The 54754-nt window shown below is 67.2% G+C and carries 50 protein-coding genes and 7 tRNA genes; 25 read left to right on the forward strand and 32 right to left on the reverse strand.

The window, feature by feature from the left end; genetic code table 11:
* Nucleotides 1-90 precede the first annotated feature (90 nt).
* Nucleotides 91-741 carry a class I SAM-dependent methyltransferase gene (locus V3B30_RS20975; RefSeq protein ID WP_262083128.1) on the reverse strand — a complete coding sequence of 217 codons (651 nt, stop codon included), beginning with the start codon at nucleotides 739-741 and terminating at the stop codon, nucleotides 91-93.
* 347 nt (nucleotides 742-1088) lie between these two features.
* Between V3B30_RS20975 and V3B30_RS20980 the strand changes: the two genes are divergently transcribed.
* The 10 genes from V3B30_RS20980 to V3B30_RS21025 all read left to right on the forward strand — a co-directional run bounded on the left by V3B30_RS20980 (nucleotide 1089) and on the right by V3B30_RS21025 (nucleotide 11011).
* Nucleotides 1089-1703 (forward strand): CDP-alcohol phosphatidyltransferase family protein, encoded by a 615-nt coding sequence (locus V3B30_RS20980; RefSeq protein WP_100473191.1) that lies wholly within the window; start codon nucleotides 1089-1091, stop codon nucleotides 1701-1703.
* 22 nt (nucleotides 1704-1725) lie between these two features.
* Complete coding sequence (phaE, locus tag V3B30_RS20985; RefSeq protein ID WP_262083127.1) at nucleotides 1726-2814, forward strand: class III poly(R)-hydroxyalkanoic acid synthase subunit PhaE; 1089 nt, start codon at nucleotides 1726-1728, stop codon at nucleotides 2812-2814.
* Nucleotides 2811-3878: a class III poly(R)-hydroxyalkanoic acid synthase subunit PhaC gene (locus V3B30_RS20990; RefSeq protein ID WP_262083126.1), complete on the forward strand. Its 1068-nt coding sequence runs from the start codon at nucleotides 2811-2813 to the stop codon at nucleotides 3876-3878. The genes phaE and V3B30_RS20990 overlap by 4 nt, the downstream gene beginning before the upstream one ends.
* Nucleotides 3879-3930: 52 nt before the next feature.
* Nucleotides 3931-4305: a YfeK family protein gene (locus V3B30_RS20995; RefSeq protein ID WP_100475212.1), complete on the forward strand. Its 375-nt coding sequence runs from the start codon at nucleotides 3931-3933 to the stop codon at nucleotides 4303-4305.
* A 73-nt stretch (nucleotides 4306-4378) separates the two neighbouring features.
* Nucleotides 4379-4576: a PspC domain-containing protein gene (locus V3B30_RS21000; RefSeq protein WP_202908150.1), complete on the forward strand. Its 198-nt coding sequence runs from the start codon at nucleotides 4379-4381 to the stop codon at nucleotides 4574-4576.
* Nucleotides 4573-5025 (forward strand): hypothetical protein, encoded by a 453-nt coding sequence (locus tag V3B30_RS21005; protein WP_100473187.1) that lies wholly within the window; start codon nucleotides 4573-4575, stop codon nucleotides 5023-5025. Before V3B30_RS21000 ends, V3B30_RS21005 begins: the two co-directional genes overlap by 4 nt.
* Nucleotides 5026-5404: 379 nt before the next feature.
* The gene (locus tag V3B30_RS21010) at nucleotides 5405-5620 is read left to right on the forward strand and encodes a hypothetical protein (RefSeq protein WP_006452005.1); all 216 of its coding nucleotides are present in this window, start codon (nucleotides 5405-5407) and stop codon (nucleotides 5618-5620) included.
* A gap of 207 nt (nucleotides 5621-5827) precedes the next feature.
* Nucleotides 5828-8215 carry a Tex family protein gene (locus V3B30_RS21015; RefSeq protein ID WP_100473186.1) on the forward strand — a complete coding sequence of 796 codons (2388 nt, stop codon included), beginning with the start codon at nucleotides 5828-5830 and terminating at the stop codon, nucleotides 8213-8215.
* A gap of 207 nt (nucleotides 8216-8422) precedes the next feature.
* Nucleotides 8423-10606 (forward strand): PAS domain S-box protein, encoded by a 2184-nt coding sequence (locus tag V3B30_RS21020; RefSeq protein WP_262083125.1) that lies wholly within the window; start codon nucleotides 8423-8425, stop codon nucleotides 10604-10606.
* A 165-nt stretch (nucleotides 10607-10771) separates the two neighbouring features.
* Complete coding sequence (locus V3B30_RS21025; protein ID WP_238381588.1) at nucleotides 10772-11011, forward strand: hypothetical protein; 240 nt, start codon at nucleotides 10772-10774, stop codon at nucleotides 11009-11011.
* A gap of 1 nt (nucleotide 11012) precedes the next feature.
* On the opposite strand, the gene V3B30_RS21030 is transcribed toward V3B30_RS21025, so the two are convergent.
* Nucleotides 11013-11303 (reverse strand): putative quinol monooxygenase, encoded by a 291-nt coding sequence (locus tag V3B30_RS21030; RefSeq protein ID WP_262083124.1) that lies wholly within the window; start codon nucleotides 11301-11303, stop codon nucleotides 11013-11015.
* A gap of 62 nt (nucleotides 11304-11365) precedes the next feature.
* Entirely contained in the window at nucleotides 11366-12454 is a 1089-nt protein-coding gene (locus V3B30_RS21035) for a DUF5694 domain-containing protein (protein ID WP_262083141.1), read from the reverse strand.
* Between the two features lie 551 nt (nucleotides 12455-13005).
* Between V3B30_RS21035 and V3B30_RS21040 the strand changes: the two genes are divergently transcribed.
* The gene (locus tag V3B30_RS21040; protein ID WP_262083123.1) at nucleotides 13006-14832 is read left to right on the forward strand and encodes a methyl-accepting chemotaxis protein; all 1827 of its coding nucleotides are present in this window, start codon (nucleotides 13006-13008) and stop codon (nucleotides 14830-14832) included.
* On the opposite strand, the gene V3B30_RS21045 is transcribed toward V3B30_RS21040, so the two are convergent.
* The 3 genes from V3B30_RS21045 to V3B30_RS21055 all read right to left on the reverse strand — a co-directional run bounded on the left by V3B30_RS21045 (nucleotide 14829) and on the right by V3B30_RS21055 (nucleotide 17085).
* Complete coding sequence (locus V3B30_RS21045; RefSeq protein ID WP_262083122.1) at nucleotides 14829-16271, reverse strand: GGDEF domain-containing protein; 1443 nt, start codon at nucleotides 16269-16271, stop codon at nucleotides 14829-14831. The two genes, V3B30_RS21040 and V3B30_RS21045, sit on opposite strands and share 4 nt — an antisense overlap.
* Nucleotides 16272-16575: 304 nt before the next feature.
* Nucleotides 16576-16929 (reverse strand): GNAT family N-acetyltransferase, encoded by a 354-nt coding sequence (locus V3B30_RS21050; RefSeq protein ID WP_262083121.1) that lies wholly within the window; start codon nucleotides 16927-16929, stop codon nucleotides 16576-16578.
* Nucleotides 16930-16999: 70 nt separating this feature from the next.
* A tRNA-Leu gene (locus V3B30_RS21055) sits at nucleotides 17000-17085 on the reverse strand.
* A gap of 133 nt (nucleotides 17086-17218) precedes the next feature.
* Between V3B30_RS21055 and V3B30_RS21060 the strand changes: the two genes are divergently transcribed.
* A complete protein-coding gene (locus V3B30_RS21060) occupies nucleotides 17219-17599 on the forward strand; it encodes a response regulator (RefSeq protein ID WP_188485166.1) in 381 nt (126 codons plus the stop codon).
* A gap of 69 nt (nucleotides 17600-17668) precedes the next feature.
* Nucleotides 17669-17866 (forward strand): hypothetical protein, encoded by a 198-nt coding sequence (locus V3B30_RS21065; protein ID WP_075677767.1) that lies wholly within the window; start codon nucleotides 17669-17671, stop codon nucleotides 17864-17866.
* 45 nt (nucleotides 17867-17911) lie between these two features.
* Here V3B30_RS21065 and V3B30_RS21070 read toward each other — a convergent pair whose 3' ends face one another.
* Complete coding sequence (locus tag V3B30_RS21070) at nucleotides 17912-18868, reverse strand: SOS response-associated peptidase (RefSeq protein WP_262083120.1); 957 nt, start codon at nucleotides 18866-18868, stop codon at nucleotides 17912-17914.
* 77 nt (nucleotides 18869-18945) lie between these two features.
* Between V3B30_RS21070 and V3B30_RS21075 the strand changes: the two genes are divergently transcribed.
* A complete protein-coding gene (locus tag V3B30_RS21075; RefSeq protein ID WP_100473175.1) occupies nucleotides 18946-19362 on the forward strand; it encodes a GNAT family N-acetyltransferase in 417 nt (138 codons plus the stop codon).
* Between the two features lie 139 nt (nucleotides 19363-19501).
* On the opposite strand, the gene V3B30_RS21080 is transcribed toward V3B30_RS21075, so the two are convergent.
* The 7 genes from V3B30_RS21080 to V3B30_RS21110 form a co-directional block, all read right to left on the reverse strand.
* A tRNA-Glu gene (locus tag V3B30_RS21080) sits at nucleotides 19502-19577 on the reverse strand.
* 47 nt (nucleotides 19578-19624) lie between these two features.
* Nucleotides 19625-19700: transfer RNA gene (locus tag V3B30_RS21085), tRNA-Ala, on the reverse strand.
* A gap of 46 nt (nucleotides 19701-19746) precedes the next feature.
* Nucleotides 19747-19822: transfer RNA gene (locus V3B30_RS21090), tRNA-Glu, on the reverse strand.
* Nucleotides 19823-19870: 48 nt separating this feature from the next.
* A tRNA-Ala gene (locus tag V3B30_RS21095) sits at nucleotides 19871-19946 on the reverse strand.
* Nucleotides 19947-20130: 184 nt separating this feature from the next.
* Nucleotides 20131-20206 (reverse strand) — tRNA-Glu (locus V3B30_RS21100).
* A gap of 54 nt (nucleotides 20207-20260) precedes the next feature.
* Nucleotides 20261-20336, reverse strand: a tRNA-Ala gene (locus V3B30_RS21105).
* A 103-nt stretch (nucleotides 20337-20439) separates the two neighbouring features.
* Entirely contained in the window at nucleotides 20440-20838 is a 399-nt protein-coding gene (locus tag V3B30_RS21110; protein WP_100473174.1) for a heavy metal-responsive transcriptional regulator, read from the reverse strand.
* Between the two features lie 186 nt (nucleotides 20839-21024).
* Here V3B30_RS21110 and V3B30_RS21115 point away from each other — a divergent pair, with 186 nt between their 5' ends.
* The 8 genes from V3B30_RS21115 to V3B30_RS21150 all read left to right on the forward strand — a co-directional run bounded on the left by V3B30_RS21115 (nucleotide 21025) and on the right by V3B30_RS21150 (nucleotide 30996).
* On the forward strand, nucleotides 21025-22092 hold the full coding sequence (locus tag V3B30_RS21115) for a helix-turn-helix domain-containing protein (protein WP_100473173.1): 1068 nt from the start codon (nucleotides 21025-21027) through the stop codon (nucleotides 22090-22092).
* Nucleotides 22093-22173: 81 nt separating this feature from the next.
* Complete coding sequence (locus V3B30_RS21120; protein WP_262084393.1) at nucleotides 22174-22977, forward strand: redoxin family protein; 804 nt, start codon at nucleotides 22174-22176, stop codon at nucleotides 22975-22977.
* Nucleotides 22978-23007: 30 nt separating this feature from the next.
* Nucleotides 23008-23850, forward strand: coding sequence for a thiol:disulfide interchange protein DsbG (gene dsbG / locus V3B30_RS21125; RefSeq protein ID WP_100473171.1), 843 nt, complete (start codon nucleotides 23008-23010; stop codon nucleotides 23848-23850).
* A 511-nt stretch (nucleotides 23851-24361) separates the two neighbouring features.
* Complete coding sequence (locus tag V3B30_RS21130; RefSeq protein ID WP_262084392.1) at nucleotides 24362-25792, forward strand: DcaP family trimeric outer membrane transporter; 1431 nt, start codon at nucleotides 24362-24364, stop codon at nucleotides 25790-25792.
* Nucleotides 25793-25869: 77 nt separating this feature from the next.
* A complete protein-coding gene (adiC, locus tag V3B30_RS21135) occupies nucleotides 25870-27222 on the forward strand; it encodes an arginine/agmatine antiporter (RefSeq protein ID WP_014037589.1) in 1353 nt (450 codons plus the stop codon).
* Nucleotides 27223-27242: 20 nt separating this feature from the next.
* Nucleotides 27243-29531: an Orn/Lys/Arg decarboxylase N-terminal domain-containing protein gene (locus V3B30_RS21140; RefSeq protein WP_100473168.1), complete on the forward strand. Its 2289-nt coding sequence runs from the start codon at nucleotides 27243-27245 to the stop codon at nucleotides 29529-29531.
* A gap of 28 nt (nucleotides 29532-29559) precedes the next feature.
* A complete protein-coding gene (locus tag V3B30_RS21145) occupies nucleotides 29560-30462 on the forward strand; it encodes a cation diffusion facilitator family transporter (RefSeq protein WP_262084391.1) in 903 nt (300 codons plus the stop codon).
* Between the two features lie 99 nt (nucleotides 30463-30561).
* Nucleotides 30562-30996 (forward strand): RidA family protein, encoded by a 435-nt coding sequence (locus V3B30_RS21150; protein ID WP_262084390.1) that lies wholly within the window; start codon nucleotides 30562-30564, stop codon nucleotides 30994-30996.
* Here V3B30_RS21150 and V3B30_RS21155 read toward each other — a convergent pair.
* The 9 genes from V3B30_RS21155 to V3B30_RS21195 form a co-directional block, all read right to left on the reverse strand.
* Nucleotides 30993-31706: an energy transducer TonB gene (locus tag V3B30_RS21155; protein WP_100473165.1), complete on the reverse strand. Its 714-nt coding sequence runs from the start codon at nucleotides 31704-31706 to the stop codon at nucleotides 30993-30995. The genes V3B30_RS21150 and V3B30_RS21155 overlap by 4 nt on opposite strands.
* Nucleotides 31699-32499 (reverse strand): ChaN family lipoprotein, encoded by an 801-nt coding sequence (locus V3B30_RS21160; RefSeq protein ID WP_262084389.1) that lies wholly within the window; start codon nucleotides 32497-32499, stop codon nucleotides 31699-31701. The genes V3B30_RS21155 and V3B30_RS21160 overlap by 8 nt, the downstream gene beginning before the upstream one ends.
* Nucleotides 32486-34957 (reverse strand): TonB-dependent receptor, encoded by a 2472-nt coding sequence (locus V3B30_RS21165; protein WP_262084388.1) that lies wholly within the window; start codon nucleotides 34955-34957, stop codon nucleotides 32486-32488. Before V3B30_RS21165 ends, V3B30_RS21160 begins: the two co-directional genes overlap by 14 nt.
* Nucleotides 34958-35021: 64 nt before the next feature.
* Complete coding sequence (locus tag V3B30_RS21170; protein ID WP_262084387.1) at nucleotides 35022-35948, reverse strand: FecR domain-containing protein; 927 nt, start codon at nucleotides 35946-35948, stop codon at nucleotides 35022-35024.
* Nucleotides 35945-36454: a sigma-70 family RNA polymerase sigma factor gene (locus V3B30_RS21175; protein WP_262084386.1), complete on the reverse strand. Its 510-nt coding sequence runs from the start codon at nucleotides 36452-36454 to the stop codon at nucleotides 35945-35947. The genes V3B30_RS21170 and V3B30_RS21175 overlap by 4 nt, the downstream gene beginning before the upstream one ends.
* Nucleotides 36455-36576: 122 nt before the next feature.
* On the reverse strand, nucleotides 36577-37083 hold the full coding sequence (locus V3B30_RS21180) for a hypothetical protein (RefSeq protein WP_100473161.1): 507 nt from the start codon (nucleotides 37081-37083) through the stop codon (nucleotides 36577-36579).
* A gap of 70 nt (nucleotides 37084-37153) precedes the next feature.
* Nucleotides 37154-37378, reverse strand: a complete 225-nt coding sequence (locus tag V3B30_RS21185; RefSeq protein ID WP_100473160.1) for a hypothetical protein — start codon at nucleotides 37376-37378, stop codon at nucleotides 37154-37156.
* On the reverse strand, nucleotides 37375-38076 hold the full coding sequence (locus V3B30_RS21190) for a glutamine amidotransferase (protein ID WP_262084385.1): 702 nt from the start codon (nucleotides 38074-38076) through the stop codon (nucleotides 37375-37377). Before V3B30_RS21190 ends, V3B30_RS21185 begins: the two co-directional genes overlap by 4 nt.
* Nucleotides 38073-38846: a YggS family pyridoxal phosphate-dependent enzyme gene (locus V3B30_RS21195; protein WP_262084384.1), complete on the reverse strand. Its 774-nt coding sequence runs from the start codon at nucleotides 38844-38846 to the stop codon at nucleotides 38073-38075. Before V3B30_RS21195 ends, V3B30_RS21190 begins: the two co-directional genes overlap by 4 nt.
* A gap of 76 nt (nucleotides 38847-38922) precedes the next feature.
* Here V3B30_RS21195 and ptsJ point away from each other — a divergent pair, with 76 nt between their 5' ends.
* Complete coding sequence (gene ptsJ, locus V3B30_RS21200; RefSeq protein WP_100473157.1) at nucleotides 38923-40209, forward strand: transcriptional regulator PtsJ; 1287 nt, start codon at nucleotides 38923-38925, stop codon at nucleotides 40207-40209.
* 11 nt (nucleotides 40210-40220) lie between these two features.
* Here ptsJ and V3B30_RS21205 read toward each other — a convergent pair whose 3' ends face one another.
* The 7 genes from V3B30_RS21205 to V3B30_RS21235 all read right to left on the reverse strand — a co-directional run bounded on the left by V3B30_RS21205 (nucleotide 40221) and on the right by V3B30_RS21235 (nucleotide 48984).
* The gene (locus tag V3B30_RS21205) at nucleotides 40221-40727 is read right to left on the reverse strand and encodes a hypothetical protein (RefSeq protein WP_100473155.1); all 507 of its coding nucleotides are present in this window, start codon (nucleotides 40725-40727) and stop codon (nucleotides 40221-40223) included.
* 81 nt (nucleotides 40728-40808) lie between these two features.
* A complete protein-coding gene (locus V3B30_RS21210) occupies nucleotides 40809-43919 on the reverse strand; it encodes an error-prone DNA polymerase (protein ID WP_262084383.1) in 3111 nt (1036 codons plus the stop codon).
* A 6-nt stretch (nucleotides 43920-43925) separates the two neighbouring features.
* Complete coding sequence (locus tag V3B30_RS21215; RefSeq protein WP_262084382.1) at nucleotides 43926-45335, reverse strand: DNA polymerase Y family protein; 1410 nt, start codon at nucleotides 45333-45335, stop codon at nucleotides 43926-43928.
* A gap of 9 nt (nucleotides 45336-45344) precedes the next feature.
* A complete protein-coding gene (imuA, locus tag V3B30_RS21220; protein WP_100473147.1) occupies nucleotides 45345-45959 on the reverse strand; it encodes a translesion DNA synthesis-associated protein ImuA in 615 nt (204 codons plus the stop codon).
* A 288-nt stretch (nucleotides 45960-46247) separates the two neighbouring features.
* Nucleotides 46248-47255 (reverse strand): cyclase family protein, encoded by a 1008-nt coding sequence (locus V3B30_RS21225; RefSeq protein ID WP_262084381.1) that lies wholly within the window; start codon nucleotides 47253-47255, stop codon nucleotides 46248-46250.
* Between the two features lie 35 nt (nucleotides 47256-47290).
* Nucleotides 47291-47941 (reverse strand): DsbA family protein, encoded by a 651-nt coding sequence (locus V3B30_RS21230; RefSeq protein WP_100473141.1) that lies wholly within the window; start codon nucleotides 47939-47941, stop codon nucleotides 47291-47293.
* Between the two features lie 92 nt (nucleotides 47942-48033).
* Nucleotides 48034-48984, reverse strand: a complete 951-nt coding sequence (locus V3B30_RS21235; protein WP_262084380.1) for a LysR family transcriptional regulator — start codon at nucleotides 48982-48984, stop codon at nucleotides 48034-48036.
* A 142-nt stretch (nucleotides 48985-49126) separates the two neighbouring features.
* Here V3B30_RS21235 and V3B30_RS21240 point away from each other — a divergent pair, with 142 nt between their 5' ends.
* Nucleotides 49127-50005 (forward strand): sterol desaturase family protein, encoded by an 879-nt coding sequence (locus V3B30_RS21240; RefSeq protein WP_262084379.1) that lies wholly within the window; start codon nucleotides 49127-49129, stop codon nucleotides 50003-50005.
* A 9-nt stretch (nucleotides 50006-50014) separates the two neighbouring features.
* Here V3B30_RS21240 and V3B30_RS21245 read toward each other — a convergent pair whose 3' ends face one another.
* Together V3B30_RS21245 and V3B30_RS21250 are read right to left on the reverse strand one after the other, a co-directional pair.
* Entirely contained in the window at nucleotides 50015-50719 is a 705-nt protein-coding gene (locus V3B30_RS21245) for an AraC family transcriptional regulator (protein WP_315973641.1), read from the reverse strand.
* Nucleotides 50720-51087: 368 nt separating this feature from the next.
* Entirely contained in the window at nucleotides 51088-51522 is a 435-nt protein-coding gene (locus V3B30_RS21250; protein ID WP_100473133.1) for a glyoxalase, read from the reverse strand.
* 338 nt (nucleotides 51523-51860) lie between these two features.
* On the opposite strand from V3B30_RS21250, the gene V3B30_RS21255 reads away from it, so the two are divergent.
* Entirely contained in the window at nucleotides 51861-54656 is a 2796-nt protein-coding gene (locus tag V3B30_RS21255; RefSeq protein WP_262084377.1) for a glycoside hydrolase family 3 C-terminal domain-containing protein, read from the forward strand.
* The last annotated feature ends 98 nt before the right edge of the window (nucleotides 54657-54754 follow it).

Raw genomic sequence — 54754 nt, forward strand, 5'->3', positions numbered from 1 at the left:
GCGGGCTGGGGGGCGGGGGGGGCCCGGCCCCCCCCCCGCCCCCCCCCCGGGGGGGGGGGGCCCCCCCCCCCCGCCCCCGGCTCTACCACTTCAGCGCCGCTGTGCCAGCAGCAGGTGAAAGTGTTTTTCGCGGGTCTGGCCGTCATTGCCGCTCGCGGTTTCGCGGTGGCTGCGCCAAGCCGAGACGCGGAAGCCGGATACCCGCAGGGCCAGCTCCACCGCGTCCAGCTCATGCAGCTGGAAGTCGGCAGCGAACGGCAGGCTGCGCATGAAGGCAGCATCGCCAAAAGCCAGGCACAGGCGGCCGCCCCGGTGCAGTACCCGCGCCAGTTCGTCCAGCACCGGTGCCAGGTTCGGCCAGAAGTACAGGGTATTGACTGCCAGCGCCGCATCCATCGAGGCATCGCTGACTGGCAGGAGGTGGGCATCGCCATGGCGCATCGCGGCACGGTCGGCCAGCCCGCCGGCGGCCAGGCGCTGATTGCCGGCCTCGACCATGGCAGAGGACAGCTCGATCCCCAGGTACTGGCTGTCGGCGGCCTGCAGAAGCTCGGGTGCGAAGGCGGCGTTGCCCGGACCGATCTCCAGGATGCGTTCGCCTGCCGACACTGCCAGCAGGCTGATCGCCGCGCGGTTGAGCGCGCCGTTGCTGCGATTCATTGAATCGGCCACCGCCAGTGCGGCGTCGCCGTGGGGCTGCCGCAGCTGCGCGGCCAGGGAGGAGGCATCCAGCATCGTCATCGTCGTCCGTCGGTGGGTTTCGGACGTGGCGGCGGCGGGCCCGCCGGTGACCATAGCGCCGACTCCGCGGCTTGGGAAGTAGGGAAACCCCGCGGAAGGGTGATGAGGAAATGTCCACCGTCGCGGTCGGTGAGATCTGGTTGTCCACAGGGGGTGTGGATTACGCGTGGGCAACTTTGTGGATAAGCCGCGACAGGCGCCACCCCCCTAGGCTGTCAAGATGGGTGGCGAAAAATTCACCGCCGGTGAGGATGGGTGAGGGAGCGGTGAAGGGTGGATCCTGTCGGCGCTGTCGCCAGCGGCGGCGCTCGCGGTAACCTGTGGGCCTTGATGCTCCGTGAGACCCCATGAAACGTCACTTCTCGATGCTGCGCGAATTCCAGCTGGCCGACTGGTTCACCCTGGCCAATGCTTTCTGCGGCACCGGTGCGGTGTTCGCCGCGATGCGCTTCCTGCAGGACGGCGAGCGCGGGTACCTGCTGTTCGGCATGGCGCTGATCCCGCTGGCCTTCATCTTCGACGCCCTGGACGGGCACATCGCGCGCTGGCGCAAGTCCAGCTCCACCCTGGGCCGCGAGCTCGACTCGCTGTCCGACGTGATCTCCTTCGGCGTGGCGCCGGCAGCGCTGGCGTACGCTTGTGGCATGCAGGGCGGCTGGGATTGGCTGGTGCTGAGCTACTTCGTCTGCTGTGGCGTCAGCCGCCTGGCGCGCTACAACGTCACCGCCGAGGCGCTGGCCGGCGACGAGGGCAAGGTCAAGTATTTCGAGGGCACCCCGATCCCGACCAGCCTGGTGCTGGTGATCGTGCTGGCGATCGCCGCCGGCACCGATGCCATCGGCCAGAACATCTGGTTTGGCCAGTGGCAGATCGGCCCGTGGCAGCTGCATCCGATGGTGTTGTTGTTCGCCCTGTCCGGGTCGCTGATGATCAGCAAGACCCTGCGTATCCCCAAGCCATGAGCCAGCCCTGCGGAGGCCTGCGATGACCAGCTCGGCCCACGATGCCGGCAGCAGCGATTTCGAAACCCTGGCGCGGCAGTACTTCGGCGCTTGGGGCGATGCCCTGCGCCATGCGACCACGCCCGGTGCGCCGGCTGGCGATGACCCGGGCAGCTGGAAACGGCTGTTCGACTGGTGGGGCCAGCTGCTGCCCGAACAGGGGCCGGGCGCGCCGGAAGATGCCCTGCGCCGGTTCCGCGAACAGGCGGGCAGCTGGTACGGCACCATGCAGGAAGTCGCTGCACGGTTTGCCGGCCGCGACGCCAGCAGTGCCGAGGTGGCCCAGGCGTGGCGTGAGGCGGTGCAGGGGCAGGGTGACGGCATGCTGCAATGGATGCTGCAGGGCGCCCGCGGCAGCACCCACGCCGGCGCCGCGGTACCGGAATTCGCGGCTTGGCTGCAGCAGTTCCAGCTGCAGGCCGGTCCGTGGCTGCAGAGCCCGGCATTCGGCCCCGGCCGCGAGCACCAGGCGCGCTGGCAGGCCCTGCTGCGTGCGCAGGAGGAATACCAGCAGCATTCGCGCGCGTACGTCGATCAGATCAAGCAGGCGCTGGACGAGGCCTTCGCGCTGTTCGAGCAACGCCTGGCCGAGCACGAGCAGCCGGGCAGCCAGTTGACCAGCGCCCGCGCGATGTTCGACCTGTGGATCGAAGCAGCCGAGGAGGCCTACGCCAAGGTCGCCATGTCCGAGCCGTTCCAGCAGGTGTATGCCTCGCTGGGCAACGCGCAGATGCGCCTGCGCGCCGGCCTGCAGCGCGAGGTGGAACAGATGAGTGAACGGATCGGCCTGCCGACCCGCAGCGAGATGGACGCCGCACACCGCCGCATCGCCGAGCTGGAGCGCAGCCTGCGCCGCCTGCAGGCGCAGGTGGTGGCCATGGCCGGTACGGGCGAAGTCGATCCGGTGGCACAGCCCGCACCGGCGAAGGTGAAGCCGGCCGCGCGCAGGGCCACGAAGAAGACGGCGCCGGCAAAGCCTGCAAAGCAGGCCGCAACGAAGAAGACACCTGCGAAAAAAGCGTCTGCGAAGAAGGCCGCACCTCGCACTTCCACTCGGGCGCGTGACCGATGAAGGGGCCGCTGGGCTTCAACGCCGATGACCTGATGCAGGAAACCCTGGCCATGCAGCGCAAGCTGATGGAAGGGCTGAAGCTGCTGCCGCAGGTGGAAGACGTGGACTATGGCGTGACCGCCCGCGAGGAAGTCTGGCGCGACGGCAAGGTGGTGTTGTACCGCTTCGTCGGCGAGCAGGCACCGGCCCGGCGCACGCCGCTGCTGATCGTCTACGCACTGGTCAACCGGCCGTATATGGTCGACCTGCAGGCCGACCGTTCGCTGGTGCAGAAGCTGCTGGCGCTGGGCCAGGATGTCTACGTGCTGGACTGGGGTTACCCGGACCGTTCCGAACGCTTCCAGACCCTGGAGGACTACCTGCTGCGTTACATCGATGGCGCAGTGGACGCGCTGCGCGCGCGCAGTGGCGGCCCGGTCGACCTGCTTGGCATCTGCCAGGGGGGGGTGTTTGCCCTGTGCTACGCCGCACTGCGCCGGCAGAAGCTGGGCAAGCTGATCACCATGGTCACCCCGGTCGATTTCCAGACCGCCGACAACATGCTCTCGCACTGGGCGCGGCAGGTGGACGTGGACCTGCTGGTCGACACGCTGGGCAACATCCCGGCTGACCTGATGAATGCCAGCTACCTGATGCTCAAGCCGTTCCGCCTGAACGTGCAGAAGTACGTGGGCCTGCTCGACATCCTCGATGACAAGGCGGCGCTGCAGGACTTCCTGCGGATGGAGAAGTGGATCTTCGATTCGCCGGACCTGGCGGGCGAGGCGTTCCGTGACTTCATCAAGCAGTTCTACCAGGGCAACGGGTTGGTGAACGGCACGGTGCGGATCGGCGAGGAAGCTGTGGATCTGTCGCAGGTGACTCTGCCGGTGCTGAACATCTACGCCGAGCAGGACCATCTGGTGCCGCCGGATGCCTCGCGCGCGATGCGCGGGCGCCTGGGCACCGAAGACTACACCGAGTCCAGTTTCCGTGGCGGGCATATTGGTATCTATGTGTCTGGTCGTGCCCAGCGGGAAGTGCCGGCGACGATCGATGGCTGGCTGAAGGCGCGTGACGCGTGAAGCCCGCTTCGATTTCTGTAGCGTCGAGCCATGCTCGACTGCATGGAGAATGATGATGTCGCAAAGGATTTCGAAGCTGCTTGCCGCACTGCTGTTGGCAGCGCCTGTGGCCCACGCCGCACCCAGTGCGGATGCACGGCGGGAGATCGCCCAGCTGATCTCCAGCCTGGACGGCTCCCAGTGCCGGTTCCAGCGCAATGGCAGCTGGTATGAAGGCGGCGATGCGCGCGCGCATCTGCAGCGCAAGTACGACTACCTGCTGAAGAAGGACATGGTGGACAGCGCCGAGCAGTTCATCGAGCGCGCCGCCAGCCAGAGCAGCATGAGCGGCAAGCCTTACCGCATCCAGTGCCCGGGGCAGCCTGAACAGACCGCAGCGGCCTGGTTCGGTGCCCGCCTGCAGGCACTGCGTCACCGCACGCCGTAGACATGGGGGCGGTGTAGAGTCGCGGCGTGCTCGACTGATTCTGCCCGCAAGCCGAGGAGGCACCGCCATGAACATGACGCCCAAGACGCTGTCGCGTTCATTGAACGACCGCATGATCGCCGGCGTGATGGGCGGCATTGCCCATCGCTTCGGCTGGAACGTCACCCTCCTGCGGGTGGTCTACGTGCTGCTGTCGCTGGCCTCGGCCGCCTTCCCTGGCATCTTGGTCTACCTGATCCTGTGGCTGCTGATTCCGAACGAGGCGGATTGAACACCGCCGCTCGACCCTGGCGGCTCTGGCTGCGCGCGCTGCAGACGCTGGGCGCAGCATGGACGCTGCCCAACACACTGATCGGCGTGATCGGCGGCTTGGCCGGCATGCTCGGCGGCGCGACGCTGCGATGGAGCGGGCGGGATTGTGCGCTGGTGTTCGACCGCTGGCCGTGGGGGCCGGGTGGGGCGATCACACTGGGCAATGTGATTCTGCATACCGGCCACGATCTTGGCATTTCCTGCCGCACCTATGCGCATCAGGCGGGGTGGGGCGTGGAACCGTTGATCCGGCTGGACGACCACGAGCGCGCACACGTGTACCAGTACATGGTGCTGGGGCCACTGTACCTGCCGGTGTACCTGCTGTGTGGCGGAGTGAGTGCGCGCAATCCGTTCGAGCGCGCGGCGGATCATTTCGCCCGGTTCGGGCGTGGCTGGTGGCCGTAGGTTCCCGCCAACGGCGCAGCCCCTCGTGCCTTGGTCGCGGAATGCGTTTCCATGCGATTGGGCCGGGCGGGATGGGTTCGCGGCGTCCCCGCCAGTCCCAGCCACCCGGCCAGCCCACGGGAAACCGGCTGTTCGCGATCACCCCCAAACCACCCACAAGGGGCAGCGCCGTCGGCGGGAATCCCCTGCGGGTTCGTTAGCCGGAGGTTAAAGATCCGTAAGCATTCTGCTGCGATCCCGCAGTCATCTGCATGCAACCGATCGTCATTAGCCTTCGTGACGTTCCAGTCAGGTTCGACGCGGTAAGCTCTCCCCCGATGAGCTCGCAGCATCGCTCATCGAGTGCAGTACGCAGTAGCAATTTGGAGGAATACATCACATGGCAATCGTTCTTTATGTCGGTGGTAGCAAGGATGGCGAGAAGGGCGTGGTGCCCTACGGCTTCAGCAAATCCCGCGCTGACACCGCGCTGGGGCCGGAGTTCTACACGGAGCGGTTCATGGAACTGCAGGGTGTCGGCAAGGTCCGCCTGATGGCCCTGGAAAGCATGCGCGACGACATCGTCATGCAGCGCGCGGCCCGCCACTACCGCTGACCTTCGCAACACGCGGCAGGGCGCGCCCACCATCGTGCGCCCGCGCCGGCATCCCAGCCCAGGGCCAGTCCGAGCCCTCTCTTCGCCAGGATGCCGGCGTCCAATCCGGCCTGGCCGCTGAACCTCGTCCCCTGTCAATGCCTTGTCCGGCTCCGTCGTGGATTGCCAGAATGGGGTCTTCCCGTAATGCGGCACAGACCTGAAGCAATGCACGACGCCAAGAACGCCCAGAGCGCGCTCGCCCAGCAGATCGCCCAGACCATCGCCGACGAGATCGGTGCCCAGACCGCCCAGGTACGCGCCGCCGTCGGCCTGCTCGACGAGGGCGCCAGCGTTCCGTTCATCGCGCGCTACCGCAAGGAAGTGACCGGAGGCCTGGACGACACCCAGCTGCGCAACCTGGAAGTGCGCCTGACCTACCTGCGCGAACTGGAAGACCGCCGCGCGGCAGTGCTGGCCAGCATTGGCGAGCAGGGCAAGCTCAGCGACGAACTGCGCAACGACATCCTGGCGGCCGATACCAAGAGCCGGCTGGAAGACCTGTACCTGCCGTACAAGCCCAAGCGCCGCACCCGCGCCCAGATCGCCCGTGAGGCGGGCCTGGAGCCGCTGGCCGACGGCTTGCTGGCCGATCCGACGCAGGACCCGCAGATCTTCGCCGCCGGTTTCGTCGATGCCGACAAGGGTGTGGCCGACACCAAGGCCGCGCTGGAGGGAGCGCGCGCAATCCTGATGGAGCGCTGGGGCGAAGATGCCGCGCTGGTCGGTGAGCTGCGCACCTGGCTGGGCGAGACCGGCGTGATCCGCGCGCGCGTGGCGGAGGGCAAGGAAGCCGAAGGTGCCAAGTACCGCGATTATTTCGAGCATGCAGAGGCGCTGGCAAAGATTCCGTCGCACCGGTTGCTGGCACTGTTCCGTGCGCGCCGCGAGGAGATCCTGTTCCTGGAGCTGGACCCGGGCAGCGATGCCGAGGCCGGCCACCAGTACGCCGAAGGGCGCGTGGCGCGCAAGGCCGGCATCGCCGACCACGGTCGTGCCGCTGACCGCTGGCTGCTGGATGCCTGCCGCCTGACCTGGCGCGCCAAGCTGCATACCCATCTGCTGCTGGACCTGTTCAACCAGGCCCGCGAGAAGGCCGAAGCCGAGGCCATTGCGGTGTTCGGCGACAACCTGAAGGACCTGCTGCTGGCCGCGCCGGCCGGCGCGAAGACCGTACTCGGCCTGGATCCGGGCATCCGTACTGGCTGCAAGATTGCTGTGGTTGACGCCACTGGCAAGCTGGTCGCCACCGACACGATCTATCCGCACGAACCGCGCCGGCAGTGGGAGCAGTCGCTGCAGACGATCAAGCAGCTGTGCGCCAAGCACAACGTGGAACTGATCGCGATCGGTAACGGCACCGCCAGCCGCGAAACCGACAAGCTGGCCGGCGAAGCGATCAAGGCCGCCGCCAATCCGAAGCTGCAGAAGGTGGTGGTCAGCGAGGCCGGTGCGTCGGTGTACTCGGCGTCCGAGTTCGCGGCCAAGGAGTTCCCGGACCTGGACGTGTCGCTGCGTGGCGCGGTGTCGATTGCACGCCGCCTGCAGGATCCGTTGGCCGAACTGGTGAAGATTGAGCCCAAGGCGATCGGCGTTGGCCAGTACCAGCACGACGTGGACCAGTACCGCCTGGCACGGGCGCTGGATGCACGCGTGGAGGACTGCGTGAACGCGGTCGGCGTATACGTGAACACCGCGTCGGCTGCGCTGCTGTCGCGGGTGTCCGGCCTGTCGGCCACGGTGGCCGAGAACATCGTGCGCCATCGCGACGACAACGGCCCGTTCAAGCGTCGCAAGGACCTGCTGAAGGTCGCGCGCCTGGGCGAAAAGACCTTCGAGCAGTGCGCCGGCTTCCTGCGTATCGCCGATGGTGACCAGCCGCTGGACGCCTCGGCGGTGCACCCGGAAGCCTATCCGGTGGTTGAACGCATCGTCGCCAGCACCTCGCGCCCGATCAAGGCACTGATCGGTGATGGCAGCTTCCTGCGTGGCCTGAAGGCCGAGCAGTTCACCGATGCCACCTTCGGCGTGCCGACCGTGCGCGACATCCTGAAGGAACTGGAGAAGCCGGGCCGCGACCCGCGCCCGGAGTTCAAGGCGGCGCGTTTCGCCGAGGGCGTGGAGGACATCAAGGACCTGCGCGAGGGCATGGTGCTGGAAGGTGTGGTCAGCAACGTGGCTGCGTTTGGTGCCTTTGTCGATATCGGCGTGCACCAGGACGGCCTGATCCACATTTCGGCGCTTTCCGATACCTTCGTGAAGGACCCGCGCGACGTGGTCAAGGCCGGTGACATCGTCAAGGTGAAGGTGCTGGAGGTGGATGTGGCGCGCAAGCGCATCGCCCTGACCCGGCGCCTGGACGATACCCCGGGCCAGGCCACCAGCCGCCCGGGCCAGCGTGATGAGCGCGGCCAGGGCCAAGGACCGCGCCGTGACGCTGGCGGCCAGAACCGTGGTCCGAACCGCGGCCAGGGCGCTGGCGGCCGTCCGGCCCAGTCTGCGCCGCCGGCCAACAATGCCCTGGCCGAGGCCTTTGCACGGGCCAAGCGCAGCTGAGGATCGTGCCCCCCGTCACGCTTGATTCGTGGCGGGGGACTTGTCGGTTTTCCCCGTGATTGCGCACACTTGCGCCTGAGGGGGGCGTTTGGCCTCCCCGCTGTCGCTGGGGAGGGCCATGACGCCAGCACGACCCGCCGTCATCGTTGCAGGCCGCAGCGCTCCGCTGCGGCCGGCGCCTGCCCGTGCCGGCAGGGGACCGGATTGATGCCGGGCCAGGGCACCCACGGCAATGGACTGCTGGAGCGCCGCCTGCAGGAGTTGGCGGAAGAGCGTCGCCGCTTGGCGATGATCATCGACGGTACCGCTGCGGGAACCTGGGAGTGGAACGTGCAGACCGGCGAGATGCGGGTCAATGCGCGCTGGGCCGAGATTGTCGGTTACCGCCTGGAAGAGCTGGAACCGATCTGCCAGAAGACGTTCCTGAAGCTGGTGCATCCCGATGACATCGCGCTGTCCGATGCGGCGCTGGATGAGCATTTCGAAGGACGCAGCGACAACTACGCCTGCCTGCTGCGCATGCGCCACAAGAACGGCCAGTGGATCTGGATCCAGGACCGCGGGCGGGTCTTCGAGTGGGACAGGCAGGGCAAGCCGTTGTGGATGGCCGGCGCGCATGCCGATGTCACCGAGCTGCAGCAGGCGAGGCAGGACGCGGCCGAGACCCGGCAACGCCTGCAGGCCGTGGTCGATGCGTCCGACGAGGTAGCGGTGATCGCCACCGATACCGATGGCACCATCACCTTGTTCAACACGGGGGCGGAGCGTCTGCTGGGCTACAGCGCGGCGGAGGTGGTCGGCCAACGGCGGCTCGATGCCTTCCACGATCCGGATGAGCTGAAGGCATGGATGCGACCGCTGGCCGATGCCCATGGCAATCTTCCTGACGTGTTCGAAGCGCTCAGTGCACGCGCCGACGGACAGACCTATTCGCGGCAGTGGATGTTGCTGCGCAAGGACGGCCAGCCACGGCAGGTGCGCCTGTCGATCAGCCGCATGGATGGCGCCGAAGGCGCGCGCATCGGCTATGTCGGCATGGCCATCGACATTACCGAAATCCTGCAGGCGCGCGCGGAGGCGCGGCTTTCGGCGGAGAAGTTCGCCGGGGCGTTCACGTCTGCCGCGCTGGGCATGGCCCTGGTCTCGCTGGAGGGGCGCTGGCTGGATGTCAACGACGCACTGTGCCGGATCCTGGGTTACCCGCGCGAAGAGCTGCTGCAGGTCGATTTCCAGCGCCTGACCCATCCCGATGACCTGCAGGCCGACCTGGCCCTGGTGCGGGACCTGCTGGACGGACGGCGCAGCCACTACCACCTGGAAAAGCGCTATCTCGACCGCGACGGCCGCATCATATGGGCCCGGCTGTCGGTGTCGCTGGTGCGCAACGAGCATGGCGAACCGCTGCATTTCGTGTCGCAGATCCAGGACATCACCGCCCAGCGCAGCAGCGAGCAGCGCCTGTTCGAGAGTGAACAACGCAGCCGCATCACCCTGGATGCGGTGGCTGACCTGGTGCTCAGCGTCAGCCTTGATGGCCGCATCGACTACGCCAACGCGGCCGCGGTGCGTACCCTGGCCGGGGATGGCGCGTTGTCGCTGGCCGGACACAAGGTGCAGGACGTGCTGGCGTTGACCACCGAGTACGCGCCCGGCTCGGTATTGGATGTGTCAGTGCTGCTGGACCCGGAGAGCAATGCGGTGGACCTGCACGCCGACCTGCTGCTGCGGCTGGGCACGGCAACGGTACCGGTGGACCTGACCCGCGCCTGGCTGCGCGATGATGAAGGCCATGTGCGCGGTGCAGTCTGGGTGCTGCGCGACGACACCCAGCAGCGCGCGCGCCAGCGCGAAGCCCGGCACCTGGCCGAGATCGATCCGTTGACTGAGCTGAGCAACCGCCGCGGCTTCGAGGTGCACCTGCAGCAGGCGATCACCCGCGTCGAGCGCACCGGCCAGGCAGCCTCGCTGATGTACATCGATCTGGACCGCTTCAAGCCGGTCAACGACACCTGGGGCCATCTGGCCGGTGATGCCGTGCTATGGGCGGTGGCCAGCGTGCTGCGCCATGGCGTGCGCGATTCGGACGTGGTGGCGCGGCTGGGGGGGGACGAATTCGCGGTGATCCTGTCCGGTTGCACGCCACGTCGTGCGGCCCGTATCGGTGGTGAACTGCTGCACACGCTGGCCTCCCTGTCGATTCCGTGGGACCAGGACCGGCTGCGGGTCGGTGCCAGCATTGGTATCGCGCCGTTGGCCAGCGGCATGAGCGTGGACCAGGCGGTGGCTGCGGCTGATGCCCAGTGCTACCGGGCCAAGGCGATGGGCCGCAACAACGTGCAGGTACAGGGCGAGCTGTCCGAAAGTCCGGGTGACGACGGCGAACCGGGCTGAACCGGTCCGCACCACCGGGAGCCAGCGCGGTGCCGATGGGGCACTGGGCGTTGGATTGGAGCGGTGACATCGGCCCATGCCCGGCGGGGCACTCCGGCCCGTCTCAGTCCGTGAGAGGGCAGGGCGGAACAATCGCCCCTCCCCCGGACAAGAGATCTGACGATGATGGCCTGGAATCGAAACGTCGTTGCCGCCTATGCGCCTGCCATGGTTGGCTGGTGCCTGGCGCTGGCCAGCTGGCTGCGCCTGGAACAACTGCGCGACGACTTGCATGCGAAGGCGTTGCTGCCAGTGCTGCAGGGCGGCGCGGTGACGTTGCTGGTGCTGACGCTGGCCTGCACGTTGGCAGCAAGCGCGGTGCTGTGGCGTTCCCGCCGGCCGCCGCGCCAGCCCACCGCTGGATGATCTACAGCGCAGCGGGCTTCATCAGTACGAACCGGCAGGGCGCGCGTTGGAAGGCATTGATCTGCGGCACCAGACGCTGGAAGTGCTCGCTGACGCAGTGGGCGTCGAGGGCGCCGTGGTCGGGCCACAGCTCGATGAAGACGAAGTGCCCAGGATCCTTCTCGTCAACGAACAGCTCATAGCTGATGCACAGTGGCTCGCGCTGCGTGCAGGCGACCAGTTCCCGGTACAGCGGCAGGACGTGGTTCAGGGCTTCGGGGTAAATGAAGTCTTCGGCGATCACCTTCAGCATGTGCTAGTCCGTGCAGGGGAGGCATCCGATGATAGTGCCGGCGCCCGGCCGGCACTTCACCGTCAACGCAATACATTGTCCGAATTCACCAGACGCACATCGTGCATCTGGTTGAGGTAAGCCTCGTAGTAGCCCTTGTGCGAGACGCCGACGATGGCCAGCATGCGGCGGCCCGGATGCAGGCCCAGCACATCGCGGATGTTGGCGACCATGCGCAGGTTGCGCGTTTCCCAGTAGCCCACATACATCCTGCCGAAGGCTTTTGGCGAGGGCTCGACGAGCGTCGCGCCGAAATCGCTCTGGTAAGCGGTCATCGCTACCGTGGGACTGTTGTACGCCCTGTACAGCGCCATGACACCCCCGGGCTTGTCCAGATCGGCCAACAAGCGTTTATCCGCGTCCTTGCGTGCCTGGGTATGGGCGTTGTTCCAGGCACCGGTGATGGCCGCGCTCGCCGCCGCTTCATCCTCGGCGGGTGTGGGGGAATCGGCCGTGTGGTCGTCCACGGCCCACAGGCGCTCATGCCCGAGGCGGGCGGCGACTTCGGCGGCGATCAGATGGGTTTCATTGCGGCGAACCAGGCCCTTGTCGAGGATCTCGACCAGCGCCGGAGTCAATCCATCACCGTCCTTGCGCTCGGACGCAGGCAGGCGCAGCCACTGCACCTGCGCTGAGCCGCGTTCGCCTGCTGCCAGGAACAGCGCGGCGAGCCGACGACGTTGTGCGGGCGTCGGGTTGTTCGGCCAGGTTGCGAGCAGGCGCTCGGCCTGGGTGTTCGCCGCAGGCACGTCCAGTCCCGTCGCAACCTGCGCAGCGGTGGTGTCGAAGCAGTAGGTGGCCACGCTCTCCGCATAGCGGGCCGGATAACGGCGCATGAAATCGCACTGGAGGCCGGACAGGTCTTCGGTAGCGATCAGCTCGGGTTTCCAGGCGACCAGTCGCTGCAGCAATGGCTCAAGCGAGGCCGGCTGGAAGGACGTGGGAAGGCCGGATAAATGGGTGGTGCCCAGTACCAGCACTTCGTTCGGGCGCCCGGCTGGGGGGCCCTTCAACCGGTCTGGGTGGAAGGCCGGTCGATAGGCTGTGTCGGTGGCCAGCGCGCTGTTGCTGCACATGGCCAGGAAGAGAAGGGTGGCAATGCGAGGGAACATGCGATCTCCATGTCGATGAGCGTCCTGCGGGACCTTCATGCTGTTCGCTTTTTCCTGCTGGGGAATCCCGCATTGGTCATGTAAACCTTTCTGCCTTGAGCTGCATCCTTCTGCTGAGCGATGCTTTATTCAATGCTCAGGCATTGCTGCATTCCGCTACCCGGTGGCGGGGGAGGGCCTGAGTCCCTTGGTGGGCAGGTTGTGGCACATGAGCGGAACGTGAAGTACACGGCAATCGTCGACCACATTCCGTCTGCAATGTACGGAGTTGCGACGGACGTCGCGGAATCCCGCTAAAGCGGCCGACGGCATCGCCGATACTCCCTCTGGATCCCGCTCCAGCCACCCGCCGCAGGACCCCAGACTGCCCCGATGGGCGGTCCGCGCAGTGTGTTCCGCCGCTCCCCAATGCTGATCGGACCCGCACCAGACGTTCTTGCCAGCTGCTCGAGGGGTGCCTGCGGGCACCTGCAGTCCCAAGCAACCGAAGTTGCCGCCGGGCATCCCGCCCGTCGGATCGCAACCGCTTACCGGACACCGAGGATCAGACAATGCTCATTCCAGGCTTCACGGCGGACGCGCAGGCGCCGGCCGAACTGCATACCCGTTGGTCGCCGTGGCGCGCGCTGCTGGGTGCCCTTGCCCCGCAGCAGCGGACCGGCACCGAGTCGATGGCAACCGACCGCGCCGAACTTGAAGCCCAGGTCGCGGCGCTGCATCGCGTGCAGGCGGTCATCGAGTTCGCCCTCGATGGCACCATCCTGCAGGCCAACGACAACTTCCTGCAGGCGATGGGCTACCGGCTGGAGGATATCCAGGGAAAGCACCATTCCCTGTTCGTCGATCCCGAGCAGGCGCGCAGCGCCGAATACCGTGACTTCTGGGCGCGGCTGGGACGTGGCGAATATGACGCTGGCCAGTACCGGCGTTTCGGCAAGAACCAGCGCGAGATCTGGATCCAGGCCTCGTACAACCCGGTGCTGGACCGTCAGGGGCGTCCGTACAAGGTAGTCAAGTTCGCCACTGACATCACCGCGCAGAAGCTGCAGGCGGCCGACTCGGCCGGCCAGCTGGCTGCCATCGACAAGTCGCAGGCCGTGATCGAGTTCAGCATGGATGGCCGCATCCTGTCGGCCAACGACAACTTCCTGGCCGCCACCGGTTACAGCCTGGACGAAGTGCGCGGGCAGCACCATTCGTTGTTTGTCGAGCCCGAGCATCGCGGCAGCATCGAGTATCGCCAGTTCTGGGAGAAGCTCGGCCGTGGCGAATACGATGCCGGCCAGTACCGGCGCCTTGGCAAGGGCGGGCGCGAGGTCTGGATCCAGGCGTCCTACAACCCGATCCTGGACCTCAACGGAAAGCCGTTCAAGGTCGTCAAGTACGCCACCGACATCACCGCGCAGGTGCATGAGAACCAGGCCATGCAGCGTGCCGTGGCGCAGACCCGCGAGGTGGTGGCTGCCGCCAAGCAGGGTGATCTGACCCAGCGCGTGGCCACCACCGACAAGCGCGGGCCGATCGCCGAGCTGTGCGAAGGCGTGAATTCGCTGGTCGAGGCGATGGCCGCGATCATCGGTCAGATCAAGTTCGCCGCCGACACCATCGCGGTCGGTGCAACCGAGATCGCGCAGGGCAACAGCGATCTGTCGCAGCGCACCGAGCAGCAGGCAGCGTCGCTGGAGGAGACCGCGGTGTCGATGAAGGGCCTGGCCGAGACCGTGCAGCGCACCGCGACCAACGCACGGCAGGCCAGCCAGCTGGCCGGAGGCGCCGCTGATGTCGCCGCGCGCGGCGGCAACGTGGTGCACGAAGTGGTCGAGACCATGGCGGTGATCAACGCGTCCTCGCGGCGCATCGTCGACATCATCGGTGTGATCGACGGCATCGCCTTCCAGACCAACATCCTTGCGTTGAACGCGGCGGTGGAGGCGGCGCGAGCAGGTGAACACGGGCGTGGCTTCGCCGTGGTTGCTACCGAGATCCGCGAGCTGTCGCAGCGTTCGGCCAGCGCAGCCAAGGAGATCAAGCAGCTGATCGATGCATCGGTTGCCAATGTGGGCGCCGGCACGGCGCAGGTTGAGAGCGCCGGCCGTACCATGGACGAGATCGTGGTCAACGTGCGCCGGGTCAGTGACCTGATGTCCGAGATCAGCACGGCAGCACAGCAGCAGAGCGACGACATCCAGCAGATGAACCATGCCGTCGACCTGATCGACCAGGGCACGCAGCAGAACGCCGCGCTGGTAGAGGAAGCCTCCGCCGCGGCGCGCAGCATGGAAGAACAGTCGGCGCAGCTGCTGCAGACCGTGGCCAGCTTCCGCGTGCAGGGCGGGGCTGGGCATATGCATGGTGCGGCGGTGCTGCGCGCGGTCTAGGCCAAGCGGTCGGAGGGCTGTTTCCCGGTCTCGAGGCCCGGGGCAGCCTGCACGCAGTTGCGGCCGGCATGCTTGGCGCGGTACAGGGCCTGGTCGGCGCGGTCGACCAGGCCGCGCGGGTCGGCCTGCTCATGTGCGGCCTGCCAGGCCACGCCGATGCTGATGGTCACGTAAGCCTCGGCGGCGGGCAGCGCGGCGGCTTCCACGGCGGCGCGCAGGCGCTCGCCCAGGTCCAAGGCGTGGGCTGCGTCGGGCGCGGGCAGGGCAGCGATGAATTCCTCGCCGCCATAGCGGGCCAGCAGGTCATCACCGCGTTGCAGGCAGCCCTCGAGGATCGCGGCGACCGCCTGCAGGCGGCGATCACCTTCCGGGTGCCCGTAGGTGTCATTGAGTCGCTTGAAGTGGTCGATGTCGATCATCAGCACCGCCAGCCCCATGCCCTGGCGGCGAGCGCGACCGCGCGCGCTGACGAGCGATTCATCGAAGTTGCGGCGGTTGCCCAGGCCGGTCAGCGGATCGCGCCGGGCCAGCAGCGCCAGTTCGTCGCGCTCGCGCTGGATCTGGGCCTGGGTCAGCACGCTGCGTAGCGCGTAGCCGAGCAGGGCACCGATGAAACCGACCGAGGCCAGGGTCGGCTGCAGGCGTGCGACCAGCAGCGCCACCATCATCAGCAGCAACGGCAGCATCAGTGGCGCGCTGGCATCGACGATGCGGCGAAGGTTGCGCGGCACAGCCACTGCTGGTGGGCGGTGCAGGCTGCCGGCCAGCACGGCCAACAGCACGAACAGCCCGCTGATCAGCAGGTCCCCCCAGCCACCATCGGGTACCTGCGGCTGCCAGGTACTGATGTAGAACGCCAACAGGAAGTAGCCCAGCGCGTAGATCGTCAACGTGCGGAAGAAGTCACGGCGGTCGGCATTGTCCTCGGCCAGGAAGCGGATCAGTGCGAAGCAGAACACCAGGCTGTTCTGCACGCTGCTCATGGTGTTCAGGCACTGCGTCCACAGGGCGGTATTGAAGTGCGCCATCGCCCGCGTGTGCCCGTAGTACAACAGCCACAGCAACCCGATGATCAGCAGGTCCACCGCGCGGATGTAGCGGTTGCCACCGCCTGGGCTGGCGGCCACGTAGGTCAGGGGAATCCGGTAGAACACGTACAGAACCAGTGAAGGTACGGTCATCTGCGCAGGATCGAGGCCGGCCACATTGCGGTACAGCAGGGCCAGCAGGGCCAGCGAGAACAAGCCGACCGCAGCGCCCAGCGTCCGCCATTTGCAGGCCGCCTGATGGCTGTCACGTGCACGCCGCACGCAGGCCAGTGCGGCCAGCAGTGGGGCGGTGATCAGCATCAGGTAGGAGCCGATCGGGTCCTGCGGGCCGACAAAGGTAATGACGAGCGCGTGCGTGACCAGGAAAAACAGTGCCGCACGCAACGTCATGCATTCCCCCGCCCCCAGCTCCGGCTGGGATCACGATAGGCAGAAGTAGGTGAGGCTGGCAAGAAAAGTGTGAGCTACGTCTATTTTAAACCTTGCCGTAGATCGCAGTTGTGTGTCATCGAGGTGACGCAGAGCCTTCCACCTGGGCATACATCCAGAAGTCACGGGGCTGTCCCCGAACCCGCCGGTAAGCGCGCAGCAGGCCTTCGCGCTGCATGCCGAGGCGTTCCAGCACGGCGATCGAGCGGGCGTTGCTGTCCAGGACGGTCGCCTGGATACGGACCAGGGCGTGTGCGGCACGGCCTCATTCGAGCACCGCGCGTGCTGCGTGCGTGGCCAGTCCCTGACCCTGCCAGCGCGGATCGAGATCATAGGCGAGTTCGCCGCGGCCATGCGACAGGTCGATTCCGTTCAGGCCAACGGTGCCGATCAGCTGGTCGTCGGCGTTCACCAGCGCCCAGCGCTGGTCCGTTGCCGTGGGCAGGTAACTGGCGATCTGGCGTCGCAGTGCCATTTCGGAAACGTCGCCCCAGCTGGTGTGCCCGGTCACGCCCGGCAGCGAGAGATAGCGGGACCAGGCGGCAGCATCATCCACGTGCAGTGGACGCAGCCGTGCGGGCAGCGTTGCAGGGAGCGTGGGCAGGGCGGGCGTTGGCATCGTCGCCAGTGTCGGCGCCCCGGCCCTGAAAATGCAAAAGGCCAGGTCGGGGACCTGGCCTTTGATGCAGTGGTGCCGGTGAAAGGACTCGAACCTTCATGGGGTTACCCCCGGCTGATTTTGAGTCAGCTGCGTATACCATTCCGCCACACCGGCAGGCAGCGTGCGAGTGTAACCGAGGTCGGCGGGAGATGCATAGTAGGAGGGCCTATCAGGGCGGTTCCTGTCGGCATTGGCTCCTTGGTAGCTATACTCCCAGTGTGCAATTGCCTCCAGGAGGGGGTAGCTGATGACAGTGTTGCAGGACCTGAGGGTGCTGGTGGTCGAGAACGACGAAATGAGTGCAGCCCTGCTGCAGATGCAGCTGGTGCATGCCGGTGCGACCGTGGTCGGGCTCGCAGCGAGCGTGTCCGAAGCCCTGCAGCTGCTCGAGCAGAGCACCCCGGACGTGGCCCTGCTGGACTACCGGTTGGCCCGCAACGAGACCAGTGAGCCGGTGGCCGCAGCGCTTTCGGCACGTGGCATTCCGTTCGTGCTGGCCACCGGAATGCTGGCCGAGCAGCTGCCGGCGCCGATGTTGGCGGGTCTGTTGCTGGTCAAGCCGTACCTGTCAGCCGATCTGTCGCGGGCGCTGGCGCGTGCGGTTGGCCGCTCCAGCGTCCAGGCCTGAGCCGCTCGCCGTGCACCGGCGGGGGTATGCTGCTGGGGCCTGAATGCTCAGGCCTACAAGGAGAGTGGCATGCAGAAGTGGATCAAGCGCATGGTTGCTGCGGGTGTCCTTTCGATGGCGGTCTTCGGTGGTACGGCGTCTGCCGCATGGTGCGGCCAGCCCTGTTTCCAGCTCTACAAGAGCTGCATCGCGCGCGGCGGTGAAGTTGAGCAATGCCTGCAGGAACAGGCCTTCTGCGAAGAGGCGATGTGCGGCGGCAACCCCTGAACCAGGAACCCCGCCCAGGCGGGGTTTTTCAATTGCGCCTGGCGCTCAGCCCGCTTCCTCGTACACGTAACGGATCTCCTCGCGGTCATCGAGGATCTGGTACTGGCGCGCCAGGTCATCCGGGTCGGGATTGAGCCAGGCGTCGAGGTGTTCCCTGCGGATCGGTACCACGCCGCGGTCATGCCCGGCCGCGGCGACGTCGCTGGAAGGTGCGTCGGTGATCGTGGCAAACGACAGCAGGCGGCCTTCCGGTCCTTCCCATTCCGCCCAGAGGCACGCCAGCAGCAGGTCGCGGGGCGGAACGGGACGGAATTCGAGCACCACGTCCTGTTCCTTTTCGTCGGCACCGAGGGTGCGGCCGGCGATGGCGTGGCGTGGCACGTGCTCGTAGAACGCCTGCACCACTACCACGCCGTGGCGCAGTCCGAACGCACCCCGCCAGTAGCCCTCCAGGCTGTCGCGCCGCGCATTGTAGGTGCCGGGGTACAGCACGTCGTTGCGCGCCGGCTTGTCCGGCAGCCGGCACTGGTAGCGCATCGGCTTGATCACGCGCTGGCCGTTCTCGCTGACCATCACCGGCGCGTAGGTGCCAGGGAAGATGCGGTTGTCGCGCGGCAGCAACTGCACCCGATGCAGGTCCTCCAGTCGGGCCTGCGCGCGCTCGATGCGGTTGCCGGCCACGCGCAGGTCATGGCGTGCCTTCTGCGTGGGCCGGGTGGCCAGCGTGGCATGGGCGATATCGCGTCGTTCGCGTTGCCGGGCCAGTTCGGCCTCCAGTGCCTGCCGCTCCTGCGCATGCCATTGCTGGATCTTCGTCACGATGTCCCGTCCCTGTTCGGTACGCGCGCCGGCGAATCCGTCATCCATCGCCTTCGGGGTCTTCGGCCGCTTCTTGCCCGGATCGTGTGCGTACAGTTCGGCGAACTCTTCCAGCGACAGGATGGCGCCGAACTCGCGTACCAGCTTGGCGTAGTCAGCGCGGATAAGGGCGGAATAGCACATGGGACTGTGGAGGGCCTGGGTCGCAGCAGCTGCGACGTGGATGCGGCAGGATAGCCCGACCTACAGGGAGATACCGCATGAACGATTCCATCGCCTGCCAGTTCCGCGAAGCCGTGCCCACGGTCGAGGACTACTGCCAGCTGCGTGTACTGGCCGGCCTCAGCGCCAAGACCCGGGAAGCAGCTGCGCGCGCACTGCCCAACACGCTGTTTGGTGTCTGTGCGTACCAGGGCAGTGAGCTGGTGGCAATGGGGCGCATCGTCGGCGATGGCGGTTGCCATCTGCAGGTCTGCGATATCGCGGTGCTGCCGCGGCTGCAGGGGCAGGGACTGGGCAAGGAGGTGATGCGGCGCCTGGATGGCTGGATGCAGGCCAACCTGCCGCCATCGGCGTACGTCAGCCTGCTGGCCGATGGCGAGGCGCATCGGTTGTACGCCCAGTTTGGTTTCGCACCCACGGCACCAGCATCGATCGGGATGTATCGGCGGTTCTGAGCCGTAATCGGGGTGAAGCCATCCACGATGGCGTGGATCTACCGGGGACCTGCAGTAGATCCACGCCATGCGTGGATAGGGCCTTCCCAGGAATCGCGGGCAAAGAAAAACCCCGGCCGAAGCCGGGGTTTCCAAGAATTGGCGTCCCCACGGGGATTCGAACCCCGGTCGCCACCGTGAAAGGGTGATGTCCTAGGCCTCTAGACGATGGGGACGCACGAAAACTTCAAGTTGTAGAACCTTCGACGGCCTAATGTCGAAGTGGTGGAGCCAAGCGGGATCGAACCGCTGACCTCCTGCATGCCATGCAGGCGCTCTCCCAGCTGAGCTATGGCCCCAATGAAACTCCGGATGATCTGCCGGGAGCAGAGTCCGTTTTGAAACTGGCGTCCCCACGGGGATTCGAACCCCGGTCGCCACCGTGAAAGGGTGATGTCCTAGGCCTCTAGACGATGGGGACGCACGAAAACTTCAAGTTGTAGAACCTTCGACGGCCTAATGTCGAAAGTGGTGGAGCCAAGCGGGATCGAACCGCTGACCTCCTGCATGCCATGCAGGCGCTCTCCCAGCTGAGCTATGGCCCCGTGTTGCCGAGCCGCCTATCATACCTGCGTGTTCACGTTTGTGGAAGCTTTTTCAGAACTTTTTTCGTTCCGGTTCAACCGCTGCCACCAAGGCAGGGGACCCGCAACGCCACAACCTGAATGCCGGTAGGCGGTGAACAAAAAAGACCCGGTTATCGGCCGGGTCCTCGTTGTTCGTGATGAGTGGCGTCCCCACGGGGATTCGAACCCCGGTCGCCACCGTGAAAGGGTGATGTCCTAGGCCTCTAGACGATGGGGACGCAATTCTCATCAATGTTCTTTAGCGACCTTTCGGCGGCCTAATGCCGAAAGATTGGTGGAGCCAAGCGGGATCGAACCGCTGACCTCCTGCATGCCATGCAGGCGCTCTCCCAGCTGAGCTATGGCCCCACGTCGCTGAGGAGCGAAATAATAGCCTTGCCCCAGGGGGTTGGCAAGCATTTGTTGCACTTTTCTTCACGCGCGTTGCGAGGCGGATGGTGGTCGTCCGTACTCAGGGGGCGTCGTCGGTCAGTGCCGCCAGGATGGGGCATTGATCCAGTGTGCCGTGGCCGGGGCAGGCGTCGACCAGCTGCGAAAGCGCGGTGTGCATGCGCTGCAGTTCGGCCATGCGCTGCGCGATGTCCCTCAGTCGGGCCTGCGCCGTGTCGCGCACGCTGCCCATGTCCTGCGGGTGGCGGTCACTGAGCGCCAGCAGTTCGGCGATTTCTTCCAGGCTGAAACCCAGCGTTTTGGCACGGCGGATGAAGCGCAGCCTGCGCAGGTCCTGCTCGCCGAAGATGCGGTAGCCCCCGGCTGAGCGTGCCGCCGTGGGCAGCAACTGCTGGCGCTCGTAGTAGCGCACCGTATCGATCGGTACGCCGGCCTGGCGCGCCAGTTGACCAATGTTCATGGGGGATTCCTGCAGATGCCGCCGGCCATTGTGAAGCCTTGAGTCTGGTCCAGGGTCAAGGCCCCGCCGATGAGGGCGCATTCAGCGCACTTTGCAACTTTCTTCATAGCCCCACCCTCGAGGCAGTTCCTACCCTGCGCCTGAACCGGCCGCTGGATGGCCTGCAACGAACCGAGGAGATGGTCTGTGGAAGGATTCAGAAACGAAGGATTCGTCGAGGTCGCGGTGGTCGAGTACCCGGGAGGCGACCCATCGGCCGCCTCCGTGCTGACTGAAATGGCACATGTGGCCAACCGGCTTGCCCAGCAACAGCGCCGTCCGTTCAAGCGTGTCCTGGTGACCCGCTGGATCGTGCCGGCCAGCCAGACCGGCGTGCATCGCATCGCCGGCGCGGAGATGCTCGAGGCAGACATTCCCGCTGTAATCGCCGTGCCTGGCCAGATCAGCCAAGGCGTCTGCCTGCGTGCCGATGAGGTCCTGCTGGATTGGCTGCGCGCGCACTACGACGGTGGCAGTCTGCTGGCGGCGGCCAGCGATGGTGTCAGCATGCTCGCGCGTGCCGGTCTGCTGGCCGGGCGCACGGTCAGTGGGCCGGACCTCGGGCGCCATCCCGGCCTGCAGGGGCAAGCTGCCAGCTGGGTACCCAGTGAGCGCGCGCTGGTCGATGATGGCGACCTGCTGACGGTGGCCGGTTCCCAGGCGTGGCGTTTCCTCGGCCTGCGACTGCTGTATCGGCTGTATGGCCAGGGGGTGGCGAGTTCCGTGGCGCAGCAGCTGGGAATCACGGTGCCGGCAGCCATCCAGCAGGATCTGGAGCGCTTCAGTGCCAACTTCGCTCACGGTGATCGTGATGTGCTGAAGGCGCAGCGCTGGCTGCATACCACGGCTGCGCGCGGCGCCACGCTCGGCGCGATCTGTGAGGTTTCCGGACTGGAGCCGCGGACCCTGCAGCGGCGCTTCCTGAAGGCCACGGGGCTGCGTCCTATCGAGTATTGCCAGCGGTTGCGTATCGCCAAGGCGCAGACGCTGCTGCAGCAGGGGGCGGGGATCGATGAAGTGGCCTGGGGCGTGGGCTACGCCGACCAGAGCGCCTTCCGCCGCCTGTTCCTGCGCATCGTCGGAATGACGCCGGCCAACTATCGTCGGCTGGTCAACAACAAGCGGCGCGAGCGGCCGCTGTTGTCATCGGTGGCGGGCAGCCTGCGCGGGCTGCAACCGGTGCCTGGCATGCAGATGCCGCGCAGCGCGGCCTGATGCCTGCGGTGGGCGTCGCGCTTGCAACCTGGGCGCGACGCCTCGACCATGCAGGCAACGGATGTTGGAACAGGTGGGCTGATGTCGAGTGTTGGGCCGGTGCCGATGCCGGTGGTGTTGATCCTGATGTGCGTGCTGCTGGCCATGGCGGTGGCACATCTGTGGCCGCGTCGGAAGGACGGGATGGCAGTGCCTTCCGCGGCAAGCATGGTCTTGGACATGTTGCTGATCGGCCTGCTATGCGGACGCATCAGCTTCGTGGCCTTGAACTTCGCGCTCTATCGTGAGGCCCCCTGGAGCATCCTGCAGATCGCCGATGGTGGGTATCACCTCACGGTCGCGCTGGTTGCAGGCCTGGCATGGGGTGTCTGGCGGCTGAGGCCATGGCATGCATTGCGTGCGCCGGTGCTGGCGGGGGCGCTGGCGGGCGTGGTGCTCTGGGCGGCGGGTAGCCACCTGCTGGCGGCATGGCAGGCACAGCGGATGCCGCTGCCGGCGGTGAACGTGGCCGATCTGCAGGGGCGCGTGATCGACCTGCAGCAGTTCCGGGGCAAACCGGTGGTACTGAATCTCTGGGCCAGCTGGTGTGGCCCCTGCCGACGCGAAATGCCGGTGCTGGCATCCGCACAGCAGACGTATACCGAGGTGCAGTTTGTGTTCCTCAACCAGGGCGAAACCCTGGATGAGGTCCAGGGTTTCCTCGCCAGCGAACGACTGGTGCTGGGCAACGTGTTGCTGGACGATGACGCTGCCGCTTCAACCGTGCTAGGCGTGCAGGCCTATCCTTCCACGCTCTTCTTCGATGCCGACGGGCGCCTGCGTGAACTGCACCTGGGCGAACTGACTGCGGCCGGTCTTGAACACAAACTGCGCCGGCTGCGGTAGCCTGCCCGGGCATCTCACTACGGAGTTCCCATGTTGTCCACTTCCCTGCGCATCGCTCCGGCGGTGCTGTTGCTGCCGGTCATGCTGGCATTGGCCGCCTGCAGCCAGGCCCAGACCCCACCGGGCAAGACGGCGGCAGCACCGGTTGCGAGTGCTCCGACGTCCGCGGCCAAAGGTGACCGTCCTGCGGTGCTGAAAGGCATCGAGAAGCACGGCTTCGAAGTCGTTGCCGAGTTCGATGCACCGGGCGGCCTGCGTGGCTTCGCTGGCGTGGTGGGCGGGCAGCAGCCGGCCGCAGCCTACGTCACCGCCGACGGCAAGCACGTGCTGGTAGGCAGCCTGTTCGATGCCGAAGGCAATGATGTGGCCGCCGAGGCGGTGGAAAAGCTGGTCGCTGCACCGATGTCGGCCAAGATGTGGACCAAGCTGGAAGCCAGTGCATGGGTGCGTGACGGCAAGGCCGATGCGCCGCGCGTGGTCTATACCTTCAGCGATGCCAACTGCCCCTACTGTCACAAGTTCTGGGAAGCAGCACGGCCGTGGGTCGACGCCGGCAAGGTGCAGTTGCGTCACATCATGGTCGGCGTCATCCGCGAGGACAGCCCGGCCAAGGCGGCGGCCATCCTCGCTGCCCGTGACCCGAGCGCGGCGCTGCTGCAGAACGAGCACGATTTTGATCGTGGTGGCATCAAGGCGCTGCCGAACATCAGTCGCGAGATCGCTGGCAAGCTCGACGCCAACCAGGTGCTGATGATCGAGATGGGCTTCCAGGGCACGCCGGGCATCCTGTTCCAGGACGCGCAGGGCCAGGTGCAGCGTCGCGCCGGCTTGCCGCAGGGCGCTGACCTGCAGACGGTGCTGGGCCCGCGCTGAGTCGCGCCTCTCATCGGAATGACCCACGGGCCCGCATGGCAGCATGCGGGCCTGTTGCTTTCCGTGATCAGGATCGATGTGCGGCCTGCGCATCATCTGTTCGTCGTCACGTCTGAATAGTGACTGACATCAAGCCTCGTGCCTTGATTCCAATCAAGGCCAAAAACGACAGGCGGATTAGCCTGTGACGCATGGAATACAGCGTCAATGCGCGATGGATGCCGCGCTCGCCAGGCCCTGATCGGGGTCGGTCGGCTCAGCCATTCACGACACTCTCACCCTATGCTTGTTACCCAGACCGCTGCGGTCGCCACCTCTCTGGCAGTGCGGCCTTGATGGAGTCGACATCGGTACAGGCAGGGCAGTGTCACGGTCCTGTTGCCTGTCATGCGCAGGCTGTCCGTTGTCGTCGACGCAGTATCCGCATTTCCAGCAACGGCGGCGCGAGGCCGGGGTGGCACATGCGTGCGTCCCGTCAGCGCGAATCAAGTGTTCGTCCAGGGAGGATGCAATGCGCGTGGCGGTACTGAGTCTGGCCTGCTTGACCGCACTGGCGATCACGCCAGCGTATGCGCAGCAGGATGGTCAGGAAGATGCGCAGGCGTTGCGAAAGGAGATCGCTGCCATGCGCCAGGCGCTGGAAGGGATGCAGCAGCGCCTGGATCGGCTGGAGCAGCGTGAGGGGGCCGTAGCGGCCAGGGCGCAGGTGCCGCCGCCGATGGCTGCAGCCGCCAGCAGCGCCAACCTGCTGCATCCCACCCAGGTGCCGGGCGTGGCGCAGCCGGTGCTGCCGCAGCGCGAATCAGTGGCCGACCCGTCCACCGCTGCGTCGCGACCGGACAGTGCGGCCGGCCCGACCGATCCGGACCTGAAGGGCTTCTTCGCCATTCCCGGCACTGACACGATGATCCGCATCGGCGGCTACGCCAAGCTGGATGCCATCGCCGATTCGCGTGCAGCCGGCGACGAGGACCAGTTCATTCCTTCATCGATGCCGGTGGGCGGTCGCCATCGTGACGTCTCCAATTTCAACATCCATGCCAAGCAGACCCGCTTCAGCTTCGAGGCGCGACGTCCGACCACGCACGGCAACCTACGCTTCTACCTGGAGAATGACTTCTTCGGTAGCAGTGACGGCTACGAATTCCGCCTGCGCCATGCCTATGGCCAGCTCGGCAATACCTATGCCGGCTACGGCTATTCCAGCTTCATGGACCCGGACAGCCTGCCCGATACGCTGGATTTCGCAGGGCCCGGCGGTGCCGGATACCTGCTGGTGGCGGGCATCCACCACAGCTTCGCAATAGGCAAGGGCAACATCCTGACTGTCGCTGCCGAAGATCCGAAGACCGAACTTGCTGGTGCCACCGATGAGCGGGGCGCGGTAAACCGGTTGCCTGATGTGACGGTGACCGCGCGCATGGAGCGTGACTGGGGCCACCTGCAGCTCGGCGCAGTGGCACGAAGCCTGGCCTATGACGGCGATGGCGTGCGCGACCGGCGCGTGGCCGGCGGTCTGCAGGTGAGTGGATCGGCGTCCGTGGGTGAGCGCGATCTGCTGCTGTTCGGTGTCTTGGGTGGGCGTGGTCTCAGCCGCTACACCGCCGACCTGACCGGCTCCGGGCTGGACGCGGTAGTCGGTACCGATGGCCGCCTCGATGCGCTGGATCTGCACGGCGGCTTCGTCGGCTACACCCACTACTGGTCCGGGCTGTGGCGTTCGAACGTGATCTTCGGCCAGCTGACCCTGGAGCGGAATGCCGCACTGGCGGCCGACGCATTCCGGCAGAGCCGCTACGGCGTCTTCAACCTGATCTGGAGCCCGGCGCCTTCGTGGACGATGGGCATGGAGCTGCTGTACGGCCGCCTTGAACAGCAGGGCGGTGCGCGCGGCGACACGGTCCGGGTGCAGGGCAGCCTGCAATACAACTTCATCAAATAGGCGCCAGCGGTCGTATGCCAGCGTAACCCGTCCCCACGCCCGGCTGCACCGGGCTCATGCCAGTACTGGAGATTGTCATGGCAGAAGCAAAGAAAATCGGGGTGGTCGGAGCCACCTTCCTCGTCGCCGGCAACATGATGGGCTCAGGCGTGTTCCTGCTGCCTTCCAGCCTGGCCAAGATCGGTACCGCCTCGATCTGGGGCTGGCTGATCACTACCGCGGGTGCGCTGCTGCTGGCCTTCGTGTTCGCCAAGCTGGGCAAGCTGGCACCGAAGGCGGGTGGCCCCTACGCCTACGCGCGTGACTGGTTCGGACCCTACATGGGCTTCCAGACCAATACCATCTACTGGTTCGCCAACTGGATCGGCAACGTCGCCATTCCGATCGCGGCGGTGGGCTACTTCAGCTATTTCTTCCCGATCCTGTCCGAGCCACTGGTGCGCTGCATCGCGGTGCTGGTGCTGGTGTGGGCACTGAGCTTCGCCAACATGATCGGCCCGGCGTTCGTCAGCCGGGTGCAGACGGTCACCACCAGCTTTGCGCTGGTGCCGATCCTGGGCATCGCCATCTTCGGCTGGTTCTTCTTCGATGCCGACATCTTCAAGGGCGCCTACAACGTGTCGGGCGAGTCCAACTTCGGCGCGATCTCCAGCGCTGCAGCACTGACCCTGTGGGCCTTCATCGGTGTCGAGTCGGCCTCGGTGACGGCTGGCGTGGTGGAGAACCCGGAAAAGAACGTGGCCCGCGCCACGCTGGCCGGTGTGTTCCTGGCCGCCATCGCCTACATCGCCAGTTCTTCGGTGATCATGGGCATGGTGCCGAACTCGGAACTGCAGGTATCCGACGCGCCCTTCGCGCTGGCCGCGGCCAAGGCGGTCGGTGGCTGGGGCGGTGCGCTGGTCAGCCTGTGCGCCTTCATCGGTGCCGCCGGTTCGCTGGGTGGCTGGATCCTGTTGACTGCGCAGAGTGCGAAGGCGGCCTCCGATGATGGCCTGTTCCCGAGCATCTTCAGCAAGACCAACAAGGATGACGTGCCGGTCAAGGGCGTGCTGATCGTGGCCGTGCTGATGACCCTGGCGGTGCTGGTCACCTCCACCTCGGAAACCGCGTCGGCCCAGTTCGACGTGATCACGTCGGCGGCCGTGGTGCTGACCCTGCTGCCCTACATCTACTCGTGCGTGGCGTGCTACTTCGTGGTCGAGCGGTCGCACACCCTGGTCCACACCGGTGCGTTCTGGACCCTGACCAGCCTGACCGTCGTGTACTGCCTGTGGGCGATCTACGGCTCGTCGGGAACCATCGTGCAGTACGCCTTCCTGTTCGTGCTGTTCATCACCGTGTTCTATCCCTTCTTCAGCGAGGAGCGCCGCCAGCAGCGGCAGCGCGCCCGTGAGGCCTCGGCCATCAGCGCCGGCGCCCAGCGTTCCTGAGTTCGACAAGGAGAATCAACGTGTACTTCAAGTCCCTGGACTATCCGGTCATTGTCATCGACAACGACTACGAGTCGCCGCGCATCGGCGGCATCCTGATCCGCGCCCTGGTGGAAGAGCTGCGCGGCAATGGCCAGCGCGTGCTGTGCGGCCTGAACCTCGATGATGCCCGTGCTGGTGCCCGCACCTACGTGGCGGCCTCGGCAGTGCTGATCTCGATCGACGGCAGCGAAGAAGTGGATGGCGAGTTCCAGCGCCTGACTGCCTTCCTGCGCGAGCAGAGCGCACGCCGCGCCAACCTGCCGGTGTTCCTGTACGGCGAGCGCCGCACCATCGAGAAGGTGCCGAGCAAGCTGCTCAAGTACATCCATGGCTTCATCTTCCTGTTCGAGGACACCAAGAGCTTCATCTCGCGGCAGGTGATGCGCGCGGCCGAAGACTACATGAAGAACCTGTTGCCACCGTTCTTCAAGGCGCTGATCCATCATGCGGCCGAGTCCAACTACTCCTGGCACACGCCCGGCCATGCCGGCGGCGTGGCGTTCACCAAATCGCCGGTCGGCCGCGCATTCCACCAGTTCTACGGCGAGAATACCCTGCGCAGCGACCTGTCGATCTCGGTGCCGGAGCTGGGCTCGCTGCTCGATCACACCGGCCCGATCAAGGACGCCGAGAACGAAGCCGCGCGCAACTTTGGTGCCGACCATACCTTCTTCGTCACCAACGGCACCTCCACCGCCAACAAGATCGTCTGGCATGGCACGGTGGCGCGTGGCGACGTGGTGTTCGTCGATCGAAACTGCCACAAGTCGCTGCTGCACGCGCTGATCATGACTGGTGCGGTGCCGGTGTACTTCACCCCCAGCCGCAACGCGCACGGCATCATCGGTCCGATCAGCCTGGATCAGTTCACGCCGGAGTCGCTGCAGCAGCGCATCGCCGCCAATCCGTTGGCCAGCCAGGCCTACAGGGCCGGTTCCAAGCCGCGCATCGCGGTGGTGACCAATTCGACCTACGACGGCCTGTGCTACAACGCCGAGAAGATTGCCGATGAGATCGGCAGCGCGGTCGACTTCCTGCATTTCGACGAAGCCTGGTACGCCTACGCCGCGTTCCATCCGTTCTACGAGAACCACTACGGCATGGCCAAGGGCAAGCCGCGTGAGCAGGATGCGATCATCTTCACCACGCATTCGACCCACAAGCTGCTGGCGGCGTTCTCGCAGGCATCGATGATCCACGTACGCAATTCGGCGCAGCGCAACCTGGATGCCGAGCGCTTCAACGAGTCGTTCATGATGCATACCTCGACCAGCCCGCACTACGGGGTGATCGCGGCCTGTGACGTTGCCTCGAAGATGATGGAGGGCGATGCCGGCCGTTCGCTGGTACAGGAAATGCACGACGAGGCCATCGCCTTCCGCCGCGCGATGCTGCACGTGCGCGATGATCTCGGCCGCGATGACTGGTGGTTCAGCGTGTGGCAGCCCACCAAGCTCGAGCGCAGCCTGGACAAGGGCGATACGCCAGCACCGCTGGTGGCCAAGCGCGAGGAGTGGTACCTGCAGCCGGATGCGCACTGGCACGGCTTCGAGAACCTGGTTGATGACTATGTGCTGATCGACCCGGTCAAGGTGACCCTGCTGACCCCGGGCCTGGCGATGGACGGCAGCATGGGCAAGCTGGGCATCCCGGCGGCAGTGCTGAGCAAGTTCCTGTGGGGCCGCGGCATCACCGTGGAAAAGACCAACCTGTACTCGGTGCTGTTCCTGTTCTCGATGGGCATCACCAAGGGCAAGTGGAGCACCCTGGTCACCGAGCTGATGGCGTTCAAGGAGCTCTACGATCGCAATGCGCCGCTGAGCCAGGCACTGCCGACGCTGGCCGCCGATTATCCGAATGCCTACGCCGGCTGGGGCCTGCGTGACCTGTGCGACGCGCTGCATGCGTTCAACCAGGAATTTGCCGTGGCCAAGGTGATGCGCGAGATGTACGTGGATCTACCGACCCCGGTGATGACCCCGGCCGATGCCTACAACCACCTGGTGAAGGGCGAGATCGAGCGGGTCGACATCGAGCTGCTCAGTGGTCGCGTCGCTGCGACCATGCTGGTGCCGTACCCGCCGGGCATCCCGACCATCATGCCGGGCGAGCGCTTCGGCGACAGCGACGAGCCGATCATCCAGTCGCTGCGCATCGCCCGTGAGCAGAACGCCCGCTTCCCGGGCTTCGAATCGGACGTGCACGGGCTCATCATCGAGCAGGAGGGGGATGCGGTTTCGTACAAGGTGGAGGTGCTGAAGGCCTGACCCGCAACGGTCGGCGCTTCGGCGAACGATGGATACCGCGCGCGAGCAACGCATCCTGAAGTTCTCGATCGGGGTCACCCTGGCGGTGAGCGCGGCCGGCTTCGGCGGTGGCCTGCTGGTGGGATCACAGGCCATCCTGTTCGACGGCGTGTACAGCCTGGTCGACGTCGCCCTGACCCTGGTGTCGTTGTCGGTGCTGCGGCTGGTGGCGCGGGAACAGAGCCCGCGCTTCCAGTACGGCTACTGGCACCTGGAGCCGATGGTCGAGGCACTGGGCGGTGTGATCCTGTCGCTGGCCTGCGTGTATGCGCTGGCCAACGCCGTGATCGGCCTGACCACGGGCGGGCACGAGGTGAAGTTCGGGCCAGCGCTGTGGTGGGCGGCGCTGCTGAGTGCCAGCAACCTGGCGATGGCGGCGTTCGTCGCGCAGCAGGCGCGGCATCTGCGCTCCGCTCTTTTGTGGTTGGATGTGCGCGGCTGGCTGCTGGGTGGGTTGATGAGCCTGGCGGTGGTGCTGGCCTTCGTGTTGGCGCTGGTCCTGCACGGCGGTGAGTGGCACCACTGGGTGCCGTACCTGGATTCGATCGTGCTGGCGCTGATCAGCCTTGCGGTGCTGCCGGTGCCGGCGCGCAGCGCGTGGAAGGCCATGCGCGAAGTGCTGCAGGTGGCACCGGATGATCTGGACCGGCGCGTGCAGCAGGTGATGCAGGCGTTCGTGGCCGAGCGTGGCTATGCCGGTTTCACCAGCCATGTGGCGAAGATGGGGCGGATGCGCTTCATCGAGATCCATGTGCTGGCTGACCCGACCACGCCGCTGGGGTCGGTGGGCGAAGTCGATGCGATGCGCGATGAGATCGCGGTGCGGCTGGATGCCCGCGGCAGTACGTTCTGGTTGACCATCGATTTCACGGCGGATCCGGCGTGGACGTGATCGTTGCGCGTGGCGAACCGATCTGTTGCACGGACGCTGTTTGACCTCAACCCGAGTTTAGGTTGCAGACTGCCTCGCATCCCCCACGAGGCATGCGGCATGAACCTGCTGACCACCCCGGACCGCGGCCATGGCCTGCTGGAACTGTTCAATCCTCCCGGGCTATACGACCCTTCGGCCAACGGGTACTCGCACGTGGCCGTCGTTCGCCTGCCGGCGCGGGTAATCCATATCGCCGGGCAGGGCGGTGAGGATGCCGATGGTCATCTCTCCCCCGGTTTCGAGGAACAGGTCGAGCAGGCACTGGACAACCTGCAGATTGCGTTGCGCTCGGCGCAGGCCAGCCTGGCTGATGTCGCACGGTTGCGCATCCTGGTGGTCGACCACGACGAGGACCGGCTGGGCATCATCGCCCGGCAGGTGCGGCAGCGTTGGCCGAACCGTGCTGCACCGACCTGCACACTGATCCCTGTGCCACGGCTGGCGCTGGACGGCATGCTGTTCGAGATCGAGGCGGAGGCTTACACGGCCTAGCGCAGGTAGTACTCGACCGGCACCACCAGTTCCTGCGGTGCCTTCAGTTCATCGGGAATGGGCGGCAGCGGCTGCGCACGACGGAATGTCTGCAGCGCGGCGGCGTCGAGCATCGGCTGGCCACTGGACTGCTCCAACCGCAGCGCCAGCAGCCGACCTTCGCGGTCGATGCTGGCCCTGACCCAGGCCGTACCCTGCTGCCGGCGTGAACGTGCGGCGGCGGGGTAGTAGCGGTAACGCTCCAGCCGCGCCATCAGGCGGGCTTCCCACTGGTCGCTGGCGGCGCCGGCCTGGAAGTCTGCCGGTGGTGCGTCGGGAGCGGGCGGCGCGGCCGTGATCGATGCCGGTGCGGGACTTGCATCGGTCACGGCCGCAGGCGTGGCGACCGGCAGCGGTTGCCGGCCAGTGCCACCGTGTTCGCTGGCGGCGAGGTCGCCTTCGCGCGCAGCGGTGGGCGGGGGCGGCGACGGTGACCGGGTGGGTTGCGATGCGCGCGCCTGCTGCGCCTGGCTCGGGGTGTCTGCCTGGCGTTCTTCCACTGGCTGGGGCGGTGTCGCCGGCGCCAGCAGGCGCAGGCTGATGCGCACGTCCTGCTCAGGCGGCGGCAGCAGCGGCGGCGCGGCCACCCAGTGCACCAACAGCAGCAGGGGCAACAGGTGCAGGCCGATGCTGATGGCGACCGCCTGCCAGTGTTGGCCGCGCTCACTCATCGTCCAGCACCCATAGCAGGTCGGCGTCGGCCGCCTCGACGGTTTCACCCGGCGAGGCCAGTGCGATCACCAGCGCCGGTGTGTCCGCTGGCAGGTAGCCCGGCACGCCGGTACCGCGCAGTACATGCCAGCGACCGGCCACCAGCAGCGCGGGTGCAGGTGCCTCGGTCATTACCTGTGCCATGCGCCTGTCGCGGGCCTGTTGCACGGCCAGCATCCCTTCCAGCATCGGTGCTGCGTCCGCGTGCTGGGCCAGCACCACGGCCGACAGGCGTTGGCGGGCAGCGGCCACCGGGAACCGCACTGCATCAGCGGACGCAAGGTGCGCGTTGACCTCGGCGCGCGCGAGATTCCCGCCGAACAGGGGGATGCCGGCGGCGGTGGCGTCCTGCACCAGCCCGCCATAGGCGGTCCATGGCCATCGTGTATCCCAGCCCAGCAGCTCCTGCAGGCGCGCACCGTCGGCATGGTTGCCCTTGGCCAGCCAGCGCTGTACCCGCTGCAGGCGCGGCTGGCGTTCGCTGGCGATCATCTCCAGCACCAGCGCGCCTTGTGGACGCTGCTGCTGCAGAGACTGCAGCAGCCAGCGCTGGGCGGCGTGGTCACCGGCCAGGTCGTGGCGTTCGCCCAACAGCAGCCGCGGGGCGTTCGCTGCGCGCTTCACGAACGCCGCTTCGTCCAGGCTCTGGCCGCTGGCGAGGTCGAGCACCTTGCCGGGCATCGGCTGCGCGCTGGCCATCGACGCCAGCGCAAGCAGGCACAGCGGCCACCAGCGCCGGCTAGAACGCCACATTGACGCCCATCGAGACGGTGCGGCCACGGCCGTTGCCGCGGTCCAGGATCGGGCTGAAGATGCTGTCGATCGAGGCATTGTTGTCATAGGCCTTGTTCTGCAGGTTTTCGATGTTCAGCCACAGGGTGGTGTTGGCCTGGGGCTTGAAGCTGGCGTAGAAGTCCAGCAGCACGCCGGTGCCGCCGGTCTTGCGGGTCTGGAAGAAGTCGTAGCCTTCCTCGGTCGGGCCGGAGTACTCGGCGCGCAGGCCGGCCTGTACGCGCTGCTGCCACCAGCGGCCGCCCACGTCCAACGTCCAGTAGCGGTCGGGCAGGGCGGTGATGTCTTCAAGGTTGACGAACTCGATGGGCGGCGCGCTGGTGCGCGAGCGGGTCCAGCTCAGCGTGGCGTGGTAGTGCTCGCTGGCGTAGTGCGCTTCCAGCTCGATACCGCGCATGCGCACCACGCCCGGGTGGTTCATCCAGCGCGTGGTGGTGCTGAAGTCGTCCACGTCCAGCGCATCGGTCCAGGCAGTGAGCTGCGGATCGCTATCGATCGGCACCACGAATGGCTCCACTTCCGGCGGATGCACGATCAGCAGGTATTGCGGCTTGATGTAGTCGCGGATGCGGTTGTCGAAGCGGGTGACGCGCAGCTGGGCCAGGTCGCCGTCAACCAGCAGCGAGTCGGTGCTGAGGTTGGCGCCGAACTGCAGGTTTCGCGAGCGCTCACGGCGCAGGAACGGGTTGGCGCCCACGCCGTCGGCATCGCTCATGCCTTCCAGCGGGATTTTCTCGAAGAACATCTCCTGCACGCGCGGCGGCCGCGATGTGCGCGAGACTTCGGCGAACAGCTGCAGCCAGCCGGTGGCCTGCCACGAAACCGCCAGGCTGGGGCTGAGCGCGTGCTGGGTGCGGCGCACGTCGATGCCGCCGCCGTTGATCTCTGCGCACTGGCCGGGGACATCCGAGCACACCGGGACGTGGCCACGGATGCCATAGCGATCCTGGCGCAGGCCTGCGGTCAGCGCGTAGACGTCGTACTGCAGTTCCAGCGTACTGAACACACTGTCCAGCTGGCTGCGGCCCTGGGGGTTGGCGCCGCGCAGAACCGGGGTATCGGCCACGTAGATGTCCGACTGGTGCTTGATGCCGGTGTTCCAGCGCGCCTGCAGCGCGCCGATGTCGAAGCGGCTGGTGTTGTCGAGGGTCCAGCTGCTCAGGCTGCTGTGGGTGCGGCGGCCGATGTAGCTGGAGTCCTCCACCGGCGGATAGAACAGCCGGGTCTTGTTGCTGGCGAAGGTCGCGCGCAGGTCGATCCACGGCGTGTAGGGCGTGTAGTGGTAACTCGCGCGCTGGTTACGCGCGGAAATCTGCCACGGGTAGTTGTGGTAGAAGTCGTTTTCGTATCGCATGTGGCTCAGGTCGAGCCGATGCTGGTCACTGGGCTGCAGGCGTGCTTTCAACAGCCAGCTGCTGGGCTGCTGGCTGCCGGGGTCGGCCTTGTTCTTCTGCCCGCGTGCGGTGGCGTACTCGCTGCTGCGACTGCTGCTGGCGGCGGCCAGCAGGCCGAACTGGCGGTCACCACCGTCCTCGCTGTGGCGCCAGGCACCGGCGAAGGTGCGGCCACTGCCGTAGCCGTTGTTGCCATGGCGATAGCCCGCGCGCAGGCCCCAGTCGCGGCCTTCGCCGAGCAGGTCGTCGATGTCCAGCGTGCGGAAGTTGGCACTGCCGGCCAGCGTGCCGGCGCCATCACCGCCGGCCACCGCGCCGCGCTGCACGTCCACGCCGGCCAGCAGGAAGGGGTCGACATAGGCGAACGGGCCGCCCGAGCCATGCCCGGCATTGTTGCGGAAGGTCTGGGTGACACCGTCGATCATTGTGTTGACCCGGCCAGCGCCGGTCATGCCGCGGATGTTGACCTGCAGGCCGGGCTGGCTGCGCGAATGGAAACTGTGGGTGCCGGGCATCGAACGCAGCAGGCTGTTGCCGTCCTGGCGTTCGGCCATTGCCACGCGCTCGCTGCCGACCGCCGGCGCGAAGCCATCGCGCGTGGCTGGCACATACTGACTGGCGCCCGCACCGGGAGAATGACCGTTCGCGGTATCACCCTGCACGCGCAGAGGGCCGGTTCGACGGCTGCCATCGGCGGGTTCGGCCGGCGCCGGTTCCAGCGTGGCGCGGCGTGGGTCGATGAAGCGGGGGCGCAGGCCGCTGCCCGCCAGCAGGCGCGACAGGGCCTGAGCATCGTCGAACTGTCCGCGCAGCGCCGGCGCTGTCTGGCCGCCCGGCAGAGCCGCGCCGATCACCAGGTCGACACCGGTCAACCGGCTGTAGGCGTCCAGTGCGCTGGCCAGCGGTTGTGCAGGAAGATCGAAGTGGCGGGTGGCGGCCTGCGCATGAGCGCTGGCGGACAACAGCGGAAGCGGACTGGCGCAGGCCAGTGACAGGGCGAGGACAAGGGGGCGGTGAAACAGCATCGGGGGCTCCAGGGGCTGACGCAGCGCGTCGTCATCCTGGGTAGACGCAGCGGCAGGGCCGATGTCAGGGTGCATCGCGATGTCCCCTGCGTGGTGGCAGCCAGACCTGCACGCCCGCGCCGAGGCGGAGCACGCGCACATGCAGCTGCGTGGCCAGCTGGTCCCGGCTGCGCGCCGCACCGTCAGCGCTGCCGAGCAGGGTGACCGGCTGCTGGCGGAGGTGTGCGCCGATGATCCAGGTATGGCCGCCATGCCAGCGATCCAGGTCCTGGGTGACCTCGGCCAAGGGCGTGGAGACCCAATGCAGGCGACGTTCGCGCCAGGCCAGCGCGCTCTGGCTGGGAGCCAGGCCGACGGTCGCTGCCTGTCCATCGAAGCGCAGCTGCTGCCCTTCGATGGCCTGTTCACTGCGGCTGCCGCTGTCCACGCGGACGCGATGCTCGGTGACGGTGACCACGCTGTCGTTGTGCTGCACGGCAAGGTCGAAGGCGGTGCCGAGCGCGGTGACCGTGCCGTGCGCCGTATGCACCTGGAACGGATGCTGCGCATCGGCGGCTACCTTGAACCAGGCCTGGCCATGCTGCAGCTGCAGCTGGCGGCGCTGTGCATCGATGCGGACATGGACTTCGCTGCCGGGCGAGAGCAGCACGTGCGAGCCATCCGGCAGGACTTCTTCGCGGATCTCGCCCGACGCCGTGCGCATTACCTGGGCGGCTGGTGGCGCGGCCTGGCGGGTATACAGGCCCAAGGCACAGAGCAGCAGCACGGCAGTGCCGGCGTCGCGCAATCGTCGGCGCTGCCGCTTGCGCTGGTGCCGCTGCAGGCTGGGCGTCGCATCACCGGCCTGCCAGAGCGCCTGCAGATGCTGGTACTGCGCGGCGTGGCGGTAGTCAGCGTGGTACCACTGGTTGAAGGCGCGCTCGTCGCGGCCGCCGTCGTGGCCGTCCAGCCACCAACGCGCAGCCTCGCGCGCGATCGCATCCTGGCTCATGCGCCGGGTACCTGCTGCAGCGCAACCAGCGCACGCAGCAGATGGCCGTGCGCGGTCTGCCGGCTGATGCCCAGCTGGCGGCCGATCTCGGCCAGTGCCATCTGCTCCACCCGTGCCAGCAGGAATACCTGGCGCGAGCGCGGAGGCAGCGCGGCAATGACAGCGTCGAGGTGGCGCAGCTGCTCGTTGTCGAGCAGGCGCTGCTCCGGCAGGGGGGCAGGATCGGCGATGGCGTGCAGTTGCGCCTCATCCAGGGCCTCTTCGCGCCGGCGTTGGCGCTGCCGGTAATGATCGGCGATCAGATTGTGGGCGACGCGGTACAGGTAAGCGCGGCCATTGCTCAGCAGGCCACTGGCGGCGACTTTGACGACGCGCAGCCAGGTTTCCTGGACGACGTCATCGGCGTCGCAGCGTTGCGGGAGTTTGCGGCGGACATGGGCGTGCAGCGGCCGGTAATGGGCCGCGCACAGCTGCGCGACATCCGTCGGTTCGACAGGCGTGGACACGGGGCGGGCGACAACTGGGAAAGGGAACAGCCCGCGGCGGCAAGGGCAGCGGCTGCACCTTACAGCAAAAGAGAATCATTTGCATCTATAGATGGGCATGGCACACCTGCGCGGACGCGGGATCAGCGCGGGCGATAGTCGCAGTGGATCTGCAGGGCTTCGGTGGGGTTGTGGTGCAGCTCGAAGCCGCAGTGCTGCAGGCCGTGCTTCACCCGCGCGATCGCTTCTGCATGGCGGGCGACGCGACGATCCTGCCAGCGCGGCGGGGTGAACACGCCCAGCGGCAGCAGCCGCAGTCGCTTGCCGCGCAGTACCAGTGAGACATCGATATGACGGCCATCGATATCGTGGCCGTTGGCGCCGAAAATGGCATCGACTTCATCGTGCCGTTGCGGATAGCAGGTGCGGAAGAGGGTGATACCGAGCCGCCGCACCAGGCGCCGGAAGCCGCCGAGGCGGCTGTGGCGGGGCTCGAAGCCCCGGGTGAGCAGCAGGCGCAGTTCGGCAGGCAGCAGTGCCTGTGCCTCGAGCAGGCGTTGCAGCACCTCTGCGTCGATCTGGATATGGCGGGAGGGCCAGCGCGGGGCGACATGCAACCCGTGGTGGCTGCCGCGGTGCAGGGTCAGCATGCGTGAAGCTTCGCATGTGGGGAAACAGCCGGGGTAGTGCCGGCCAGCGGCCGGCACTACCATCGTCGGGTCAGAGGTCGCGGTACTGGATCTGCGAAGCCAGTACGCGCAGGCCGTCGGCATTGCTGGACAGGATGCGCTCTTCGCCAACCCCCTTCTGTCGCGTCAACCGGAAGCCCTGGTCGGCAGGCAGCTGCGCGGCGATGGCATCCATGCGCTGCAGCGCATCGGGGCCGCTGCAGTCGAAGTGGCCCCAGTAGGCGCCATCGCGGTGGATCTGCAATCGGTAGTTCATCGCGGTGCCTCCGGCAGGTCCTGCAGCCACTGGTCGAACATCGCAGTGGCTGCCGCGGCCAGTGGTGCGCCATAGCGACGCGCCTGTGTGCGCAGGTCGTTCGGATCGATGCCGGCCTGGGCCAGTTCCAGGGTGTGGCCGATCAGCCAGCGCTCGAACTGGCGCGCGTCCAGTTCCGGATGGCATTGCAGGGCCAGCGCATGGCGGCCGATGGCGAAGGCCTGGTGACGGCAGGCAGGTGTGCTGGCCAGGCGGCGTGCGCCGGCTGGAAGCTCGAACGCCTCACCATGCCAATGCAGCACCGGAATGCCTTGCAGGGCCTGCAGCGGTGAACGCTGGCCCTCATCGGTCAGCAGCAACGGCGCGAAGCCGATCTCCTTGCCTCCACTGGCGGCGACGCCGGCACCAAGCGCACGGGCCATCAACTGTGCACCCAGGCAGATGCCCAGGGTCGGCTGTTGCTGCAGCAGCCTGCGCTGCAGCAGGGCGATGCTGTCGGTAACGAAAGGATAGGTCTCTGTGTCATTGACACTGATCGGACCGCCCAGCACCACCAGCAGGTCGGCTGTTCCGGCGGCGTCGAGCGCGTCGATACCGGCCTGCAGCACCTGCAGCTGCCAGCCTTGTGCCAGCAGCAGCGGCTGCAGGGTGCCGAGGTCTTCGAAGGCGACGTGTTGCAGAACGACCGCACGCTTCATGCCGGGGCTCCGCTGCCAGGCCAGTAGAAGCTGTCCGGGGTGGCGCGGGCACCGAAGATGGCCTGGCCGACGCGGACCACGGTGGCGCCTTCCTCGATGGCCACTTCGAAATCACCGGACATGCCCATCGACAGCTGCGACAGGTCGAGGCCGGGCGGGGCGGTGCGCTGCAGCTGGTCGCGCAGTTCGCGCAGGCGCACGAAGCAGGCGCGCACGCGCTCGACGTCGGGGGTGAAGATGGCCAGGGTCATCAGGCCGCGCACGTGCAGGCGATCGAAAGCCGGCAGCTGCTGCACGAAGGTCTCGACCGCGTCGGGTTCCAGTCCGTACTTGCTGGGTTCGGCCGAGGTGTTGACCTGCACGAACACATCCAGCGTGCGGTCTTCCAGTTGCAGGCGCTGCTGCAGGGCCTCGGCCACGCGCAGGCTGTCCAGCGCCTGGAACTCGCTGGCGAAACGTGCCACGTAGCGCGCCTTGTTGGTCTGCAGATGCCCGATCACCGACCAGCGCACGCCCAGGTCGGCCATCGTCCCGGCCTTGCGCTGCGCCTCCTGCACCTTGTTCTCGCCCAGTTCGTGGCAACCGGCAGCCACCGCCATGCGGATACGGGCGTCATCAACGGTCTTGCTGACCGGCAGCAGGCGAACGCTGGCCGGGTCCCGGCCGACGCGGGCGCAGGCATCGGCGATGCGTTGGCGCACCGTGACCAGGTTCGCGGCGATCTGTTCAACGGACTGGGCGACGGGCCAGTCGGCAGCGGCAAGGGGCATGCGGGCACCTCCAATGCAGGGTGGCCAGGGTGGGATACACTGGCACAGGACAAGATATATGTTGGCATAGGACAAAATGAAAATCACCGGGCATAGCGCCGAGTCGATCTTCGACAGCATCCGCGACGGCATCGGCAAGGGCCGCCTGCTGGCTGGCAGCGTGCTGCCGCCGGTGCGTGAGCTGGCAGGGCAGCTGGGGGTGAACCGCAATACGGTGGCCGCTGCCTACAAGCGCCTGGATGCGGCGGGCCTGGCCAGCACGGCGGGTCGCCGCGGCACAGTGGTGCGTGGCCTGCCGCCGACGCTGGCACGCGAGGGCAGTACACCAGGGCTGGCCCTGCATGACCTCGCCGGTGGCAACCCGGACCCGCGCCTGCTACCCAATCTGCGCGTGGCGCCGGCGGCGCCGCGCCTGTACGGCGTGGGCACGGTCGACCCGAAGTTGCAGGTGCTGGCACGGGCCTCGCTGGATGCGGACTGCCCCGAGGGTTATGCGCTGGAGCTGACCCATGGCGCGGTCGATGGCATCGAACGCCTGCTGGCGGCATGGCTGCTGCCGGGGGATCGAATCGCGGTAGAGGATCCGTGCTTCCTCGGCAGCCTGAACGTGCTCAACGCGGTGGGCCACGCGCCGTTGCCGGTGACGGTTGACGCGCATGGCATGCAGGTCGATTCGCTGCGGGCGGCGTTGGAGGCCGGCGCACGCGCGGTGCTGCTGACCCCGCGGGCACACAACCCGACCGGGGCCAGCCTGGATGCGAAGCGGGCACGGGCGTTGCGCCAGCTGCTGGCGGCCTACCCGCAGGTAGCGGTGCTGATCGACGATCACTACGCGCTGCTTTCGCAGCAGGCCTACCACTCGGTACTGCCGCTGGATGGCCGGCGCTGGGCGCTGCTGCGTTCGTTGTCCAAACCGCTCGGCCCGGATCTGCGGCTGGCCTGGCTGGCCTGTGATGAAGAGACCGCGTCGCGGTTGCGGCTGCGGTTGGCGTCCGGCACGGGCTGGGTCAGTCACCTGCTGCAGGATGCGGCGACCTCGGTGCTGGGGTCGGCAACGCTGCGGGCAAAGATCGCCTCGGCGGGCGAGCGTTACCAGCAGCGGCTGCAGTCGCTGCAGGAACTGCTGCACGCACGTGGCATGCCGACGCCGCAGCCGATGGAAGGATTGAACCTGTGGCTGCCGCTGCCGGCCGACAGCCATCCGCAGGTGCTGGCGCTGGCTGCACGCGGATGGCATGTGCGTGCTGGCGAAGTGTTCGCGGTGGCGGCGCCGGGGCATGGCCTGCGCATCACCTGCGCGGCGCTGGGATCGGTGCAGTTGCGGCAGCTGGCCGATGACCTGGCGGCGGTGTGCGGTCTGTAGAAATAGGCAGATCAGGGCGCGGCGTTGGCGCCCGGGCGCACGTAGTAGGACTGGCCGCTGTCATCGACGAACATCAGTTCCGGCTTGCCCTGCCAGGAGGTGAGCATGGCGCCGGTGTTGTTCTGGTGCTTGACCATCAGGCTGGCGCCGCGGTCCGGGTTGGCCACCACCTTGAACACTTCCGTGGTGCCATTGGCATCGTCCAGGGTCAGCACGGCTTCACCGCCACGATCGCTGGTGCCATAGCCCCCGCGTTCGGAGCCATCCGGGCCCAGCAGGATCAGGCCGGACAGGGCCGTGGCGCGCGGCCCTTGGGTACGGCCCCGGCTGAGTGGGTCGGGAACCGGCGCGCCGAGGATCACCCGTGGTTGGCCGTTGCCATCGTGGATGATCAGCCCGCGCGCTTCGATGATGCGCTGCGACGATTGGCTGCGATGCAGGTTCCAGGCAGTCCAGCCGGAAACCAGCAGGGCGAGTATGGAGACCACCAGCGTGGTCAGCAGCAGTGCACGGGGCATCGTGTCGTCCTTCCTTGGATGCAGCGACGATAGCGGATGCGGGGGACTGATGACCAGTTCGCTGTGTGACGCTGTGTATCGTCAATGGAAATCGCGGCTGTGGCTGCGCAGCCCCTGCAGCAGTTCATCCAGGCAATGCATGCGCTGCACGATGACATGCTGCACGCCATCGACGCGCTCCAGGCGGCCATCGACCTGCATCAGCTGGGTATCGACCAGCACGCGGTGCTGGCGATCGGCCAGGTGCCGCCAGACCACGGCGTTGACCATGCCGGTCTCGTCTTCGAGGGTGAGGAAGGTGACGCCGCTGGCGGTCTGCGGGCGCTGGCGCATGCGTACCAGGCCGGCGATGCGCACGCGGCGGCCATGGCCGTGGCCCGCCAGTTGTGCGGCATCCAGGCAGCCGCGGCTGCGCAGCTGCGCGCGCAGGAATGAGATGGGATGGCGGCCGAGAGTAGTGCCCGTGCTGCGGTAGTCGGCCTGCATGTCCTCCCACGCACTGGGCAGGGGCAGTGGCACGCGGGCTTCAGCAGTGGCGCGGGCCTGGTCGAACAGCGGCAGACGATTCTCCACGCCGGAGATGTCCCATCGCGCACGATGGCGATGGCCACTGAGCCCACGCAGCGCACCGGCATCGGCCAGCAGGCCCTGCTGGCGGCGATCCAGGGCGGTGCGCTGGCACAGGTCGCCGACATCATCGAACGGGCGCCGCGCACGTTCGCGCATGATGGCCTGCACAGCCGCTTCACTACAGCCGTCGACCAGGCGCAGGCCGAGCCGGATCGCGGCCGCGCCCTTGCTGAAATCCAGGGTGCAGTCCCAGTCGCTGTAGCGCACGTCCACGGGCAGCACGCCGATGCCATGCCGGCGCGCATCCTGCAGCAGCTGGTCGGGGCTGTAGAAACCCAGCGGCTGGCTGTTGATCAGGCTGGCGGTGAACGCGGCCGGATGGTGGCACTTCAGCCAGCAGCTGGCATAGGTCAGCAGGGCGAAGCTGGCGGCGTGGCTTTCCGGGAAACCGTAATCACCGAACCCCTTGATCTGCTCGAACAGGTGCTCGCCGTATTCCAGGCTGAAGCCGTTTTTCAACATGCCCGTCAGCAGCTTTTCGCGATGCGGTTCCAAGCCGCCACGACGCTTCCACGCCGCCATCGAGCGGCGCAGTGCATCGGCCTGGCCAGGCGTGTAACCGGCGGCTTCCACTGCCAGCTGCATCACCTGTTCCTGGAACAGCGGCACGCCCAGCGTGCGTGCGAACACACGTTCCAGCCGTGCTGGATAGAGCGGATTGTCCGGATCGTTCAACGCGTCCGGTCCCTGTTCGCGCAGGATCCGCCGCCGCTCAAGGTAAGGATGGACCATGTCGCCCTGGATCGGGCCGGGGCGCACGATCGCCACCTCGATCACCAGGTCGTAGAACTCGCGTGGCTGCAGGCGTGGCAGCATCGCCATCTGCGCGCGCGACTCGATCTGGAACACGCCGATGGTGTCGGCGGCGCAGATCATGTCGTAGGTTGGGCCGTCTTCATCGGGAATCGCATCCATGCGTCCTTCGTGCAGGCCATGCTGCTGCAGCATCGCCAGGCACTTGCGGATGGCGGTGAGCATGCCCAGCGCCAGGCAGTCGACCTTCATCAGGCCGGTGGCATCCAGGTCATCCTTGTCCCACTGGATGACGGTGCGGCCGGCCATCGCCGCGTTCTCCACCGGTACCAGGGTCGACAGCGGGTGCTCGGAGATCACGAAGCCGCCGGGGTGCTGCGACAGGTGGCGCGGGAAGTCGATCAGCTCAGCGGTCAACGCCAGCAGGCGCCGCATCAAGGGCGTGTCCGGATCGAAACCGCGCTCGCGCAGGGTTTCCGGCAGTGGAATGTTGCCGCCCCAGTGGTCCATCGCCGCGCCCAGTTCGTTCACCTGGTCCATCGGCAGGCCAAGCGCACGGGCGACGTCACGGATCGCGCTGCGGCCACGGTAGCTGATCGCCACCGCGGTCAACGCGGCGCGCTCGCGGCCATAGCGCTTGAACACGTACTGCAGCACTTCCTCGCGGCGCTCGTGCTCGAAGTCGATGTCGATATCCGGTGGTTCGTCGCGCTCGGCGGAGATGAAGCGCTCGAACAGAAGATTGCTGCGCGCCGGATCGATCTCGGTCACGCCCAGCACGAAACACACCGCCGAGTTGGCTGCCGAGCCACGGCCCTGGCAGAGGATGCCCTGGCTGCGTGCGAAGCGCACGATGTCCTGCACGGTGAGGAAGTACGAGGCGTAGTTCTTCTGCTTGATCAGCGCCAGTTCGTGTTCGATCTGCGCGCGTTGCGCCGGTTCGATGCCACCTTTCCAGCGCCAGGGGATGCCACGTTCGACCAGTACGCGCAGCCAGCTGTCCGGGTCGTGGCCCTGCGGCACCAGCTCTCGCGGATAGGTGTACTGCAGCTGCTCCAGCGTGAAGCGGCAACGCTCGGCGATGCGCAGGGTCTCGGCCAGCAGTTCGGGCGGATACAGCTGGGCCAGTGCGGTACGCGGGCGCAGGTGGCGCTCGCCATTGGGGAACAGGCGCCAGCCGGCTTCGGCCACGCTGCAGCGGTGGCGGATCGCGGTCAGGGTGTCCTGCAGGGCGCGGCGGCGGCGTACGTGCATGTGCACATCACCACTGGCAACCAGCGGCAGGCGGTGGCGCTCGCCGAAGGCCTGCAGCTGCTGCAGGCGGCGCGCGTCGTCGTGCTCGTGGTGCAGCTCCACCGCCAGCCACAGGCGATCGTTGAAGCCGGCACGCAGCAGTTCCAGGTCAGTAGCGGCCGGTTGCCGGTCCAGCCACAGGCACAGCAGGCCGTCGGGCAGGCCGAGCAGGTCCTCGCGCAGGCAGCGGTACTCGCCCTTGGCCGCGCGTCGCCGGCAGGTGGTGATCAACTGGCACAACCCGGCGTAGGCGGCCTGGTCAGTGCACAGCAGGGCCAGCTTCGGCCCGTCCTCGACCTGGAATTCGGCGCCGACGATCAGCGCCACGGCATGCGCCTTGGCGGCCTGCCAGGCACGCACGATGCCGGCCAGCGAGCATTCGTCGGTGATCGCCAACGCGCGGTAGCCCTGGCCAGCGGCGCGCGCGAACAGTTCTTCGGCGATCGAGGCGCCACGCTGGAAACTGAAGGCCGACAGGCAGTGCAGTTCGGCGTAGCCGGGCAGTTCGTTGTGCATGACGGCTCAGCCGAACCAGCCGTGCAGCATCCATGGCGCATGCGGGTCGTTGCGCTCACGGAAAGCCCAGCCGCGCTGGCCATGCGTGGTTTCCACCACGTAGTAATCGCGACGCGCATCGGCCTGGTCCCACCAGCCCGATTCGATCCGCTCCGGCCCGGTGACGATGCGCAGCCGCGGATCACGCAGCGGTTGCGGAGTGTCCAGCAACCAGCCGGGGCGCAGCGGCCAGTACGACGGAGGCTTGGCCGGCGGCTGGGTGCCACTGGCGCGCTCGGGGCGATGGTCGGCCTGTACCGCCAGCGGTTGCACGGCGTCATCGCCGAGCCGCGCGCGCAGGCGCTCGCGCAGCTGGTTCCAGGGCATCGCCTGCGCCGGCCGGGTATCGAACAGGTCACGCGCGGCGGGAACGAACGGTGGCAGCTGCTCGGCCTGCAGGCGCAGTGCGCGGCTGCCGGCGGGCAAGGCGAAGGCTTCCATGCGGTTGCGCGCGATCTCGAACAGCAATGCGGGATCACGCTCGGGTGCCAGCAGGCCGATGGTCAGCACGCTGGCCGGCAGCAGGTCATGCTCGAAATGCAGGTCGAAGCGCTGCACGCCGCCATCGCGCGAACACAGGAAAGCGGCCAGGTCCAGCAGCAGGCGGCGCAACGGGAACAGCAGGGCCTGGCTGGATTCGATCTCGTATTCGAATTCGATGCGTGCATCGAAACGGTCCGGTGGCTGGTAGTAACGCAGTGGTGCGGCAGGCAGGCCGCGCAGCGCATCCAGCTGCTGCAGCACCTCCGGTGAAAAGCGCCGGGCCAGGCTGTCGCGAGGGAGTTCGAGCACTGCGCCCAACGTGCGCAGGCCGGAACGGCCGAGCACGGTCACCGCTTCGCTGGGCAGGCCGCAGCGCGGCAACGGCAGCTGTGCCAGCGCCGCCGGCAGCTGCTGCGCATCGATGCCAAGGCCATCATGGACGTTGGCCAGCACGCGCGCGGCATGCGCGGTGGGTGCGGCCACCAGGCGATGGCGGAAACCAAGCTCATGCAGTTCGCCGCGCAGGCGCTTTTCGATCGTCAGCCAGTCACCGAACAGGGCACGGCTGGCGCCGATCTCCATGACCAGCGCGTGCGGAAAATCGAGGCTGACCTGCGAGCTGTAGGCGTAGGCCCAGCTGGCCAGCAGCTGCCGGGTGTGCTGTTCGGCGTTCGGGTCGTAGTCGTGCAGGTGCATGTCCTGCACCAGCACCTGCGCAGCCGACAGCAGCATGCCCGGGCGCAGCCCCGCTGCGCGTGCGGACGGGCTGACCGCTCGCAGCACGCGACGCTGCGCCGGCCCCTGCAGCAGCACCAGCGGCCGCTGCGGGTCCGGCTGCAGGCGCAGCACGCTGTCCAACGCCAGCTGCGGCAACAACAGGCAGGCCCAGTGCATGGCGCGGCCTCAGTGGGCGATGGCCAGCGGTAATGGCTGCGCCGGCGGCAGGCCGCCACGGCACTTCAGCACCCGCACCTGGCCGTGGTCGAGCTGCAGGCGCAGGCTGGCCGGAGAGGGATTGCGCGCCGCCTGCGCCTCGCGGAACACGAAGCCCAGGCATTGGCCGCTGTCGGCAGCCACCTGCAGCCGGCGCAGGGTGCGGTCGTCGGCTTGATGCGGCCAGCACAGCACCGCCGCGCAGGCCGCAGAGCGCAGGCATTGTTCGGCGGCCCACAGCGCCTGCTTCGGCGCGGCGTGGATGATCTGCAGCTGGGCCAGGTCCAGCCCGGCCGCCGCCCAGGCCGGGGCATGCGGGCGGTAGGGTGGGGCGACCAGCACGATCGGGCGGTCGCGCTGGCTCAGCTTCGCCAGCGCCGGCCAGACCAGGGCCAGCTCGCCCACGCCGGGCGCGGCCTGCAGCACCTCGCACAGCCCGCTGGCCGGCCAGCCACCGCCGGGCAGGCGCGCATCCAGTGCCGGGTGCCCGCTGGCCAGATGATCACTGGCCGGCCCCTGCCGGGCCGGGCCGCGCCACAACTGGCGGCCGTCCAGCAGCCGGTCGAGGGCGACGACGGCGCCCATCAGCCGGTCCTCCAAGAGAGGTGCCGGGCAGGCTGGAAGCGGCAGGAACGGGCGGAAACGGCAGGCATGGAGCGAGTATCGGCGGGCCGGTATCAGGGGCTGAGACCGCACATGCTACTCGCGTTGTGAGTAGAATTACTAATGAAATTGGCAGGTCAGGTTTCAGGTTGCTGAAGGGGTAAAGCATCCACGCATGGCGTGGATCTACTGGACAGAGCCTCGGTAGATCCACGCCATGCGTGGATGGGGGAAACGGTGCCGACCAGGGTCGGCACCCACAGGCCCCGGTTACGGGCGGACCGGCAACGCGATCGGGCGCAGTGGCGCGGCATCGCCGCCGCGGATCTTCAGCGGGCCGCCGATGAAGGCGAACTCGTAGACCTTGTCGCGGGCCAGTTCGTCCAGCGCCACCAGCTCGATGATCGGCGCGCCCTGCTGGGCCAGCAGGTAGGTGTGCAGCGGCACGTAGTCGTCGGATACCTCCGAAGGGAAGGTCTCGAAGCTGAGGTTGTCGGCGCCGACGATCATCGCGCCACTGTCCTCGACCAGGAAGCGCGCCGCATCCAGGCCCATGCCCGGCGGGTTGGCCATGTAGGCCTTGGGCTGTTCGAACAGGCGCATGCGGCCGGTGCGGATCAGCACGATGTCACCCTGCTGCAGTTTCACCTGCTGGCGTGCCAGCGCATCCTTCAGGTCCTGGCGGGTGACGCGGTAGCTGTCCGGCAGCATGTCCACGCCCTTGGCGCCTGCCACGTCGATCATCACGCCACGCGCGATCAGCGGCGGGAACTTCTCGATGCCGGTGACGTTCCAGCCACGGTCACCGAGGTGCTTGTCGGCCTCGAAGCCGTTCCAGATCTTTCCATGGATGCCGAAGTGGTTCAGCGCATCGATGTGGGTGCCGGTGTGGCTGTACATCGAGAACGCGGTGCCGGTGTAGCTGCGGGTGAGGTTCATGGTTTCGCCCACGCCCATCGGATCATCCATCACCGTGCCGCGCGGGGTGTGGGTCATCCAGAACTGGTAGTGCGGGTCGCCGGCGTCCTGCCAGCTGGGCATGCCGACGTAGTACTCGGTGGCCAGGTCATAGGCCTTGCCGCCGCTGACCCGCGACAGGATGGCCGCGCGCGAGGCCTCGGTGATCAGGTTGAGGCGGCCGATCTCGTCCTTCGGCCCCCAGGGGCTGGTGCCGACCTGCTGGCCGGAGGGAACGCGTTCGTGTGCGGACACGGTGGTGGAAGCGGCGGTGCCGGCCAGCAGCAGGGCCAGCGCGGTGGCCAGGGTACGTGGGGCCATGGGGAATCTCCTTGCAGGGTGGGGGACGGTGCGGCTCAGGCCGCGACCAGGTGCGCCAGGGCTTGGCGCAGTTGTGGCAGCGGCAGGGTCTGCAGGCGCAGGCCGTTGCCGCCGATCACGGTGGGAATGGAACGGATGCCGAGGGCTGCGGCTTCGGCACGATCGGCCTGCACGCGCTGGCGCACTGCGTCGCTGCGCATGTGGTCAGCGAAGGCACCACGCGGGTGCCCCAGCGATTCGGCGATATCCAGCAGCACTTCGGCATCGCCGATGTTGCGGTGCTGGTGCAGGTGCGCCCACTGCACGGCATCGAACATCGCGCCATGGGCATCATTGCCGCCGAGCATGCCGGCGGCCTGGCAGGCCAGTGCGCCGAGCCAGCCGGACGGATACTCGAAGTCCTGTGCGCGCATGCCTTCGATATCGATGCGTGCGCTGTCTTCATGCGCGGCGCAGTCGGTCCAGTGGCGCAGGATGATCGCTTTGGCGCGCTCCATCGAGCCGAACACCTCGATCATCTGTGCGCGCGAGTCCTGCAGCACGAAGCTGCGGTGGCGCACCTGGATGCCGAGTTCGGCCGAGACCTGCTGCAGGCGCGGGGCCAGCACGAAGCACCAGCCGCAGACCACGTCGTGGAAGAAATCGACCACCGGCGCTGCGGTGGCGGGGGAGGGAACGGACGACATCTGCCTGCCATCGGTGAGAGGGGAGGCGGCAGGTTAGGCAGCGCGGCGTGGTTGAAACAGCACGCCGCGGGCAGCTCAGTTTTCGCTGGCGGTTACGAATCCAGGCCGGCGCAGCCGGGCAGCTCGGCGTGCAGGAAATCGATGAAGGCACGCACCTTGGGCTGCAGGTGGCGCGAGGTGGGGTAGACCGCATGCACGAAGCGCGGCGGATAGCGGTGGTCGGGCAGCACCTGCTGCAGTTCGCCACGGGCCAGTGCCGGTGCCGCCAGGAACGAGGGCAGGGCGCCGATGCCCATGCCGGCCACCAGCAGGTCGCGCAGCAGCAGGCTGTTGTTGACGGTGACGCGTGCCGGCAGGGTGATGGTCACCTGCCCATCCGGGCCGAGCAGCGGCCAGCTGCCGGGCGAGTCGGACAGGCTGTAGGCCAGCACGCTGTGCGCCTGCAGATCGTCCACCGCCTGTGGTGCCGGATGCTGCTGCAGGTAAGACGGGGCCGCGCACAGCACCTGCTGCAGCGAGGCCAGCCGGCGCGCCACCAGTCGTGAGTCATCCAGTTCGGCACGCAGCCGCAGCGACACATCGAAACCTTCGCCGACTGCATCAAGCAGGCGGTCTTCCATCACCAGGTCCAGCGACAGCTGCGGGTGCTGCTGCAGGAAACGTGGCAGCAGCGGCGACAGCGTGCTCAGCGCGAACGACTGCGGTGCATTGACACGCAGGCGCCCGGCCACCTCGCCACGCTGTTCGGCGATGCCACGTTCCAATGCATCCAGCTCGTCGAGCAGGCGGCAGCATTCACGGTAATAAGCGTGGCCGGTCTCGGTCAGGCTCATGCGCCGCGTGGTCCGCTGCAGCAGCACCACGCCCAGGTGTGTTTCCAGCGTGCGCAACTGCTTGCTGAGCCCGGCGGGCGACATGCCCAGGTCTTCGGCGGCGCGGGCCAGCCCGCCGCGTTCGACGATGCGGCGGAAGGCACGCATCAGGTTGAAGGAATCCATGCCGGTCCCGGGCGCGATGAGGGCGCCATTGTAGATCCACGCCATGCATGGATGTGGAAACGCGGTGCCAACCACGATGGGTCTCCAGCAGGAGCGCGCCGGGTTGCGCCGTTTGTTCAAGCCCGCAACCGTCGCGCCGCGCCAGCATGCAGGCCCCTCACGTTCCGGGTTGCCCATGAAACACTGGATGCTCCGCCTGTATGCCCCGTTGTTCCTGCTCGGTTTCGTTGCCGCCGCCGTCGTGTGGGTCGACCACCTCCGCGGCGATCCGCTATGGCTGCTGGTCTTGCTGGCGGTCGCCATCGCGGTTTCGTTCGCTGCCGAACATGCCTGGCCGTATGACCCCGCGTTCAACCACGACCAGGGCGACAGCCTGCGTGACACCCTGCATGGGCTGGTCAACGAAAGCCTGAACCTGCTGTCGATCGCCGCGGTGCCGCTGCTGGCAGCGCTCATTCCGTGGCAGCTGTGGCCGCTGCAGTGGCCGTTCACGCTGCAGGTACTGCTGGCCATCGTCTGCGCCGATCTTGGCATCACCCTGGTGCACTACGCCAGCCATCGCATCGGCTGGCTGTGGCGGTTGCACGCGGTGCATCACAGCGTCACCCGCATGTACGGCTTCAACGGCCTGATGAAACACCCGTTGCACCAGGCGGCCGAAGCCGTCGGTGGCGTGCTGCCGCTGCTGGTGTTGGGCCTGCCGATGCCGGTGGCCGCGGTGCTGGCGTTCGCCATTGCCATCCAGCTGCTGCTGCAGCATTCCAACGTGGACATGCGCCCGGGTGTGCTGGGCCGGGTGATGGCCTGGGCGCCGCTGCACCGCTTCCACCACATGCGCTACGGAACCGCCGGCGACGTCAACTTCGGCCTGTTCCTGACTGTCTGGGACCACCTGCTGGGGACCGCCTTCGATGCCCCCGGCTATCGGCTGCAGCAACGCGACCTCGGCATCGGCAGCCAACCGGACTATCCGCGCGATTATCCCGGGCAGCTGCTGGCGCCGTTCCGCGAACTGCCGCATGGCGAGGTGCCGGCGTTGCCGGACGGGTTACGCAGGCGCGGATGATCGGCGGTGTCAGGCCGCATGCAGCTGCAGGCCCTGCAGCTGTGCGGCACCGATGCCGAACATGCGGCGCAGGTTGCGCGACAGATGGGCTAGGTCGGCGAATCCGACGGCATGCGCGCTGTCGGTCAGGCTGTGCCCGCGCAGATGATGCGTGAGCGCGCTGCGCAGCCGCTGCCAGAGCACCCAGCCACGCAGGGTCACCGCCAGATCGGATTGGAAGCGCCGGTGCAACTGACTGGCCGACAGATGCGCCGCCTTGGCGATATCGGCGGCGGGTACCGGGCCAGGCAGGTGTTGTGTGATACGGGCCAGCGCCGCCTGCACGCGGCGATCCAGCGGCTGTGGGCGGCTCAGTCGTGGCAGCCAGTCATGCAGTTCCACTGCGTTGCCCGGCAGTGCATGCAGGTGCTGCTGGATCTGGGGAGGATCGGCATGGGCCGGTTCAAGGAACACCATGCAGCCTGCTTGCGGCGCCGACAGGATTGCATGCGGCTGGAACGACGGCAGCCACAGCCGCTGGCCCTGCTGCTGCACGCCATCGATCTCGACCTGCCAGGGCGCGCCGTCGCTCAGCAACAGTTGATGGGCGTAGTGCGCGTGCGTATCGCTGCCACCGGCGTGGCCCTGCAGCACGGCCACGTGAGCATCCAGCAGCAGCGTGCCATTCCGGGGCAGGGCGGGAGAGGACATGGAGGAATTGTAGATCCACGCCATGCGTGGATCGAAATGAATCTGGGGTCAGATCCGTTTTCCTTGGGAAAACAGATCTGACCCCAAGCGATGAAATCGAATATTTCGAGATCCGAGACATATGAGCCGAGCATGGGTTCGGCGCTACAGCAGGCCGTGCGGGGAATTGTCGAAGGGGGGGGGGGGGGGGGGGGGGGGGGGGGGGGGGGGGGGGTGGGGGGGGGGGGGGCGCCCCCCGCGGCCGCCCCCCCCCCCCCCCCCCCGCCCCCCCCGCCCCCCCCCCCCCCCCCCCCCCCCCCCCCCGCCTGCCTGCAGAAACCCAGTTTTTGCTGTTGCTGTTGCATTGGCTGTCGCCTCTGCGGGTGCCGGGCGCAGCCCGGCCGTGCGTACCCTCACCGCCCGTGCGGGTCGGGCCGGTGATGCACGTACTCGACCACGGTGCCATCGGGATGCACCGCATTGAACGCCGCCCCGGTCGGTACCACCTGCAGCGGGAAGATGATCTCGGCGCCCGCAGCGACCAGCTTGTCGTGATAGGGCCGAACGTCATCGACCAGCAGCGTCCCCGTGGTCGAGGTGAACGGCGCCAGCGCTTCATCGCAACCTTCGATCAGCAGGAATGCACCGACCATCGCCAGGCGCAGGCCGGCATCGGGAAACGGAAAACCCGCATCGGCCACCACGCCCTGCAGCTGCTCGTAGAAGGCCACGCTGCGCTCCAGTTCGCCAGGAGCAACGAATACCCGGATCAGCACGCGTGGGCTGCGTTGGCTCGAGGTATCACAGCGGTCGCGCCAGAGATGGTCGAAGTCGCGGTGCATGTTCATGGGCGGAGGGCAGGGCCGGTGATGCCCCATTATCGGCAGCCCCGTGCGGCCTGCTGATGACTGCCGGTGATGGCCTGATAACCGGCGACCAGGTTGCCCCTGTGACTTAGGTCCTGTTGACAGGTGTGAATGCCCTCGCACAATCTTCACATGATTGGGTCGCCCTGCGCGGCCCGGGCAGGCAGGTTGTCACGCCGGGAGGAGGGTCCCGCGCGCAGACCGGCCCGTCCTTCGGCCTGCGGGACGTTGCCTGGCAACCCCTGCGCGGCATGAACGCTGCACCCTTCGGCGGCACTTTCCCTGGACCGATTGCCTTGGCAACGGAATTACGCCTGCCGATGAAAACGTTTACAAAGCCGCTTGCACTGTCCCTGGCCCTGTCTGCCGCACTTGCCACCCCGGCCTGGGCTGATCCTGCGGCATTCACCGTGCTGACCCTGGAACAGGCGCCGACCGCCGAGGCGATGCCGGCCCTCGCGGCCCAACTGAAGACGCTGCAGGTGGACGCGGTCAGCGTGCGCCAGGTACAGCGTGGCATCGGCCAGGTCGATCCGCTGCAGGTGCTGGCCGATGGCCTGGGCTACGAGTACCGCTTCATTGCCGCCGGCAAGGACGATGGCCAGACCCAGCGCGGCCAGGCCGTGCTGACCCGGTTGCCGATCGCTGCCGAATCCGGTCCGGACCAGCCCGGCCTGAACTACCTGCGCTTGGACGACGGTCGCCACACCGTGGCGGTCTATACCGATGCCGGCGCAGGCGCCGCGCAGCTGCCGGCGCTGGTTACCCGTTCGCGGCTGGGCGCACCGGCGGTGCTGCTTGGCGCGGTGGCCGGTGAATCGGCCAAGGCCGCAGGCTTCGATCCGGCGCATGTCGCGCTGGAGGCCGATGCCAGTTACTTCAGCGATGGTTTCCAGGCCGCCAGCAGCGCACCGTTCAAGGTGGAAGGCAGCACCCTGCGTGCCACGCTGCTGACCTTGGCCTACGCCGCCGACAAGCACGGTGACAGGCCGTGGATGGACACCACCCTCAACGCCGATGCGCGCGCTGCGCTGCTGCTGAAGGCGATGACCGAGGATGAGAAGTTCCAGATGCTGCACAGCTACTTCGGGCTGGGCAAGGATGGTGGCCCGCTGCCGGAAGGTGCGGTCGGTTCGGCCGGTTTCGTGCCGGGCGTGGCGCGGCTGGGCATTCCGTCGCAGCAGTCGGCCGATGCCGGCGTCGGCGTGACCAATCCGGGCGGCATCCGCCCGGGCGATTTCGCCACGGCAATGCCGTCGGGTCCGTCCACCGCTTCCACCTGGAACCGTGCGGTCGCCTTTGCCGGTGGCGCAACCATGGGCCGCGAGGCGTGGCAGCAGCGCTTCAACATCCTGCTGTCGGGCAGCGTCAACCTGCAGCGAGACCCGCGCAACGGCCGCAATTTCGAGTACGCCGGTGAAGACCCGCTGCTGGCCGGTTCGATGGTTGGCGCAGTGATCCAGGGCGTGCAGAGCCAGCACGTGATCTCCTCGATGAAGCACTTCGCGCTGAACGACATGGAGACCCGCCGCAACTTCCACGACGTACGCATCGGCGAACAGGCCATGCACGAGTCGGACCTGCTGGCCTTCGAGATCGCGCTTGAAGCCGGCCGACCGGGCGTGGCGATGTGCTCGTACAACAAGATCAACGGCACCTATGGCTGCGAGAACGGCTACCTGATGAACCAGGTGCTGAAGCAGGAATGGAAGTTCCCCGGCTTCGTGATGTCCGACTGGGGCGGCGTGCACAGTGGCTCGAAGGCGGCGCTGGCCGGCCTGGACCAGCAGTCGGCCGGCGAAGTGTTCGACGCGGCGGTGTTCTTCGACGAACCGCTGCGCCTGGCCGTGCATGGCGGCGTGGTGCCGCAGGCGCGCCTGAACGACATGGTGGCGCGCATCCTGCGCACGATGTTCCTGCACGGCAATTTCGACAACCCGCCGCAGCACCAGAAGGTCGACGCCGAGGCCGGTTTCGCCGTTGCCCAGCGCACGGTGGAAGAAGGCAGCGTGCTGCTGCGCAATGAAGGCAACCTGCTGCCGCTGGCCGACAGCGTGAAGCGCATCGTCATCATCGGCGGCCACGCCGACAAGGGCGTGATCGGTGGCGGTGGTTCGTCGATGGTGGGCGTGACCGCCAAGGGCACCAACGCGGTGCCAGGCGTGCTGCCGACCACCTGGCCGGGCCCGGTGATCTTCCACCCGTCCTCGCCGCTGGAATCGCTGCGTGCGGCGCGTCCGGATGCAACCATCGAGTATGTGGACGGTACCAACGCCGCCGCTGCGGCCAAGGCTGCCGCACAGGCGGATGTAGCCATCGTGTTCGCCACCCAGTGGGCGGCCGAATCGGTGGACCTGCCGGACATGCAGTTGCCGGACAACCAGGACGCCCTGATCTCGGCCGTGGCCAAGGCCAACCCGAAGACCGTGCTGGTGCTGGAAACCAACGGCCCGGTGCGCACGCCGTGGCTGGCGCAGGTGCCGGCGATGCTGCAGGCCTGGTACCCGGGCATCCGCGGTGGCGAAGGCATTGCCGCGCTGCTGACCGGCCAGGCCAATCCGTCCGGCCGCCTGCCGGTGACCTGGGTGGTGGACGAATCGCAGCTGCCGCGCCCGCACATCGATGGCCTCGGCTTCAAGCCGGCCAAGCCGTTCGGTGATGTATTCGATTTCGATATCGAAGGCGCCAACGTCGGCTACAAGTGGATGGCGGCCAAGGGCCTGGCCCCGACCTTCGCCTTCGGCCATGGCCTGTCCTACACCTCGTTCGCCTATGAAAACCTGAAGGTGAGCGTGGAAGGCTCGCGCCTGGTCGCCAGCGTCGACATCCGCAACACCGGCAAGCGCGCCGGTGCCGACGTCGCCCAGCTGTACCTGAAACTGCCGGCCGGCAGCACCACGCCGATCCGCCTGATCGGCTACGACAAGGTGACCCTGCAGCCGGGCGAACAGCGCCGCATCCGCATCGAAGCCGAGCCGAAGACCCTGGCCCACTACGATGCGCAGGCCCGCCAGTGGAAGATCGACGGTGGCACCTACCAGGTGCAGCTGTCGCGCAACGCCGCCGAACCACTGCAGACAGTGGACGTGCAGCTGGTGGAGCAGGTGCTGCGCTGATGCCTGAAGGCATGGCCCCGCAAGGGGCCGTGCAAAAAAGGGGACGGAGGGGATTAAGTCGTTTATGCATAAACGACTTAATCCCCTCCGTCCCCTTT

It is taken from the genome of Stenotrophomonas sp. SMYL41, from assembly GCF_036319965.1.
GTDB classification, from domain to species: domain Bacteria; phylum Pseudomonadota; class Gammaproteobacteria; order Xanthomonadales; family Xanthomonadaceae; genus Stenotrophomonas; species Stenotrophomonas maltophilia_R.

What these genes read in the sequence shown, in the direction of transcription:
- V3B30_RS21170 (WP_262084387.1), bottom strand. Translation starts at nt 35,948, where the DNA reads ATGAGCCAGGATGCGATCGCGCGCGAGGCTGCGCGTTGGTGGCTGGAC.
- V3B30_RS21025 (WP_238381588.1), top strand. Translation starts at nt 10,772, where the DNA reads ATGGCCTGGAATCGAAACGTCGTTGCCGCCTATGCGCCTGCCATGGTT.
- V3B30_RS21195 (WP_262084384.1), bottom strand. Translation starts at nt 38,846, where the DNA reads ATGCCCCTTGCCGCTGCCGACTGGCCCGTCGCCCAGTCCGTTGAACAG.
- adiC (WP_014037589.1), top strand. Translation starts at nt 25,870, where the DNA reads ATGGCAGAAGCAAAGAAAATCGGGGTGGTCGGAGCCACCTTCCTCGTC.
- V3B30_RS21075 (WP_100473175.1), top strand. Translation starts at nt 18,946, where the DNA reads ATGAACGATTCCATCGCCTGCCAGTTCCGCGAAGCCGTGCCCACGGTC.
- V3B30_RS21160 (WP_262084389.1), bottom strand. Translation starts at nt 32,499, where the DNA reads ATGTGGCGTTCTAGCCGGCGCTGGTGGCCGCTGTGCCTGCTTGCGCTG.
- V3B30_RS21015 (WP_100473186.1), top strand. Translation starts at nt 5,828, where the DNA reads ATGCACGACGCCAAGAACGCCCAGAGCGCGCTCGCCCAGCAGATCGCC.
- V3B30_RS21150 (WP_262084390.1), top strand. Translation starts at nt 30,562, where the DNA reads ATGAACCTGCTGACCACCCCGGACCGCGGCCATGGCCTGCTGGAACTG.
- V3B30_RS21120 (WP_262084393.1), top strand. Translation starts at nt 22,174, where the DNA reads ATGTCGAGTGTTGGGCCGGTGCCGATGCCGGTGGTGTTGATCCTGATG.
- dsbG (WP_100473171.1), top strand. Translation starts at nt 23,008, where the DNA reads ATGTTGTCCACTTCCCTGCGCATCGCTCCGGCGGTGCTGTTGCTGCCG.
- phaE (WP_262083127.1), top strand. Translation starts at nt 1,726, where the DNA reads ATGACCAGCTCGGCCCACGATGCCGGCAGCAGCGATTTCGAAACCCTG.
- V3B30_RS20980 (WP_100473191.1), top strand. Translation starts at nt 1,089, where the DNA reads ATGAAACGTCACTTCTCGATGCTGCGCGAATTCCAGCTGGCCGACTGG.
- V3B30_RS21235 (WP_262084380.1), bottom strand. Translation starts at nt 48,984, where the DNA reads ATGGCGTGGATCTACAATGGCGCCCTCATCGCGCCCGGGACCGGCATG.
- V3B30_RS21070 (WP_262083120.1), bottom strand. Translation starts at nt 18,868, where the DNA reads ATGTGCTATTCCGCCCTTATCCGCGCTGACTACGCCAAGCTGGTACGC.
- ptsJ (WP_100473157.1), top strand. Translation starts at nt 38,923, where the DNA reads ATGAAAATCACCGGGCATAGCGCCGAGTCGATCTTCGACAGCATCCGC.
- V3B30_RS21205 (WP_100473155.1), bottom strand. Translation starts at nt 40,727, where the DNA reads ATGCCCCGTGCACTGCTGCTGACCACGCTGGTGGTCTCCATACTCGCC.
- V3B30_RS20995 (WP_100475212.1), top strand. Translation starts at nt 3,931, where the DNA reads ATGATGTCGCAAAGGATTTCGAAGCTGCTTGCCGCACTGCTGTTGGCA.
- V3B30_RS21000 (WP_202908150.1), top strand. Translation starts at nt 4,379, where the DNA reads ATGACGCCCAAGACGCTGTCGCGTTCATTGAACGACCGCATGATCGCC.
- V3B30_RS21240 (WP_262084379.1), top strand. Translation starts at nt 49,127, where the DNA reads ATGCTCCGCCTGTATGCCCCGTTGTTCCTGCTCGGTTTCGTTGCCGCC.
- V3B30_RS20975 (WP_262083128.1), bottom strand. Translation starts at nt 741, where the DNA reads ATGACGATGCTGGATGCCTCCTCCCTGGCCGCGCAGCTGCGGCAGCCC.
- V3B30_RS21225 (WP_262084381.1), bottom strand. Translation starts at nt 47,255, where the DNA reads ATGGCCCCACGTACCCTGGCCACCGCGCTGGCCCTGCTGCTGGCCGGC.
- V3B30_RS21045 (WP_262083122.1), bottom strand. Translation starts at nt 16,271, where the DNA reads ATGACGTTGCGTGCGGCACTGTTTTTCCTGGTCACGCACGCGCTCGTC.
- V3B30_RS21255 (WP_262084377.1), top strand. Translation starts at nt 51,861, where the DNA reads ATGAAAACGTTTACAAAGCCGCTTGCACTGTCCCTGGCCCTGTCTGCC.
- V3B30_RS21040 (WP_262083123.1), top strand. Translation starts at nt 13,006, where the DNA reads ATGCTCATTCCAGGCTTCACGGCGGACGCGCAGGCGCCGGCCGAACTG.
- V3B30_RS20990 (WP_262083126.1), top strand. Translation starts at nt 2,811, where the DNA reads ATGAAGGGGCCGCTGGGCTTCAACGCCGATGACCTGATGCAGGAAACC.
- V3B30_RS21020 (WP_262083125.1), top strand. Translation starts at nt 8,423, where the DNA reads ATGCCGGGCCAGGGCACCCACGGCAATGGACTGCTGGAGCGCCGCCTG.
- V3B30_RS21010 (WP_006452005.1), top strand. Translation starts at nt 5,405, where the DNA reads ATGGCAATCGTTCTTTATGTCGGTGGTAGCAAGGATGGCGAGAAGGGC.
- V3B30_RS21035 (WP_262083141.1), bottom strand. Translation starts at nt 12,454, where the DNA reads ATGTTCCCTCGCATTGCCACCCTTCTCTTCCTGGCCATGTGCAGCAAC.
- V3B30_RS21165 (WP_262084388.1), bottom strand. Translation starts at nt 34,957, where the DNA reads ATGCTGTTTCACCGCCCCCTTGTCCTCGCCCTGTCACTGGCCTGCGCC.
- V3B30_RS21250 (WP_100473133.1), bottom strand. Translation starts at nt 51,522, where the DNA reads ATGAACATGCACCGCGACTTCGACCATCTCTGGCGCGACCGCTGTGAT.
- V3B30_RS21230 (WP_100473141.1), bottom strand. Translation starts at nt 47,941, where the DNA reads ATGTCGTCCGTTCCCTCCCCCGCCACCGCAGCGCCGGTGGTCGATTTC.
- V3B30_RS21130 (WP_262084392.1), top strand. Translation starts at nt 24,362, where the DNA reads ATGCGCGTGGCGGTACTGAGTCTGGCCTGCTTGACCGCACTGGCGATC.
- V3B30_RS21215 (WP_262084382.1), bottom strand. Translation starts at nt 45,335, where the DNA reads ATGCACTGGGCCTGCCTGTTGTTGCCGCAGCTGGCGTTGGACAGCGTG.
- imuA (WP_100473147.1), bottom strand. Translation starts at nt 45,959, where the DNA reads ATGGGCGCCGTCGTCGCCCTCGACCGGCTGCTGGACGGCCGCCAGTTG.
- V3B30_RS21245 (WP_315973641.1), bottom strand. Translation starts at nt 50,719, where the DNA reads ATGGCGTGGATCTACAATTCCTCCATGTCCTCTCCCGCCCTGCCCCGG.
- V3B30_RS21210 (WP_262084383.1), bottom strand. Translation starts at nt 43,919, where the DNA reads ATGCACAACGAACTGCCCGGCTACGCCGAACTGCACTGCCTGTCGGCC.
- V3B30_RS21185 (WP_100473160.1), bottom strand. Translation starts at nt 37,378, where the DNA reads ATGAACTACCGATTGCAGATCCACCGCGATGGCGCCTACTGGGGCCAC.
- V3B30_RS21065 (WP_075677767.1), top strand. Translation starts at nt 17,669, where the DNA reads ATGCAGAAGTGGATCAAGCGCATGGTTGCTGCGGGTGTCCTTTCGATG.
- V3B30_RS21110 (WP_100473174.1), bottom strand. Translation starts at nt 20,838, where the DNA reads ATGAACATTGGTCAACTGGCGCGCCAGGCCGGCGTACCGATCGATACG.
- V3B30_RS21030 (WP_262083124.1), bottom strand. Translation starts at nt 11,303, where the DNA reads ATGCTGAAGGTGATCGCCGAAGACTTCATTTACCCCGAAGCCCTGAAC.
- V3B30_RS21145 (WP_262084391.1), top strand. Translation starts at nt 29,560, where the DNA reads ATGGATACCGCGCGCGAGCAACGCATCCTGAAGTTCTCGATCGGGGTC.
- V3B30_RS21050 (WP_262083121.1), bottom strand. Translation starts at nt 16,929, where the DNA reads ATGCCAACGCCCGCCCTGCCCACGCTCCCTGCAACGCTGCCCGCACGG.
- V3B30_RS21190 (WP_262084385.1), bottom strand. Translation starts at nt 38,076, where the DNA reads ATGAAGCGTGCGGTCGTTCTGCAACACGTCGCCTTCGAAGACCTCGGC.
- V3B30_RS21180 (WP_100473161.1), bottom strand. Translation starts at nt 37,083, where the DNA reads ATGCTGACCCTGCACCGCGGCAGCCACCACGGGTTGCATGTCGCCCCG.
- V3B30_RS21060 (WP_188485166.1), top strand. Translation starts at nt 17,219, where the DNA reads ATGACAGTGTTGCAGGACCTGAGGGTGCTGGTGGTCGAGAACGACGAA.
- V3B30_RS21155 (WP_100473165.1), bottom strand. Translation starts at nt 31,706, where the DNA reads ATGAGTGAGCGCGGCCAACACTGGCAGGCGGTCGCCATCAGCATCGGC.